This is a genomic window from Gallalistipes aquisgranensis (genome assembly GCF_014982715.1).
In the GTDB taxonomy this organism is placed as follows: Bacteria; Bacteroidota; Bacteroidia; order Bacteroidales; family Rikenellaceae; genus Gallalistipes; species Gallalistipes aquisgranensis.
The window spans coordinates 1,326,445-1,383,344 of the sequence record NZ_JADCJY010000001.1; the positions used below are offsets into that span (position 1 = coordinate 1,326,445).

Genomic DNA, 56,900 nt, shown 5'->3' on the forward strand with positions numbered 1-56,900 from the left:
GCAACGAATCGCCCGCGAGGCCGCCGAAGGGAAAATCGCCCCGGAGGAGATCGACCAGCAGACCGTGGCCGGGCACATGGCCACCGCCGCATGGCCCGATCCGGACCTGCTGATCCGCACCAGCGGGGAACGCAGGCTGAGCAATTTCCTGCTCTGGCAGTTGGCGTACACGGAACTCTACTTCACCGACATATACTGGCCCGACTTCACAGAGGCCGAATTCGACAAGGCGATCCGCTCCTACCAGAGCCGTGAGCGGCGCTACGGACTAACCACAAAACAGAGACGAGAAAAATAACGATGAGAAACGGATTCAGACTCTTTACGCTGTTGTTTACCCTGGCGGGATTGCAGTCACTGGCGCAGACCGACACCACCAAAGTGTCCGCAGCACCGAAAGCCGACACGACGACCGTGAAGGTCGAGGCGCCGATCATGGACTACAACTCCCCCAAACGCTATATCATCAACAAAATCAAGGTCAACGGCGTCAAGTACTACGATACGGATATCCTTACCGCCTCCTCCGGGCTTCAGAAGGGGGACACGGTCTATCTGCCGGGCAACTACATTTCGGAGGCGATCAACCGTCTGTGGAGCCAGCGCTATTTCTCGGACGTGAAAATCGTGGCCGAGCCGGTGGGCGACAGCGTGAATCTGGAGATCTACCTCAAGGAACGCCCCCGGGTCTACCGGTGGCTGTTCGACGGTCCGCGCAAAGGAGAGATCACGGAGCTCACCGAAAACCTCAAGCTCAAACGGGGGACGGAACTGTCGGACTATGTCATCACGAAAAACTCCGATCTGATCCGCCGTTTCTTCTACGACAAGGGCTTCCGCAATGCGGAGGTGAGCACGAAGATCGTCAACGACACGATGATGCAGAATGCCGTGAATGTCACGTTCGTGGTCGACAAGGGGAAGAAGGTGAAGATCGGAGACGTGGCCTTCGAAGGGAATACGGTGTTCAGCGACAAACGGTTGCGGAGCGCCTTGAAAAAGACCCACAAGAAAAGTTGGAAATTCTGGAAGGGTTCCAAACTCAAGGACAAGGAGTACGCCGAGGACAAGGAGAACCTGATCGACTTCTACAACGCACGCGGTTACCGCAACGCCACCATCGTCAGCGACTCGATCTACAATATCAACGACAAACGGATCGGGGTCAAAATCAAGGTGGACGAAGGGAACAAATATTTCTTCCGCAACGTCTCGTGGGTGGGCAACAGCAAGTACCAGACCGAAGAACTGCAACGGATGCTCGGCATCGAAAAGGGACAGGCCTACGATAAGAAGACGCTCCAGAAACGGCTCGGTATCGGCAAGGAAGCCAATCCCGACGACATGTCCGTCACTTCGCTCTACCAGAACGACGGATACCTCTTCTTCCAGATCGACCCGGCCGAAACCATCATCGGCAACGACTCGATCGACTTGGAACTGAAGATATTCGAAGGTAAGCAGGCTACGATCAACGAGGTGAACATCAGCGGAAACATGCGTGTGAACGACGAGGTGATCCGCCGCGAACTCTATACCCGTCCGGGCGAGCTCTACAACCGGTCGCTGCTGATGAGTACCATCCGTCAGCTCTCGCAGATGCAGCATTTCAACCCGGAGGCCCTGCAACCGGGCATCAATCCCGTGTCGAACGAGCTGGTCGATATTTCTTGGCCGCTGGAAGAACAGGCCAGCGACAAGTTCGAAGTTTCGGGAGGTTGGGGCGCCGGCATGTTCGTGGGCTCGATCGGCATTCAGCTCAACAACCTGTCGCTCAAGAACTTCTTCAAGAAGGGCGCATGGCGTCCCTATCCCCAGGGACAGAGCCAGCAGCTCCAGATACGGGCCCAGAGCAACGGTTCGTACTACAAGTCGTTCTCTATCAGTTTCACCGAGCCGTGGCTGGGCGGACGCAAGCCTAACTCGCTCACCGTGAGCACCCACTACTCGGACGAAACGGACGCCTACTATATGTGGCAGTCGGGTAACAAGCACTTCCGCACGATGGGCCTGGCCGTGGGTATCGGCCGCCGCCTCTCCTGGCCCGACCAGTATTTCACGCTCTACAACGAGGTGTCGTTCGAATCCTACAACCTGAAAGACTGGGACTACTTCATCATCAGCAACGGAAGTTCCAACATCTTCGCCCTGCGCACGGTATTCGGACGTAACTCGGTCGACCAGCCGATCTATCCCCGCCGCGGTTCCGACTTCTCCATTGCCCTGACCCTCACACCGCCCTATTCGCTCTTCGACGGAAAGGATTACGGAGACAAGAACCTGCCGGAAAATGCCCGCTATCGCTGGATCGAATACCACAAATGGCAGCTCAAGGGCCAGTGGTACTATCCGCTGAGCCGCAACAGCAACCTCGTGCTGATGGCCAAGGCTGAGATGGGATACATCGGGGCGTACAACAAAAACAAACCCTCGCCGTTCGAAGGGTTCGACGTCGGCGGCGACGGCATGTCGGGATACAACGTATACGGTGTGGACATTATCGGTATGCGCGGTTACGAAAACGGAAGCCTCACCCCTTCTTCGATGACCGGCGACTATGCCCGGGCCTACAATAAGTACACCGTAGAGGTCCGCTACCCGTTCATCCTCAAACCCAGTTCCACGATTTATGGTCTGGTATTTGCGGAAGGCGGTAATGCCTTCAAGGACTGGAAAAGCTTCAATCCGTTCCTTATCAAACGAGCGCTGGGTGCGGGCGTGCGGATGTACCTGCCGATCGTGGGTATGATCGGCGTGGACTGGGGATACGGCTTCGACTGTCCTGCGGGCAGCACGTCCAAATCGGGCGGGCAGTTCCACTTCATGATCGGAATGCAGTTCTAACAACCAATGTTTACGCGTATGAAAAAAGTCATTTTCCTGTCCGTTTTCTGCCTGCTGGCCGCAGCTGCCGGTTATGCACAGAACTACGCAGTGGTCAATACCGAAAAGATTTTCAAGACCGTGCCCGACTACACGGCAGCCATGAGTACGCTCGAAAAACTCTCGCAGCAATACCAGAAAAACATCGACGACGCCTACGCTTCGATCGAAAAAATGTATAACGATTACCAGTCGCAGAAACCCTACCTGACCGAGAGCGCCCGTCAGACCCGCGAGGACGCCATCATCAGCAAGGAAAAAGAGGTGGGAAAGTACCAGCAGGACATTTTCGGCCCGCAGGGCGAGTTGATGAAGAAAAGGGTGGAACTGGTCAAACCCGTACAGGATGCCGTTTTCGCCGTCATCAATCAATATGCGCAGAGCAACGGGCTGGACTTGGTGATCGACATAGCCACCAATCCTACCCTGCTCTATTATTCTCCGAAGGTAGACCGGACAGAAGAGATCATCGCGCTGGTCAAAGAGGCACAGACGAAAAAATAATCAACGAACACATATCTTAATCTAAATTTACCTTTTATTCTATGAGAAAGTTATCCAGACTAACCCTTGTAGCTGCCCTGGTACTGTGCAGCACAACGCTTTTCGCACAGAAGTTCGGCTATATCAATACGCAGGAGCTGATTGCGGCAATGCCCGAACGCGACTCCGCGCAGGTGAAATTGCAGAATTACACCAAGGAACTCGGAACCCAGCTGGAGTCGATACAGGTCGAATTCAACAATAAATACCAGGAGTATCAGAAGTCGATGTCGACGCTGACCGAAGCGGTTCGCCAGCTCAAGGAGAAAGAGCTGCAGGATTTGCAAACCCGCTACGAGGAGTTTCAGCAAATGGCCCAGCAGGACGTACAGAAGATGCAGGCCCAACTGATGGGACCGGTCATTGAACGTGCGGAGAACGCCATCAAAAAGGTGAGCAAAGCCAACGGCTTCCTCGTGGTATTCGATCAGTCGTCGGGTGCGATGGCCTATTTCGACGAGGCCACGCTGACCAACGTGCTGCCGCTGGTAAAGAAAGAACTCGGCATCGTAGACAAGCCGGCAGCAACCCCCGCTCCGGCAGCGAAATAGGGCGCAGACAGTCCGAACGAACACAGAAGCGGGCGCACCTCAAGGTGCGCCCGCTTCTGTGTTCAATAAAAATCGCACCTTCTCCCGAACGACAAAATCGAAACGAAAAGACCTCATCCGTTCTTTCGCTTTTCTTCGGACACCGAATGGAAACAGCGGACAGATCTTACGATCCCGAACGTTTCAGGGTCTTTCCCGATGATTTCGCTTACCGGTCCGGTGAAGAGTTCCATACGATCTGTAACGGCCTCCCGCAACCGTATGGACCGACATACCCGAAACCTGGCGGATACGATGGACCGGCGTCATGATTCGGTCCCTCTGTCATGGGAACGAACTTGGAGGATTTTCGATCTGCACAGCCCTCCGGGGGTACCCAAACGGGCTGATTGTCCTTTTCATCAATATCGGGCGAGACCACTCTTCCGCATGGAAATCCGTTCGACCTCGCAATTTTCCGGAAACAATATAAAAAGAATCATCCCGAGTTCTTGAAACGAATGTCTCCGAAAGCAACCGAATGCCCCTTCTTTCATTCGTGGCAACCCCAAGAACCGCAGATGCGGAACGGCTTGAGGTCCGATTGAAATCAAAGCGGAATAAAGCCGAATACGGCACATCAAATCCGAGCAGGAGACTCAGATCCTTACTCCGGCAGAAATGACGAAAAAGGGAAGATCACAGAAAATCATTTGCCCCTGCCGCAAAACTTTGCGGCAGGGGCAAATAGGTTGAAAATCGCTATCGTTATCTCCCGCAGCCCCGCCGGGGCGGACAGTTCCCGGCTTCCGGAAACCCGGTCCGTCTCCCCGAACCGGCAGCAGGAAGAAAATACGGTCAACGTTTCCGGTTCCTGGCCTGTTGCTGCTGTGCCTTGAGGGCCTCCTCGTAGCGCTGCTGGAATTTGCTTTTTTTGACCGGTTTCTTCGCGTTCTCCTTCATCTTCCGATGCAGTTTCTCATCGTTCACCGCATAGCGGAAAGCGTAAGTCTGTCCGATCGTGATGATATTCGAAACAAGATAGTAATAGCTCAGACCACTGGAGTAGTTGTTGAACCACAGCAACAGCATGAGAGGCATCATATAGAGCATCATGAACTTCATGCCGGCCATCTGGGGCCCGGCCGAAGCCGTCTGCGTATAGTTGATCTTCGAAGATATGAAGACCGACAGGGCCATCAGCAGGGCGAACAGACTGACGTGGTCACCGTAGAACGGGATATTGAAAGGCAGGTTCAGAATGCTGTCGTACGACGAAAGGTCGTCCGCCCAAAGGAAATGCTCGCCCCTCAGTTCGATCGAAGCCGGGAAGAAACGGAACATGGCGATCAGGATCGGGAACTGGATCAACAGCGGCAGACATCCCCCCATCGGGTTGACTCCGGCCCTCCGGTAGAGCTCCATCGTGGCCTGCTGCTTTTTCATGGCATCCTCCTGTTTGGGATACTTGGCGTTGATCGCATCCATCTCCGGTTTGAGCAAACGCATCTTGGCCGTCGACAGATAGGACTTGTAAGTGAGCGGCGAAATCAGAATTTTGATGAAGATCGTCAGCAAAAGAATGATGACCCCGAAATTGCTGATAAATCCGCCCAGGAAGTTGAACACGGGAATCACGATCCAACGGTTCACCCAGCCGAAAATTCCCCATCCCAGCGGCACGAGCTTCTGGATGCCGATATCGTATTTCTTGAGCGTGGAATACTTGTTGGGACCGTAGTAGAACTGGAAGTTATAGTCCGCATTCTGGGGATTGAACGGAACGGCGATCTTGGCATAGAACTTCTTGATCTTACCCGATCCGGGCTGGTAGGTATCGTAGCTGACCGCCGCATTCTGGAAATCCTTGCCGGCCACGAACACAGAGGAGAAGAACTGCTGCTTGAAGGCGATCCATTTGAGTTTCGTGTCCACATTTTCCGATTTGGACTCCTTCGACATGCCCAACTCCTCGAGAGCGTCGCTGCCGGGATACATATAGGCGATCGTAGTGTAGTTGTTCTCGTTCTCGAAACCCTTTTCGTTCTGAGGCGATACGTTCTCCCAGGTGATTTCGAAGTCGGACTGGTTCGACAACAGATTCGCCATATTGACGAAACGGACATCGAAATCGATCATGTAATTGTCCTTCTTCACCGTGTAGAGATACTCCACGTAAGCCGCCGAATCGACATACAGCCGCATCGAAAGGCTCTTTTCGGCCTCTCCCTCGGCGAAAGCGATCTGCCGGGGAGCATCGGTCGTAAAGTAATAGGCTCCGGTGTTGACCTGCATGTTGTTGTAATCGCCCCGGATAAAGAACGAAAGGTCGAATACCGACGTCGAATCGTCGAAAAGCACCAGCGGATCGCCCGCATAGGTCTTATAATCCTTCAGTTCCACCGACGAGACGCGTCCGCCCCGGTTGGAAACCGATATTTTCATCAGGTCGTTCTCGATCGTATAGACCTGTTCCTCTCCTTTGGTCGCCGCATACAGCGCAGGTCCCAGATGACGGGCCAGCGCCGAATCGGCAGAAACAGCGGCGCTCTGCTCCGGCAGACCTCCTCCGGCCGGCCCTGCGGGCTGTTGCGCGAAAACGGCGCTGTCAGGCTCCGAAATCAGTGCGTTGTGGGCGAGGGCGATCGAATCGGCTATGGCCTGCTGACGGTTGAACTCTTCGGCCTGCTTGGAGTTGTACCACGTAAACCCGAACAGGATGACACCTATTATTATTAATCCGATCAGTGATTTCTTATCCATTCTCTCTGAATCTTACTCTGCTTTAAGGGGATTTTACTTCTTTTTCTGGGCATTGCAATACTCCGTGGCGGCCTTGACGAAAGCCACGAACAGCGGATGGGGACGGAGCACCGTACTCTTGTATTCGGGATGATACTGTACCCCCACGAACCAGGGATGGTCCTCCAGTTCGACTACCTCCACCAGATTGGTGTCGGGATTGACGCCCACGGGACGCATGCCGGCCCGCACGAACTCTTCCAGATAATCGTTGTTGAATTCATAGCGGTGGCGGTGACGTTCGGCGATCTGATCGGTCCCGTAAGCCTCGTAAGCCTTCGACTCGTGCATCAGATGGCAGGGATAGGCACCCAGACGCATCGTGCCACCCTTCTCCGTCACACCCTTCTGCTCTTCCATCAGGTCGATGACAGGCGCCTCCGTAGCGCCCATTTCCGTGGAGTTGGCATCGGCATACCCCAGCACGTCGCGGGCGAATTCGATCACGCAGCACTGCATGCCCAGACAGATACCGAAGAAGGGTATCCGGTGCTCTCGGGCATACTTCACGGCCATGATCTTGCCCTCGATGCCGCGGTGTCCGAAACCGGGCGCCACCAGGATACCGCACATCGGTTTGAGCACGGATTCGATCGTGTCGGGCGTGAGTTTCTCCGAGTTGACATATTGCAGCTTCACTTTCACGTGGTTGGCCGCCCCGGCATGGATGAAAGCTTCCACGATCGACTTGTAGGCATCGGGCAGTTCGGTGTACTTGCCCACCAGCGCGACATGCACCGTCTGTTTGGGATTCTTCACCTTGTCCACGAATTCGATCCAGCGGCTGAGCTCCGGCTCGCCCTCCACCTTCAGACCCAGTTTGGCGAGCACCACCTCGTCCAGTTTCTGTTCCCGCATGCGCAGAGGAACCTCGTAGATGGTCGGCACGTCGATCGACTCGATCACGGCATTGGCATCCACATTGCAGAAAAGAGCCACCTTGCGCCGCAGGTTGAGACCGAGCTTCTTCTCCGTGCGCAGGACCAGGACATCGGGCTGAAGTCCGTTCTCGAGCATCGTCTTCACGGAATGCTGCGTGGGTTTGGTCTTCAGCTCGCCCGAAGCCGAAAGATAGGGAATCAGCGTCAGATGGACGATGGCCGTGTTCTGATACCCCAGTTCGTAGCGCAGCTGACGCACCGCCTCGATGTAAGGCAGCGACTCGATGTCACCCACGGTTCCTCCGATTTCGGTGATGATGACATCGTATATCTTTTTGCTGGCCAGCAATTTGATCCGCCGCTTGATCTCGTCCGTGATGTGGGGAATCACCTGCACGGTCTTGCCCAGATACTCCCCGCGGCGCTCCTTGTTGATGACGCTCTGGTAGATCTTGCCCGTGGTGACGTTGTTGGCTTTCGTGGTTTGGATCGAGGTGAAACGCTCGTAGTGGCCCAGATCGAGGTCGGTCTCGGCACCGTCCTCCGTGACGTAACATTCGCCATGCTCATAGGGATTCAGCGTACCGGGGTCGATATTGATATACGGATCGAGCTTCTGGATGGTTACCTCGTAACCGCGGGCCTGCAGGAGCTTGGCCAGCGAGGCGGAAATGATTCCCTTGCCCAGAGACGACGCGACGCCTCCGGTGACGAAGATGTATTTGGGTTTGGACTTACTGATGGTTGACATGATTCGTTTTACTTGGTTTCTTCGTTATCCTGACTGTCTATTAAATGAATTTTCTCAATGGCGGCAGCCATCTCCTCCTTGGCCCGCTCGATCTTGTGCTCCACCTCGCGGATCATCGCCTCAGCATTCTTCGATCTGGAAAAGAAGCCGATGTTGTTCTCCAGCAAGGCGATGTCGGCTTCCAGCTGCTTCACCTTGTTGTAGAGCCGGTCGCGCTCGAAACGCAGCCGCTTGTCGCCGGCCCCCTTCATCGAGGCCACCTTTCCGCGGAAACGGTCCATCTGACGATCCTTCTCCCCACCCCTCAGGGCATTGAAAAGCACGTCCACAGCCTCTTTATAACGCTTCTGGATGGCATCCTTCTGCTTGATGGGCACGAAACCGATTTCGCTCCAGCGCCGCTGGAACTCCTTGATGGCATCGAACGTGATACCGCTCACGTCGAACGCCTCGATCTCGGCCAGCAACTCCTGTTTCCTTTTCAGATTGTCGTCGTGCTCGGCATCGAGCGTGGAGAAGTGGGACTGCTTGCGGTCGAAGAAGTAGTCGCATGCGGCCCGGAACCGTTTCCACACGGCATCCGAATGGCGGCGCGACACGGGCCCGATCTCCTTCCATTTCTTCTGCAGGCCGATCAGCTCGTCGGTCGTCTTCTTCCACTCCGTACTCTCCTTCAGCGCCTCGGCAGCTTCGCATATCTCGTTTTTGAGCTGGAGGTTATGCTCCATCTCGGCCTTAATCTGAAGATAGAAATTGCGTTTCTGCTCGAAAAACCTGTCGCAGGCCGTGCGGAACCGCTCGTAAACGCGGGAATTCTCTTTCTTGGGAGCGTATCCGATGGTTTTCCACACCTTCTGAATCTCGATCAGCTGGTCGGACGCCTTGTTCCACTCCTTGCGGGTGGTCAACGGCGATGCGGCGAGCTCCTCGGTCTTCACGCAAAGTTCCGTTTTCAGGTCGAAATTGCGCTTCTGCTCCTCCTTGAGACGCTCGAAATACTCCTGATGCTGCTTGTTGATGCGCGAACTGGCTTCCTTGAACCGCTCCCAAAGGCTCTCCTTGAACTCGTTGGCCACGGGCCCCGTCTCCCTCCACTGCTCGTGCAGTTTCTGCAACTTGTGGAAGGCGTTGATGACCGAAGGCTCCAGCACCAGCGCCTCGGCCTCTTCGCAAAGCCGGATTTTGGCCTCGTAGTTCTTCTTCAGATCGAGGTCGCGCAGCTCCTTGTTGATCTTGATGAAATTATAGAAATTCTCGACATGGAGGTTGTAGGTCTCCCACAGGTCCTTGACCTGGGCCTGCGGGACGGGACCGATCTCCCGCCAGCGCTGTTGCAGCTCGCGGAACGCCGTAAAGGTGTGGTTGAGCGTCTCGTTGCTGTTCACCAGCTCTTTCAACTCCTCGATGATCTGCAGTTTGGCCTTCAGATTCTCTTCCTTCTTCTGTTCGATGGTGGCTACGAACTCGTCCCGTTTGCGGCGATACTCGAGGAACAACTCCTTCAACCGCTGTTCCGCTCCGTCCGCGGGAGCGGCAAAGTCCTCCGGCACACCGCCCGATTCGAGAAACGCCTTGCGCAGAGCCTCGACCTCCGTACGGTGAATCTTGTAAAAGGCTATCTTAATGGCTTCGGCATCCTTGCGCAGGGTCTGCACGGGCCGGCTTTCCAACAGGCCGGCGAACGCCTTGAGCAACTCATCCTTTCCCATTCCCGAATAGTCTGCCCCGGATGCGGCCTCCGCCGGCTCAGCCTCCTCCTGCTCGGGGTTCTCTTCCCCCAAGTCGAATTCCGGCGCCTCGGCGGCCAGCCGAGCCTCCTCGTCCGAGAAATCGACGGTCGTGGTAATGGGTCCGTCCTCCTCTTCGGAAGCCGTTCCGGTCTGCACGTTCCCGGCGGAATGCACCTTGGCCTCAACGACACCCTCCACCAACTCCGCGAGAGCCGCGGCGGTTTTCACAGGACGTCTGCGGAGGGGTTCCGGGGCCTCTCCGTCGCCGTTCTCCTGCACGGCCCTGGCTTCCGCCACTTTCGCGGCAGTCGTGCGCGCACGGGCGGGCCTGGGTTCCTCCGCGCATACGGCCCCCGCAACCTCCCCGGTCTCGGGCTCTGCGGAGAGGGCAGCCTCCTTTTCGGGTTCTTCAGCGGCAGGTTCGGCCGTGGGCGGGATCGGGTTCACATCTTCAGCCGGGCTGACTTGTTCCTCGGGAACAGATTCGTTGAGTTGATTTTCAGTAGCCATCATACATTCTATTATAACGGTGCCGCCAACAGGCAGGCAATCTACAAATGTAGGGCATTTTTTAGAAACCGCCTAACATTCCGTGCAAAAAAGCGCCCCGGAAGCCCGCAGTCCCGCATCCGGAGGAAAATAAATTCGGATTCGCCGCCCATTTAACGATAAATTAAAATTAAAACCCTTATTTTGCAACGGAAACCGACATCGAACCGCAATTATGAGCTATCGCATCCTGCTCGTGGACGACGAGCCCGACATTCTGGAATTCATCAGCTACAATCTCAACAAGGAGGGCTATACGGTCTACACGGCCTCCAACGGCCGCGAAGCGGTACAGAAAGCGCTGGAAGTGATCCCCCACGTGATCCTGCTCGACGTGATGATGCCCGAAATGGACGGCATCGAAACCTGTCAGGAAATCCGCACCCATCCGGAACTCGCCGCCACCATGATCGCGTTCCTCACGGCCCGCAGCGAAGACTACTCCCAGATCGCGGGTTTCGACGCCGGAGCCGACGACTACATCACCAAGCCGATCCGGGTCAAGGTGCTGGTCAGCCGCATCAAAGCCCTGCTCAAACGGGTCGAGGGGACCCAGTCCGCACCGGGACGCGCCCTCCAGATGGACCGGGAACGTTACCTGGTGGTCAAGGAGGGACAGCAGATCGTCCTGCCGCGCAAGGAGTTCAACCTGCTGGCCCTGCTCTACTCCAAACCTCAGAAGGTGTTCACCCGCGAGGAGATATTCTCGAGCGTATGGGGCAGCGACGTGGTCGTGGGCGACCGTACCATCGACGTACACATCCGCAAATTGCGCGAAAAGATCGGCGACGACCACATCGTCACCGTCAAAGGCGTAGGATACAAATACGAGGATTAGAGTTCACCGCATCAGAAAACAGTTCCACCGGTAGGTGCCCGTATCGTAGTCGATGACGGCATCGACCCGCACGGACACGGGCTTGCCGTTCACCTGCGCCGGCACCCATCGCAGATCGCCCGAAAGCAACCCGTTCCGTCCCGGGTTCCGTTCCTTGTAGAGGAACACGCCGAAATCCACGTCGTCGGTGAGCCGGTTCACCGGAACCTGTGCGACCATCCTGCCCTCGGTGTCGATGACGAACTGCAGCAACAGCTGCCCCTTCACGGCACTCATGCCCCCGCGGTGTGTATTGTAATTGTAGACGGCATCGGCCAGCGCGTTGAAATACCAGTCGAGCGAAGCCCTCATCCGGTCGAACCGCATGTTGGGCAGCAGACGGTTGTAAAGGGGACCGTGATCCATCACCACGAAGTGTCCCGGCAGGGTGAATTCCAGCGGCGTACGGACCACGACCATTTCGCCTTTTTCCATTCCCTTCCGTTCGAACTTCCACCACGGGGGCAATTTCCGCAACAGCCGGTCCACGCACTGCAACAGCACGGCGTTGTCGGAACCCGTGACCGACGTCCCCTTCACATGCCCTCCCCGGTCGATCAGCACGTCGGTCTGCAACCGGAAATGCTGCGCCACCGTATCCGTATACAGAAACAGGGCCGGCTGGTAGTAACGGTTGATACGATCTTCTTCGTACGCGGAACGGAAAGCCGTATTGAACGTAAACCCCGAACAGGTCAGGTTATCGGTTATCCATCGGCCGAAACTGTCGTACCCCCGCCCTTCGAACGAGACGTTCCGCGCAGAAGCGACCGGCTCCTGTGCCCCGGCAAGAAATGCCGTTTCCACGAACAGAAACAGACAGAGAATGAATCGAATTTTCATACAGGCAAGGCTCATCGGTTTTACAGACTGAAATTACGAAAATATTTCCGGACAGACAACTTTTTCCGCCGCAAAATCGCCGCCTCCCGCCGACCGGGCGGCTGTTCACATTATAACAGTAAGAAAAGGATTAAATCTTTGGGCATTCGGGGCAAAAAGATTACTTTTGCATGACGAAATTCAAGTCCGGAAAATGTTACGGGAAGCATTGTTGGTAGGTATCGGCGGATTCGCGGGAAGCGTCTCCCGCTATCTGGTTTCGGGAGCCATGGCCACCCTGCACGCTCCTTTTTCGTTACCGCTGGGAACGTTCACGGTCAATGCGGCCGGCTCCCTGCTTATCGGGCTGCTGCTGGCCCTGCTCGACCGCAGCGGATGGTACTACCTCTGCGTGGTAGGTTTCTGCGGCGGGTTCACCACCTTTTCGACCTTCTCGGCCGAGGTGGTGCAGATGATCCGCAGCGCCCACTACCTGCAAAGCCTGCTCTATATCGCCGCGAGCGTAGCGCTCTGCGCCGTCATGGTCTGGGCAGGGCTTCTGGTCGGAGAAAAGACAATATCGTAAAAATATTCGCAGTCATGAACTTTATCGAACAAGTCAAAGAGAAAGCCAAACGGCAAATGCAGCGCATCGTGCTGCCCGAAGGCACCGAAGAGCGGACTATCAAGGCCGCCGACATCGTCCTGAAGGAAGGGCTCGCAGAGATCATTCTGATCGGCAACCCGGACGAAATCCGTCATCTTGCATCGGAGTATTACCTGGAGCACATCGGCAAGGCGACCATTGTCGATCCGAAAAACAACCCCAAGAAACAGGAATACATTGACCTGATGCTCAAACTGCGTGCCGCGAAGGGCCTCACGCCCGAACAGGCGGCCAAGCTGATCGAAGACCCTCTCTACCTGGGTGCGATCATGGTCAAGGCGGGCGACGCCGACGGCGAAGTGGCCGGAGCCGACAACGCCACGGGCGACGTACTGCGTCCGGCATTCCAATACGTGAAGACCCTTCCGGGCGTAAGCGTGGTGTCGGGCGCCTTCATCATGATCATTCCCGACAAGATGTTCGGCGAGGAGGGCATGATGGTCTTCGCCGACTGCGCCGTCCATCCCAACCCCACGGCCGAAGAGCTGGCCCAGATCGCCGTGATGACGGGCCGCACGACCCGTGCCATCGCCGGTTTCGAACCCCGCATCGCCATGCTCAGTTTCTCGACCAAAGGTTCGGCCAAGAACGAAATGGTGGACAAGGTGGTCGAAGCCACCCGCCTGGCCAAGGAGATGGACCCCTCGCTGCAAATCGACGGAGAACTCCAGGCCGACGCCGCCATCATTCCCGGCATCGGCGCCAAGAAGGCCCCCGGAAGCGCCATCGCCGGGAAGGCCAACGTATTGGTCTTCCCCACCCTCGAAGTGGGCAATATCTCCTATAAACTGGTACAGCGCATGGCCCATGCCGAAGCGATCGGTCCCGTACTGCAGGGTATGGCCGCCCCGATCAACGACCTTTCGCGGGGTTGCTCGGTGGACGACATTGTCGGCCTGATCGCCATCACCTCCTGCCAGGCTTCTGCCAAATAACAAAAACGGTTAACGCAATAGACACAGAATCATGATTATCCTCGTATTGAACTGCGGTTCATCCTCGATCAAATACCAGGTGATCGACATGAAGTCGGCCACCGAAAACCGCCTGCTGGCCAAAGGACAGGTGGAACGGATCGGTCTCACGGACGGCATCCTGACCCACAAACCGGCCGACAAGGAGAAATTCGAACTGGTCAAGAGCATTCCCGACCACACGACGGGTATCAACCTGATCCTCTCGACCATCACCGATCCCGAACACGGCGTGATCGGATCGCTCAACGAACTGGGCGCCGTGGGTCACCGCGTAGCGCACGGCGGCGAATACTTCCCCGACAGCGCCGTGGTGGACAAAGAGGTCATCAAAAAGATCGAAAGCTGTTTCGAACTGGCCCCGCTCCACAATCCGGCCAACATGAAGGGCATCATGGCCATCGAAAACATTCTGCCGGGCGTTCCGCAGGTGGCCGTGTTCGACACCTCGTTCCACCAGTCGATGCCCGCCAAGAACTTCCTGTACGCCCTGCCGTACAAATACTATGAACAATACCGCGTCCGCCGCTACGGCTTCCACGGCACAAGCCACAAGTTCGTGGCCCGCAAGGCATGCGAACTGACGGGAGTGGACTACGACCATTCGCGCATCATCACCTGCCACATCGGCAACGGCGCGTCGGTGACGGCCATTCTGAACGGCAAGTCGTATGACACGTCGATGGGCTTCACGCCCGTGGACGGCCTCATCATGGGCACCCGCACGGGAGAGGTCGATCCGGGCGCGCTGATCTACATCGCCGGCAAGGAGGAGATGAGTCTTTCGAAGCTGAGCGACATGATCAACAAACAGTCCGGCATGTTGGGTCTGACGGGAATTTCGTCGGACATGCGCGACATCGAAGCTGCCGTCGCAAAGGGCGACGAGCGCGCCAGACTGGCCCACGAAATGTACAACGAACGCGTGAAGAAGTTCATCGGAGCCTATACGGCGGAGATGGGCGGTGTCGACCTGATCGTCTTCACGGGCGGCGTGGGAGAGAACGGTCCCGAGTTCCGGGAATCCGTTTGCAGCGGACTGGAGTTCATGGGCGTGGAGTTCGACAAGGAGGCCAACGCCGGAGTACGCGGCAAGGACCGGATTCTGTCGAAGCCCGCCTCGAAAGTAAAAGTGGCCGTCATATCCACCAACGAAGAGCTGGTGATCGCTTCGGACACCTTCCGCCTGCTGAAAAAGCGCTCGGAGTAGAGTGGTTTTACCCCGCGAATCCTACGTGGCGGGAAAACCGTCAGAAAATATATGTCAAAAAGTTTCCCGCGTAACGCGGGAAACTTTTTATTTTTCCGGAAATATCCCCGCCGCCTTCACACGGCCGCGATCAACATTGGGGCAAAATCCCTATTTTTACACCGGAATTCACAGAACCCCCAAAGCGTTATGAATGTCGAAGAGTTCAGGGAATATTGCCTTTCGCTGAAAGGTGTCCGGGAAAAGATGCCGTTCACACATGTTTCCGACCGGTACAGTCGGGATGTACTCTGCTTCTATGTGGGAGACAAATGGTTTTGCTTCGTGAATATCGAAGCGTTCGATTTCTGTTGCGTCAAATGCCCGACCGACCGGATCTACGAATTACAGGCCCGGTACATGGGTATAAAGCCCGGCTGGCACATGAACAAACGCCACTGGATCAGCATCCATTTCAACCGGGACGTACCGGACGGGAAAATCCTGGAGCTCGTGAAAAACTCCTACGAAACGGTGCTCCGCAGCCTGCCCCGGCGGGAGCGGGAAAGCATACAGCAGGCACAGTCATAGACACCTTCCTGTTTTCTGCCTTCCGTCATCGAAGATTTTCACCCGGGTATTTCATATTCCGCAAACAATTTATAACTTAGCAGGGCAACAAACAATATTTCTGTAACCAAAAACGATTAAAACGATAACAGTATGATCAGGGAATTGAAGGACATCGTGGAGACTGTCCGCAGCAGGGGACGCAAAAGGCTCGTGGTAGCCTATGCACAGGATGCACACACACTGGAATCGGTAAGCGAAGCCGTGGACATGGGTATCGCTGAAGCCACGCTGTTGGGCGATCCGGCCGAAATAGAGCGGGTATGCCGCCAGGAAGGGATCGACCCGGGCAAATTCACCGTCATTTCCGAAAGCAGCGACGTGAAATGCGTGCAAAAGGCCGTCCGCATGGTGAGCGAAGGGGAAGGAGACGTCCTGATGAAAGGGCTCGTCTCGACCGACAAATACATGCGGGGCATTCTCAACAAGGAATTCGGACTGGTCCCGCCGAAAGGCGTACTGAGCCATGTGGCGGTGCTTCAACTGCCTCAATACCACAAACTGCTCACCGTTACGGACGTCGCCGTGATTCCCTATCCCGACCTGGGCCAGAAACAGAAGCTGGTCCGCTACCTGACGGAAACGGCCCGGTCGCTGGGTGTCGAACGGCCCAAGATCGCCTGCATCGCCCCGAGCGAACAGCTGCTGCCCAACGTGACGTCGAGCGTGGAGGCCGCCCTCATCGCCAAAATGGGCGACCGGGGACAGTTCGGCGACGTGGTGATCGACGGTCCGCTGGCCCTCGACGTCGCCCTGTTCCGCGAGGTGGCCGAAGTGAAAAAACTGAAAGGAAGTCTTGTGGCCGGCGACCCGGACTGCCTGCTTTTCCCCAACATCGACTCGGCCAACGTCTTCTTCAAATCCGCCACCAAACTGTGCGGTGCCGAACTGGCCGGCATGGTGGTCGGCACGAAAGTCCCCTGCGTGCTCACCTCGCGCGGCGACACGAAAACCTCTAAACTCTACTCCATCGCACTGGCCTGCCTCTCGGCCCGACAAGAACGATCCGACAGATGAAAATACTGGCAATCAATCCCGGTTCCACCTCCACGAAGGTGGCCCTGTTCGACAACACCGCCCCACTATTGGAGCTGACTCTGCGCCACTCCGCAGAGGAACTGTCCGCATTCAAGAGTGTCATGGACCAGTTCGACTTCCGCAAACGGCTCATCCTCGACGCCCTGTCCGAATCCCGCATAGACATCCGTTCGCTCGACGCCGTGATCGGCCGGGGAGGACTGGTGCGCCCGATCCCCTCGGGCGTCTATGAAGTGAACGATGCGCTCGAACGAGACCTGCGCCACAGCCCCGTGGGGGAACACGCCTCGAACCTGGGCGGACTGATCGCCCGGGAGATCGCCCGGGAAGCCGGGGCACGCGCCTTTATTGCCGATCCGGTAGTGGTAGACGAATTGCAGCCCGTGGCCCGTGTCTGCGGTCTTCCTGGAGCCGAACGCATCTCGATTTTCCATGCGCTCAACCAGAAAGCCATAGCCCGTGCCTACGCAAAAAAGGTGGGCCGGAAATACGAAGAGATGAACCTCGTCGTCGCCCACCTGGGGGGCGGCATCTCCGTGGGGGCCCACCGCCTCGGAGAGGTGATCGACGTGAACAACGCGCTGGACGGCGACGGCCCTCTCTCGCCCGAACGGGCCGGCAGCATCCCTTCGGCCACATTGGCCGATCTCTGCTTCAGCGGCAGGTACACACGTGCCGAGGTCGAAAAAATGCTCTGCGGCCGGGGCGGACTGGTCGCCCTGCTCGGCACCAACGACACGCGAGAAGCGGTGTCACGCCTCGAACGGGGCGACGAAAAGGCCCGGATAGCGATGGAAGCCATGTGTTACGGAGTGGCCAAATGGATCGGGGCGATGGCCGTGGTGCTGGAAGGGGAAGCCGATGCGATTATTCTCACGGGGGGGATCGCCCACAGCCAATGGGTTTGTCACAGAATCACGGAACAGGTGTCGTTCCTGGCCCCCGTGGTGGTGATGGCCGGCGAAAACGAACTGGAAGCGCTCGCCTCCAATGCCCTGCGCGTCATGAACGGAGAAGAAGAGGCGAAGGTGTACCGATAGGAATCAGCGGCCGAGCAGTCCCCGGACGATCTCGTACGTCTCGTTCCAGGCCGCCAGACGGAACAGGCGGGCGCCCCCGAGATAGATCGCGGCGCCCGCCGTTATTTTCACCGCGAGCAACCAACCCAGTGTCAGCACGGGAGCCGCCAGCATTCCCACCGCCGTCACCCCGGCCCACATGGCGAATGTCAGCAGAGCTACGGGAGCCAGATCGCGCAGCTGCACGGTCATGCGGTATTCGACCAAACGGCTGGCATAGTACATATTGATCGCCATGTCGACCGTCATGTAGAGCAGCTGTCCCCAGATCACGGCCTGCACGCTGACAGGCAGCGTGCAGGCGATCACGAGGGCGGCGAAGGCTTTGCGCACGATCTCGATGTTGAGAATGAGCTGCGTACGGCCGCACACCTTCAGCACATTCTGCAACACGTTGGTCAGCGGCAAGGTCAGCGTGGTCAGACAGAATATCTGGAAATAAGGCACGGCCGGCATCCACTTGTCGGTCAGCACCACCGCGAAAAGTTCCGGAGCCGTGACCAGCATCCCCACCATCACCGGGTAAAGCAGGAAAGCCATCACGGCAATGACCTTGCGGCTGCCCTCCCGAAGTTTTTCCCGATCGTTCTGCAAGGCGGAAAGGGCCGGAAAGGTGACGTTCATGATCGCCACGCTGAGCGAGGCCGAGGGAAGGTCTTTCAGACGGCGGGACTGCGAATAGTATCCGGTCTGCGTCACGCTGTAAAACCGCGCCACGAGCATCTGGCTCACGTTATGGAACGTCTGGTTGATCAGCTCCGTCAGAAAGAACCGCGAACTCGCCCCGAACAGTTCCCGCAGCGACTCCATCGAAAAACCCGCTGTGGGGCGCCAGCGGTTCCAGCACCAGAAAAGCACCGCCTTCGTGGTGTTCATCAGCACCGCCTGCCAGGCCAGCGCCCAGGCGCCCCAGCCGGCGAAAGCCATCCAGACGGCCGCACCGCCCGAAACGATGAAAGAGACGATCGAAATTTTGGCGATCACCCGGAAATCGAACCGCTTGGTCAGCACCGTCTGGTGTGTGATCCAGAGCGAACTGACCGGCAGGGTCAGAAAGAGCAGCGGGGCGATCCGGACCAGTTCGGGCTGGTCGTAGAAACACGCGATCGGCCAGGCGAGAGCGCACAACAGAAGATACATGAACAGCCCCATTGCCACGTTCAGCCAGAAGACCGAAGTATAGTCCCTCGGCGTAGGCCGCTCCTTGCGGATCAGGGCCTGCGTAAAACCGCCCTCGACGAACACGTTGGATACGAGCGAAAAGACCGTGAGCATACTGATCAGACCGAATGCCGAAGGAGCCAGCAGACGGGCCAGCAGGATGCTCACCAGCGTCTGCACCGCCATCGAGCCGCCCCGGTCTACCATCGTCCAGACCACGCCCCGTACCACCTGTTTTTTAAGCTCCATATTCCGTCGGAAAAAGTGTTTCCTGCCCCCGCTCAGCGGAAACCGCAGACAAAGATACTGAAAAAAAGAGACCCGCGGCAGAGTGTCGCGGGTCTTTCTCCGTATTTATCCGGCCGGGCAGGGAATTTTCCGTCTCCCCTAACGCAGATTGAGCGCCTTGTGTTCCAGATTGAGCACGTTGCCGATCTCCATGAACGAGGCACCTTTGGCGGCCCCGAAACTGCCTCCGATGACCACGATCAGGTCCTCCTTGTAGAGCCACTTCTTGTCCTCCAGATAGTAGAGGATGCTCAACAGAAAGCTGTCGTGATTCTCGGCCGGCTCGCGGTGGATGGCATACACCCCGTAGGAGATGGCCAGCTGGCGCATCACGCTCTTGCGGTAGCAGACGGCATAGACGGGCTTCTGACCCCGGAAAGCCGAAAGATAACGGCCCGTCCGGCCCGAAAGGGTGTCGATCACGATCGCCTTGACCGGCAGGTTCTGGCACGCCCGTACGGCCGACCGCGAAAGCTGGGCCGTGATTTCGTTGTTGATGCGCACCATGTTCAGGTCGAGGTTGGGAGCATTGTTGATCGTGTCGCGTTCGATCTCCACCGCCACGCGGGCCATCGTGCTCACGGCCTCCACGGGATAGTCGCCGTTGGCCGTCTCGCCGCTCAGCATCACGGCATCGACCCGCTGATAAATGGCGCTGGCGATGTCGCTCACCTCGGCACGAGTAGGCCGGGGATTGGAGATCATCGAGTGGAGCATCTGGGTGGCGATGATCACCGGCGTCTTGCTCTCGATGCACTTCTTGACGATATAGCGCTGCGTGATGGGAATCTGCTCGGCAGGAATCTCCACCCCCAGGTCGCCGCGGGCGACCATCACCCCGTAGGTGGCTTCCAGAATCTCATCGATATTGTCCACACCCTCGCGGTTCTCGATCTTCGAAATGATGCGGATCGGGCTGTTGTGAGCCTTGATGATGCGTTTGACCTCCATCACGTCCTCCTTTTTGCGGACGAACGAATGGGCGATGAAATCGAGGTCCTTCTCGATGGCCCACTCGATGAACCGGCGGTCCTTTTCGGTCACGGAGGGTAGGTCGATCTTCACGCCCGGCACGTTCACGCTCTTGCGGGGCTTCAGCACCCCGCCGTTCTTCACCTGGCAGATCAGCGTCTTATCCTTCTTCTCGACCACCTCCATCTCCAGTTCGCCGTCGTCGATCAGAATCGCCGCACCCGTAGGCACGTCGTTGAAGATCGAAGCGTCGTTCATGTAGATGACCTCCGGCGTGGATTTCAGGTCCTCGTCCGTCCCCATCACGCGCACGATGTCGCCGGCGGCGACCGCGATTCCGTTGGCATATTCATCGGTCATCCCCGTCAGACGGATTTCGGGGCCTTTCGTGTCGATGATGATGGCGATCTGTTCGGAAACCTGGCGGACGTTGTCCACGATCTTCGATGCGCTCTCGGGCGTCACATGGGCCGAGTTGATCCGCACGGCGTTCATACCCGCCTCGTAGAGCGACTGGATGAATTCGACGTCACACCGCTTGTCGGAAACGGTGGCGACGATTTTAGTCTTTTTGTTCATAAATCAATATAAAATCCCTTATTCTATTACACTAAGTATGCCGAGACGGTAGGAGTCCAGGCCGAAGCCCATGATCGTCCCCTTGCATTTGGGAGCGATCAGCGAAACGTGACGGAAACTCTCGCGGGCCAGCGTGCAGGAGATGTGCACCTCCACGACCGGGAGGTCTACGGCCCCGATGGCGTCGGCAATGGCCACCGACGTGTGGGTATAGGCCCCCGCATTGAGCACCACCGCATCGTAACGGCCGTCGGCCTGCTGGATGGCGGTCACCAGCTCCCCTTCGATATTGGACTGGAAGTAGTCGATCTCCACGTCGGGAAAACGGGCCTTCAACTTTTCGAGGTAGGAAGCGAATCCCTCCCGGCCATAGACCGCGGGTTCGCGCTTGCCCAGCAGATTGAGGTTGGGCCCGTTCATAATCAGCACTTTCATAATCGGCAGGTTAAAATCCGTTACAAAAGTACATCAGTTAATCGAAATTTTAGCATACTTTTGCAAGAAAAATAAGAAGATACGATGGCCAAAACGGGAGAATTCGCACTGATCGACCGCATCCGCACCCTCTTCGGGGACATTCCTTCCGGAGGGATCGAGGGAATCGGCGACGACTGCGCCGTGATTCCTTCGGGCGGAGGCCGTTCGACCGTCATCACGACCGACCTGCTCGCCGAAGGCGTCCACTTCCTGCGCCGGGCCCTTTCGCCCGAAGAGCTGGGACGCAAATCGCTGGCCGTAAACCTGAGCGACGTGGCCGCCATGGGAGCCGCTCCCGTCGGATCGCTCCTTTCGCTGGCGCTGCCGGCCGACTGCCGGGGTGAGTGGGCGGAGCGTTTCATGGCTGGATACCACGAACTGTCGGCACGCTACGGCGTACCGCTCATCGGAGGCGACACCACCTCGTCGGAAGGCGGGATCACGATCAACGTCGTCGCGCTCGGAAGCGCCCCGGACGCGTGCATCAAGCGGCGCAGCGGGGCCCGGCCGGGCGACGTGATCGCCGTCACGGGTCCGCTGGGCGAATCGGCCGCCGGACTGAGGGACGTGCTGGCCGGCCGTTTCGACACGCCGCAGGCCCGGATTCACCACAACCCCACCCCGTGCGTGTACGAAGGCGAGTGGCTGGGAAGCCGCAGCGAAGTGCACGCCATGATCGACCTGTCGGACGGGCTGGCATCCGACCTCCCCCACATCTTGGAGTTGTCGGGTGTCGGAGCCACGATCCACCTGGAACGGATTCCCGCCCCCTGCACCCTCGAAGACGCCCTGGCAGGCGGCGAAGACTACAAACTGCTGTTCACCGCACGGCCCGAAGACTGGCGGCAGCTTTGCGGCGCCTACCGGGAACGGTTCGGCACCGAGCCCGCGGCCGTGGGGGAGATCACCCGGAAAGAGGGCGATGCCGGGCCGTGCATCGCATGGTGCAGCGAAGGCAGGCCGGTGGAGGGAAGTTGGCAGGGCTTCTCCCATTTCTGACGCTCCTTTTCCCGTAAACACCAAAGAGATGAAACATTACAAACGCGTACTGACCATCGCCGGCTCCGACAGCGGAGGCTGTGCCGGCATCCAGGCCGACCTGAAGACCGCATCGGCCTGCGGGTGTTTCGCCACCAGTGCCATCACCGCCCTCACCGTACAGAACACCTGTGGCGTACGGGCCGTCCACATTCCACCGGCCGACATCGTGGCCGGGCAGGCCGAAGCCGTACTCGAAGACATCGGGACAGACGCCGTCAAACTGGGCATGCTTCCCACGGCGGAAATCGTGGAACGGGTGGCCGGCATCCTGCGTCGTTTCGACGTGCGGAACATCGTGCTCGACCCGGTCATGGTGGCCACCTCGGGCGACGAACTGATTCCTGCCGAAGCGGCCCGGGCCATCGTGCGGCACCTGTTGCCGCTGGCTTCGGTCATCACCCCCAACGTACCGGAAGCGGCCTACATTACCGGATCGGAAATCGCATCCGAGGCCGATTTCCCGACGGCGGCCGCACGATTACGGGAACTGGGGGCCCGGAGCGTACTGCTCAAGGCAGGACATCTGGAGAACCGGACACTCCGCGACTACCTTTACGACGGCGACCGGGTATACACCTATTCCTACGAGCGCACGGAAACACCCAACACCCACGGAACGGGCTGCACGCTCTCCTCGGCCATCGCCTCTTTCCTGGCCCAGGGACATCCGCTACCCGAAGCGGTCGCCCGGGCCGAAGAGTACATCCATAAAGCCATCCGCTGCGGAGCGGAATACCGTCTGGGACACGGACACGGGCCGGTACACCATTTCTTCCGTTTCTGGGAATAGCCGAGGGAAACCGCTCGCACGGAATATCCGGTTCTTATTCGGGCTGCATCCATTCGACCCGATCCTGCGCGGCGGCAAAGATCAGATTGAGCGGACGGATCAACGCATCAGGCCCCGAGGCGAAAAGAAACGTCACCTTTTCGACAGGTACGGTCAGGTACACCGTCGAAGGATAACCGCCGATCATGTCGATCTTGTCGATCAGCGACCAGACGAAAATTTCGAAAGGCATTTGCCCGGGCAACAAGGTCAATCCGGGAAAAGCCGTCTCGTAATCCGCTGAGGTGACGTCAGACGGATGCGGCTTAAAGAAAAGGTCGTACCGGTCCTTATACTCGTCATAGAGACGCTGCACGTAGGCCCTCTGATTGTCCCCGTCCCCATTGGTCCCGATAATCACCAGATTCTTTTTCGAAGAAGCGTCGAACCCGGCATCGAAAGCATCCCTGTCGAAAGACGCCATCTCAAAGAACTTCTTACGCTCCTCCTCCGTCAAATCAGCCAGCATCTCATAGGGCGTCCGACTCCACAAATACATGGCCGGCATCTGTTCCTGCACGTAGGGGTCTTGCGTTTCGAAAAGCGAGGCATCCTGAAGCAAAAGCCGGTAGCCGGGCCGCGTCGAGAGATAATAGGGCCACTCCCAGCTTTCGAACTCCCCGATGGAACGGGTCGCATAACCGCGCGGATAGGACCAGTCGAGCGCCTCGACCTGGGATGCGTAGGTCTTCCAGTTCTGCTCGCCGGTCCCCGGAACATTGAAATAGTTGTAGAAATTGTTGTAGGTACCCGTACCGTCCGAAAGCATCGTCACCTTCACACGGGAGGAGTCGATCCCCTGCGCCACGAACCAGTCGTAGCCCAGGCGGCAGCGAAGGTCGTCGACGTAGAGGCCGAAGATCGCCTGCGGGTTTTCCCGGTCGATCTCCCGGATTTTATTTTTCATCCACTCCCGCATCTGAGGCTGCTGGTCATTGGCTCCCATGTAAGGACAAACCGTAACGTGGGAGGGAAGTTTTCCGGCATCGAACGTCGCCGTCCGCTCGTAAAAGACATAGGAGGGCTTGTCGTGGGAGAGCATGTGCAGTCCCGCATAAAGGGTGGGCATCGTGCCGAACGTGACATAAAAATAGTGGTCGGGAGAGTCGAAATCGGCCCCCTCGGCGATCCACGAAGGCCGGAACCCCTCCTCCTTGTCGCAGGAGACCATCACGGCCGGCAACAACAGCGAAAACAGATACAGGAAAAAGTTACGTGTCATACGATTTTCATTTTTTAGGATATATATCTTCGGGCAAGATACATTCGGCGTACGAAACGTTGCAAACGCTTCCGCTTTTTCCCCCATGACGGGGAAACCGGGAAACGTCCGTTCCGGCAAATCGCAAATATGCTGCCGGAGGAGGCGCTATTTTTCGGGAACGATGTAAATCTGTTCGCCCCGGCGTTTCATCAGGTAATGTTCGCGGGCGTACTGCTCGAGGAAGGCGTCGTTTTTGAGCCGTTCGATCAGGGTGCTGTCTTCGGCGATCTTTTCAAGGTAATAGGTCCTCTGGCGTTCCAGTTCGCGTATCTGCTGTTTGAGTTTCCAACGGTCGAGCAGGTTGTTGCGGTCGAAGACGGTGATCAGCAGCAGGAACACCGCGATCGTTATCAGCCACAGCCTTCGATCTCTCAACATGCCGTTCATCGTACGCTCGGATCGGGGCGCCTTCCGGCACCGTTAGGGAATATGCATGAATTTATGGGTCTGAACGGAGATGTTCCAGCGGGGATTCCGCTTGACATACTCCACGACTGCGGGAATCAGCTCCCCGTAGCGGCTCCATTCGGGTTGCAGAAAGAGCATACAGCGCTCCCCCACCCGTTCGGCGTTGCGTTCGGCCCAGGCGAAATCGTCCGGAGTCTCCACGATCACTTTCAATTCGTGGGCCCGGGGGAAAATCTCCGCCAGTGGGGGCTGCTGTTTCTTGGGGGAAAGGCATATCCAGTCGAAATCGCCCGTCAGAGGATGGGCCCCGGAGGTCTCCAGAAAAATCGCCAGCCCGCGACGGTGCAACTCTGCGGTCAGGTAATCCAGCGGATAAAGCGACGGCTCTCCGCCCGTGACCACGATAGCCTGCGCGGGATAGGACGCGGCACGCTCCACGATCCGGTCCACCTCCACCGGTGGAAAGTGTTTCGGATTCCACGTAAATTTGGCGTCGCACCAGCGGCAGCCGACGTCGCAGCCGCCCAAGCGGATGAAATAGGCGGGTTTTCCCGTATGGTATCCTTCGCCCTGTATGGTATAGAAATCTTCGACCAGCGGCAGCAGCCTGCCGCCGTCCAACATGTCCTTATTCATTCACGATCTTGTATATGTCGCACAGATTGCGGCCCAGCTGGTTGTAGTCGAGTCCGAAGCCCACGATGAAATCGTTGGGAATGGAGATGGCCGGATACCGGATTTCGACCTCCTTCTTGTAGGCCGAAGGCTTGAACAGCAGGGTGGCCACCTCGATGCTGGCAGGGCGGTGTCCCACCAGCGAACGCATCAGATGGTCGATGCTCTCGCCCGTATCCACGATGTCCTCCACCACGATAATGTCGCGTCCCTGCAGGTTGTCGGTCAACCCGATCAGTTCCGAAACCTTGCCCGTGGAGCTGGTGCCCCGGTAGGACGCCAGCTTGACGAACGACATTTCGCAGGCGAACCCGATCCGTTTCATCAGCTCGGCCATGAACATGAACGAACCGTTGAGCACCCCGAGGAACAGGGGCACGGGCTTGTCCGCATAGTCCCGGTTGATCCGGTCGGCAAGCTGCTGCACGGAACTCTGTATCTGCTCGTAGGGAATGAAAAGTTCGAAGGTTTTGTCCTGAAGGGTCACGCGTTTCATCGGGGTAATATTTAGGCCGGGCCGTTAGAAATTATGTGCGGAATGATTAACTTTGCGAAGGTAATCATTTACGGACAAAATTAAAAAAGAAATCGAATGAATCCGAAAGTCAGCATCATCATGGGCAGCACTTCCGACCTGAAAATCATGGAAGGAGCGGCCAAATTCCTCGACGAAATGGAGATTCCCTACGAAATAAACGCCCTGTCGGCGCACCGGGTACCGGAACTGGTGGCCGATTTCGCAAAGAACGCACAGGGACGGGGCATCCAGGTCATCATCGCCGGAGCCGGCGGGGCGGCCCATCTGCCGGGCGTGATCGCAGCCTCCACGCCGCTGCCCGTAATCGGGGTGCCCATCAAATCGTCCAATTCGATCGACGGATGGGACAGCATCCTCTCCATCCTGCAGATGCCCTCGGGGATTCCGGTAGCTACCATGGCGTTGGACGGAGCTAAAAATGCCGCCATCCTCGCCGCGCAGATCATCGCCACGGGCGACAGAGCCGTTGCGGAAAAGGTAGCCGCATTCAAAGCCGACCTGGCAAGGAAGATCGAAGCCGCCAACAAGGAGCTCGCCCAGATCAAAATGAAATTCAAGACCAACTGAAACGAACGTTGCCCGGAACGATGAAAAAGTGGTGGAAATCCCTGAACCGGACGGCACGGACGATGCTGTTGCTGATCGTACTTTTCACGATCGCCATCGCCACGCGCTGGGAATATGTGAAACGGGAGACGGCGGAAGCCTTCCGCGGCCGGTTCACGGTAGAGAAACCGGTGCGGCAGCGGTCCGACACGACAAAACTGCAACGTCCGGACGTGCCGGAGGAGAGCACGATCCACACCGGCGACACAATGGGAAAAAGGGGTTCCCCTTCCGACGCAGAGTAAACGAAAAGGACTTCCCCCGAAGACGGACGACAAACCTGTCCGTTCCGATGATTTCCCCTGCCGAAGATCATTCCGGCAGGGGAAATTTTCATTTCAGGGAAACCGGAAACAACTTTCGTTCCCGGTCAGCGAAAGGGAACCACCTCCGGAGCCTCGGGCAGGTAGCGGTACTGTTCGGGGCGCCGCTGGTTGGAAATATTAAAATATTCGGCCTTCCGGAAGCCGCCTTTGCCCAATGCGACACCGAAACGTATCTGAATCGTGTTGAAAACCAGCCGTTCGTTTTTGATCCGTACACCCAACCCGATCGTATTGAAAAAATCATTGCGGAAAATGTTGGATTCGCGGCCCAACAGAGCAAAATCGGCAAAGCCGTAGAAAGCGATCTTGAAGCCGTAGGGCTGCCACGGGGTGAAAAGCACCGTTTCGGTGTTGAGCACGGCCCGGTTGAGACCCACGATTTTTTCGTCGAGGGCATTCGGCCCCCGGTCCTCCGTAAATTCGATCAGTTCGTCGCATCCGGTATCGCGGTTCCATCCCTGCGTATAACTCAGGTTGATGAACTGGCGGATGCGGCTGCGACCGCTCACCAGCAGGGGAGTGAAATAGCGCAGCTCGAAATCCACACCGCTGCGATACCACATGCCGCTCGAGGGGCTGATATAGCTGCCGAGGGTGAAACCGCCCATCAGATAGCCCGCATTGAAAAAACCGCCTTTGGAGAAATGCATCCCCAGATACCAGTCGTGGGAAAACTCTCCCCAAATGTATCCGCCCGTCAGTTCCGCCTTGTAACCGGCGGCCAGATACTCCTTCAATCCAAAGCCGTAAACCATGGTGGCGGAATAGAACTTCTCCCTGTAAATACCGATCCCGGCCAGCACGCGCTGCGAATTGTGGAAAACGGGGTTGTAATCGGGACGCACTTCGGGACGGATATCATAGGTCCAGCGGCTGTACCGGCCGGTGAAATAGATGCTGTTGCGGAACGGACGGATATACCGGGAACGACCGCCCCACACGTCGAGGAAACGGCCTGCGGTACGCATCGTGGAGTCCTGGAACAGCATGTAGTAGGGTTCGGCCTTGTCCTGGTAGGAGATGCCCAGTTCGTAGTCGGTGGGAAGCAGGAATTTCTTTTTCACGGTGAAACCGAGGTCGGAATACTCGAACCGCCGGCCCACGATGAACTCCGCATCGAAAAAGGTGCCGAGTATATTAGGTATTCCATACTCGAAACGGTTGCCGCCGTATGTACCGTTTTTCCAGTCGAAATTGGTCCCGACACTCAGACGGTTTCCGTAACCGAGCAGGTTGGCGTCGTACAGTTCCACACCGGTGCGTCCGTTGATATTGAGGCTCAGGTCGGCACTGATCGTCCAGCTGTCGCGCGTCTGGACCACCAGATCGACCAGTGTGCTGTCCGAAGGATCGGGCACGGCCTCGATCCGCGCCTCGGCAATGTAACTGCGCGAACGGAGAAACTGCTGGTTCTTGGCCAATTCGTCCGGATCGAGCGGATCGCCCGGCTTGAAAAAAAGATCGCGCCGGATGGTCCGTTCCCGCGTCACCGCATGGATACGGTTGCCGAAACGTTCGAGTTTGTTTCCGTCGGGGTCGAAGACATTGCCCCGCTCGAGAATGATCCGGCCGATGCGTTTGCCGGCATAGGGTTCGAAACGCTTGCTCTCGTCCACCACCCGATCACGCCCGAGCGTATCGCGCCGTCCGCGGATGAAAATGGAGCGGTAGATCAGGCGGGGAACTGTCCGGCGGGTGGATTTCGATTCGAGACTGTCGTAAAAACGCGTGACCCGCTCCGAAGGAGGCGCCCCGATCGTATCGCCCGGTCCGGCGGCCGACAACGACGCATCACGCCCCGCAGCCACGCACAGGCGGGTCAGCAGAAAGAGCAACAGCATCGTTATATAGAGACGCAGCATCATCCGGTCGGTCAATCCTTACCAAAGATAACGCAAAATCCGCACAAAATAATACGAAAAGGGCGGCACTTTTCGTGTCGCCCCTCTTTCTTCCTATCTCAGAAAAGGTTATACCAATCCGGAAAATCCCATGAAAGCCATGGCCAGAATACCGGCTGTAATCAGTGCAATGGGCACTCCCTTCATGGCCTTCGGCAGGTCTTCCAATGCCAGACGCTCGCGCAGGCCGGCGAAAAGCACCAGAGCCAGCGTGAAACCGAGTGCCGTGGAGACGGAGTAAACCACCGACTCGAGCAGATTGAACTCCTTCTGCACGAGCAGGATGGCGATACCCAGCACGGCGCAGTTGGTGGTAATCAGCGGCAGGAAGATACCCAGCGCCTGGTAAAGCGCCGGACTCAGTTTCTTGAGGATGATCTCGACCATCTGCACCAGCGCGGCGATGACCAGGATGAAAACGATGGTCTGCATATATTCGATATGCAGGGGCACCAGCACGAAATATTGCAGCAGATAGGCCACGACGGCCGTGATGGCCATGACGAAAGTGACGGCGGCCCCCATGCCCAGCGAAGTCTCCACCTTGTTCGACACGCCCAGGAAGGGACAGATGCCGAGGAACTGCGAAAGGACGATGTTATTGACGAAGATCGCCCCGATAACGATCACGAAATATTCCATACTCTTTACTTCAGTTTAGCAGTTAGTTTGTTGAAGATCACCAGCAGGTAGCCCAGCGCGAGGAAGGCTCCGGGAGCCAGCACGAAGAGCAGGATGCCGTCGCCGTCGATGAACTTGGCACCGAAGATCGACCCGCTGCCCAGCATTTCGCGTACGGCGCCCAGCAGGGTCAGCGAGCAGGTGAAGCCCAACCCGATGCCGATGCCGTCGAATGCGGAATCGAGCACGCCGTTCTTCGAGGCGAAAGCCTCGGCCCGGCCCAGGATGATACAGTTGACCACGATCAGCGGAATGAAGACGCCGAGAGTGGCGTAAAGCCCGGGCGTATAAGCCTGCATAACCAGCTGAACGACGGTCACGAACGAGGCGATGATGACGATGAAGGCCGGTATCCGCACCTTGCCCGGAATGACGTTCTTCACCAGCGAAATCACGATATTGGAGAGAGTGAGCACGAACATCGTGGCGACGCCCATACCCAGACCGTTGACGGCCGAAGTCGTGGTTCCCAGCGTGGGACACATGCCCAACAGCAGGACGAACGTGGGGTTCTCCTTGATAAGCCCCTTGGTAATCAGTTGCAGTTTACTCATTTTCTCCTCCTTTCTGAGCATCGTCGCTCTCGTTTGCAGGGGCGGCAGCAGCGGAAGTCGCACCCGACACGCTGTTGACCTGACCGCCCGTAAGGGTCATCAGTGCATTATATCCGCGCAGTACGGCATCGGAGAAAGCGCGGGACGAGATCGTCGATGCCGTGATGGCATCCACGTCGCCGCCGTCCTTCTTCACCGCGAGTTTGAAATCGGCGGGGTTCTTCCCGCTGAATTGTACGGAAAAATTCGACTTTTTACTGTCGATCTTGTCGCCCAGCCCCGGGGTTTCAGAGTGCTTCAGCGTTTCGATCTTCACGATCTCGCCGTCGGGCTTGAAACCGACCATCAGCACGATCTCGCCGCCAAACCCTTTCGAGGTGCGGGTCTCCACAGCGTATCCCACGATCTGGTCGCCGCTTTTGGCCGTATAGATGATCACGGGCAGGCCCTCCTGCTCCATCTCCTGTCTCTCGGCGGAAGGATCGTTGTCGAAAGACGGCAGTACCTGCGCCAGAGCATTGGTGGTCTTGGCCGCCTCGGAAACCGCGATGGGCCCCTCGGTCACCTTATAGACGAATCCCACGGCCGTCGATGCCACCAGCGTGATGACGAACAGCGTAAGGACCATGTTTTTCAATGTACTTTCCATCGTTTTTCCCTCCTATTTTTTCACGACACCGAAACGGCGGGGTTTCACATATTTATTGATCAGGGGCACCACGGCGTTCATGATGAGGATCGCAAAAGAGATGCCTTCGGGATAAGCCCCCCAGACACGGATCAGGATCGTGATGACACCGATACCGATACCGTAAATCGCCATGCCCTTGTGCGTCATGGGAGAAGTGACATAATCGGTAGCCATATAGACGGCACCCAGAATGGCGCCTCCGCTCAGCAACTGGAACAGGGGGCTCATGTAGTGCTCGGGGTCGATCCCCCAGAGGATGCCGCTGAAAACGGCCATCGTACCGAGGATGAAGACCGGTATGTGCCAAGTGATGACTTTCTGCCAGAGCAGGTAGACGAACCCGACCAGCAGGGCCAGCGCGGCGATCTCACCGAGCGATCCGGCCTTGAAGCCCATCAGCATGTCGGAATAGCTGACCGAAGGCATCAGTTCGCTCACGCTCTTTCCGCTCTTGAGCGCCTCCTTGACGAAAGCCAGCGGAGTGGCCCCCGACATGCCGTCCACACCCTCGGGCGTACCGAACGAAGTCATGGCCACGGGAAAGGAGATCAGCAGAAAGACACGACCCACGAGCGCCGGATTGAACGGATTGCGGCCCAGCCCGCCGAAACTCATCTTGCCGACACCCACGGCTACCAGCGCACCCAGCACGAGCATCCAGATCGGAAGCGTGGCGGGAACGTTGAATGCGAGCAGCACGCCGGTCACCACGGCCGAAAGGTCGCCCAGCGTATTTTTACCTTTGAGCAGGAAGCGCTGAATCAGAAATTCGAAGAGCATGCAGGCAGCCACCGATACGGCGGTCACCAGCAGCACCTGCCAGCCGTACACCACTACGGAGACGCCGAAAGCGGGAATCAGGGCGATCAGCACGTCGCGCATCAGATTCCTCGTAGAATCCTCTCCATGAACATGGGGAGAGGGCGATACAACTAATTTTTTCTCCATTATATCCTGTTTTTTTTCTCTTGTCAGCACTATGCCTTGCGGGCACGGATCAGTTTCATCACCTCGGCCTTGCCCACCCGGATATTGTCGAGCAGCGGCAGGGCGGCCGGACAAGTATAGGAACAGCTTCCGCACTCGATGCAGTCGGTCACCCGGTTGGGCTCCATCTCCGCAAACATGCGCTTGCTGCCCAGCTTGTTCAGCAAGAAGGGTTCGAGCCCCATCGGACAAACGTCGACGCACTTGGCGCACTTGATACATACCTGAGCCTCCGCACGCAACGACTCGTCATCGGGCATCACCAGCACACCCGAAGAGCCTTTGGTGACAGGTGCGGCCAGATTCGACATGGCGCGCCCCATCATCGGGCCGCCGCCGATCACCTTGCCGGCATCGCCGGGCAGACCGCCGCAATGGTCAATGAGCGCCTGTACGGGCGTTCCCACACGCACCAACAGATTGGAAGGTTTCGCCAGCGTCTTGCCCGTAACGGTCACCACGCGCTCGACGAGCGGTTTGTTTTTCTGCACGGCTTCATACACGGCCAACGCCGTACCGACGTTCTGCACCACGGCACCCACGTCGATGGGCAGGCCGCCCGAGGGCACCTGACGCCCCGTAACGGCGGCGATCAACTGCTTTTCGCCTCCCTGCGGATACTGCACCTTCAGGGGGACGACCGAAATACCCGGATAGGCGGCACAGAGCGCGGTCAGATGGGCGATGGCATCGGGCTTGTTGTTCTCGATACCGATATAGGCCGTATTCACGTTCAGCGCCTTGGCCAAAATGGAGACACCCACGAGCAACTCTTCGCCCCGCTCCAGCATCACACGGTGGTCGGCGGTCAGGTAAGGCTCGCACTCCACTCCGTTTATGATAAGGAACTCGGCCTTTTTACCCTGAGGCACCGAAAGTTTCACGTGCGTGGGGAAAGTGGCACCGCCCATACCCACGATACCGGCCTCCTTGATTTTGGCGATAATCTCCTGCGGGGAGAGCGAACATTCCCGGACCAAACTGTCGGAAGTGTCGATCCCTTCGGCCCACTCGTCGCCCTCGCGCTTGATGGTAATCATCGGCTGGCGGATACCCTGCGTATTGACGGCCAGATCGACAGCCGTCACGGTACCCGACACGGGGGCGTGGATATTGGCCGAAACGAATCCGCCGGCCTCGGCGATCAGCTGACCGGCCAGCACCTTGTCGCCTTTGGCCACTTTCGCCACGGCCGGAGCGCCGATATGCTGCGAAAGAGGGACGACCACATCGTCGGGCAGCGGGAACTTCTCGATCGGACTGCCTGCGCTCAGTTTATTGGCCGCGGGATGAATGCCTCCCAGCGGAAAAGTCTTCCCACCGTGGGGATAATGCTCCTTGTTTTCGAGACCGCATACGGATTTCTCCTTTTCACCCAGCGGTGCGAAACCCTCCCTCAGAGCAATCACGGCAACCGCCAGCAACACGAGCAGCGTCAGATAATAAAATACCGAGGGGCCCATATCCGCACTGAACATCGAAACGGCAGCGGCCAGAGCCGACAAGGCGGCCAGAATACCCGAAACGGCGAACAGCCCGCGTCGGGTACGGACGCGGAATCCGGGACGCAGGGCGAGCAGAAGCAGCAGCGAAACGAGAACAGGGACCATACCGAAAATGAAAACATATCCCTCTGTCGAAATACCGACATCGAAAGCATCCGCCATTTCCACCGTCCGGTCGATCAACTCCGGTGCCGTCACGTCGCCGAGAACATCGCAACGCCAGAAGACCACCTGCGACAGGACGATCAAAAGAATACAGATCAGTCTGTTATTTTGATAATTCCTCATAAGAATTGTTTTATTTATTTTCGTTTGAATCGGTCGAAGGATTTGCCTTCCCCGTTTCGGCAGCCGGAGCGGTTTCCGGGGCGGAACAGGAGACGGCCTCGAGTTTGGCGCCGAGCACTTCGGCGGCGGAATCGGCCTCAGCGGACTTCCGGACCGGAGCCTTTTCGGCCGGAGCGGCAGGTTTCCCGGCTGCCACAGCCTTCTGAGCATCGGCCTTGAGCGCCTCCTTTACCACACGGGCCGGAAAGTTGACCTCCACGATGGCTCCCGTAGGACATTCGGCGACGCATTTACGACACAGTTTGCACTTGTTGAAGTCGATATAGGCCACGTTGTTCTCCAGCGTGATGGCACCGAACGGACAGGTCTTCACGCACTTTCCGCAGCCGATGCAGGCCACCGTACAGTTGCGGCGGGCAACGGCCCCCTTGTCCTTGTTGATGCAGGAGACATAGATACGGCGGTTCTTGATCCCCTTGCGGCGCAACTCGATGATCATCTTCGGGCAGGCTTTCACACAAGCGCCGCAGGCGGTACACTTCTCCTCGTCCACCTCGGGAAGCCCGGTCTCGGGATTGACGGAGATGGCACCGAAATTACAAACGGCCACGCAGTCGCCCAATCCGAGACAGCCGAACGTACAGCCCGTCTCCCCTCCGTAAAGGGAGGCTGCCACGGCGCACGACTTGGCCCCGTCGAACACATTGGTGCGGGGGCGCTTGGCATAATTTCCGCCACAACGCACGACAGCCACCTGCGGCTCCTTCTCCGCCACGGCTTTCCCCAGGAACTCGGCCACGGCGTGCATCGTGGAAGCACCGCCCACAGGGCAATAGAGGGACGAAATATCATCCTGCTTCACCAGCGCATCGGCCATTCCCCGGCAGCCGGGAAACCCGCAGCCGCCGCAATTGGCTCCGGGCAGCATACTCTCCACGGTATCGATCCGGGGATCTTCATAGACTTTGAACTTCTGGGCGACGACATACAGAATGACCGCCGCCAGAACTCCCAACGCACAAAGCGTCAAAATCGTAAATCCCAATACTCCGCTCATTATGATTTTCTTATGTTAAAATTGATTTCGTGTTCGATCCGCCTGCGCACCAGCCACAGTACGACATAATAAAAGGCCAGCACTCCCAGGGAGACCAATCCCGCAACGGCCTCGGACAGCCCCGTCTCCAGCAGGATCAGCAGGGAGGCCAGCAACAACAGGAAAGGCACCACATAGGCCAGAAAAACGGCACGCAACCCCATATTCCGGGTAACGGAAACGACGACCCGCTCTCCCGCCCGATAAGCCGGGGCATCGGGCGTAAGAATCGAGACCACTTTCTCTTCCGCTTCGCTCATGCCGCAAGCCCCTTTCACCTTGCACGTGGCGCACGCACTCTCGGAGAGAATCGACACATCGACCCTCTCTCCGCTGACATTCAGAACAATACCCTTGTGTTCCAGGTTTCCGTTCACGTGCACGAGATTTTAGGCGAACAAATGTAAAAAATATTTTTCATTTCCCGGACACTTTAATCTGTTAGTTTTCTAACGGCAGAAAAGCCCGGCGCCGAAAAAGCCCTAATACCCGTAACGATTGGTGAGAGGCATCACGCGTTCCTTGCCGAACGTGCGCGTGGAGAGGCGCAGCACGGGGCAGAACTGGTAGCGCTTATGCTCGTTGCGCAGCACCATGCCGTAGACCTTGTACACCACTTCGGCATCGAAACCGGCATTGATGATCTCCTCCCGGTGCTGTCCCTCCTCGATCATGCGGTAGAGGATGGCATCCAACACATCGTAGGGAGGCAGAGACTCGTCGTCCCGCTGCTCGGGGCGCAGTTCGGCCGAGGGGGCTTTGAGGATGATGTTTTCGGGTATGATCTCCGTATCGCGGTTGATGTACCGCGCCAGGTCGAACACCTCGCTCTTGTACAGGTCGCCGAGCAGGCTGATCGAGCCGTTGGTATCACCGTACAGGGTGCCGTACCCCACGGCCATTTCGCTCTTGTTGGTGGTGTTGAGCAGGATATGGCCGAACTTGTTCGATACGGCCATCATCATCAGCCCGCGGATACGGGCCTGTATATTCTCTTCAGCCACGTCGAAAGGCAGATCGCCGAACACCGGACGCATGGCCTTCATGACGGTCGTATAGGTCTCGGTGATCGGCACTATATCGTATTCGATACCGAGGTTTTCGGCCAGCTTCAGGGCATCGTCCACCGAATGGTCGGACGAGAACTGCGAAGGCATCATCAACACCCTCACGTTTTCCGGACCGAGCACATCGGCGGCGACCGCCACCACCACGGCAGAATCTATTCCGCCCGAGAGCCCCAGGCAGGCCTGCGTAAAACCGTTCTTTTCGAAATAATCCTTCAGACCCAGCTTGATCGCATGGTAGACATTGACCGTCTTATCCTGATACGGAATTTCGATATGGGGCAGGTCGGCTTCGACATCCACCACGAGGAAATCCTCCTCGAAATTCTTCAGCAGGGCGACGGCCTCGCCCCGTCCGTTGAAAACGGCCGACGACCCGTCGAACACGACATCGGTCTGGGCGCCCACCTGATTCAGGAAAACCACCGTCTTCCCCTTGGTGTAGGCGAGGCGGCGCAGAAAGTCGTAGCGTTTTTCAACAATGCCCCGCGAATAACGCGAGGCAGTAATATTCACGATAATATCGGCATAATCGCCGTACTCCTGTTCGGCCAGAATGTCCTCGTTGACCACGACGGCCACCTTCCGGCCGCATATCTTCACGTACTCGCAGCCTTCGGAAGGGGTGATATATCCCTTGTCGTCCCTCCAGATAACGTTCCGTTTGCCCACGTAACGCACCACCTTCCGGTTTTGGATCAGGGCGGCCACGCTGATGGTCCGGTTGTTGTGCTGGATCGGCAGGCCCACGAGCACCGAAATATTGTCGCAATAAGAGGCGATCTCCACCAATGCCTCCTCGCACAATTCGAGGAACGTGACTTTGTTCAACAGATCGTAAGCCGGGGTTCCGCAAATGGCCTGCTCGGCGAACAGCAGCAGGTCGGCATGTTGTGCCTTGGCCTCGTTGATACTCCGGATAATCTTCATCTTGTTGGACTCGAAGGCTCCGATCGTATAATTCAACTGCGCAAGAGCTATCTTCATCGTTACTGGAAAGTTTTTAGGTTATAGTTCATCAGGGTTCATTAGTCCCGACAAAGATAGGACTTTTACTTCATAAGAAAAATTCACCCGAGGTATTGTTTAATTAATTTTTCTTCCTATCTTTGCACCCGTCTTCGGAACATAACCGCAGACACAGAGTCGGTGCCATAGCTCAGTTGGTAGAGCAAAGGACTGAAAATCCTTGTGTCCCTCGTTCGATTCGTGGTGGCACCACTTCAAAATCAAGCAGTTAAGTCAGTCTTAACTGCTTTTTTTGTGGCTTTTCACAGCGGTTTTACGGCGATTTTAGGCACTGAGTTAAACCGAAAGTTAAACCGAGAGTTAAACCGAAAATGGTCGCGTGCGCGGGATTTCTCAAAGAATACGACAGGTCGCTGATTCCGCACCCTGCGGGCAGTCCATCATGCAGCCGTACTTCCGTCACCCGTGGAGGAGCCGCGTCCGGCCGCACATCAGAGCCGGAAATTCTGTTTGCGGAACTCCGAGGCGGAGATGCCGACGATGCGCCGGAACGTACGGGAAAAATAGTCGGGACTGTTGAAACCAAGTTTGGCCGCGATCTGTGCCACGGTCAGCGAGGTCTTGATCAGAAAAATGGAAGCCTTGTTGATTTTCAGATGGATGAAATAGTCGATCGGAGCATGTCCCGTCTCCTTGACGAACCGGCGGTAAAAGTACGATTCGGAATAACCTGCATAGGAGGCAATCTGGCTCAGAGTCAGATTGCTTTCGACGTTCTCCGCCATAAAATGCGTCACCCGGCTGACCATGCTGTCGGCATATTTGACCGCAGCGGGTACGGGAACCGATTCCCGGAACAGGTCGGCATAGAGAAAGGAGGCGAGAAAATGCGCCAGCACGATATTGGCATAATTCAGTTTTTCGATGGAAAACCCTCCGCAAAGCACCGAATAGATCGTCTCGAACAGATCCGTACGCTGCTCGATACGCGAATGTACGGAAGGAAGCACCTGCCGGGGCTCCGCCATACCCGCGGCATAAACCGAGGCTTTTTCCCCGCCGAACAGGACCCAGTAAAGCGTCCACGGATCGTCGTCGTCGGCCCGGTAGACATGAGGCACTCCGGCAGGAAGCACCACGAACCGGTTGGCCGAGAGAGTGAAACGCCGACGGTCCACCTCCACCTCTCCCCTGCCCCATGTACAGTATAGAAACACGTGCTGAGAAGAGCCTTCCGGACGCGACACGTGGTGGTGCCGCGCATGGGCGATATGCCCCAGGGAATGGATGTAGAGATCGCCCGTCAGAGGATTGTCCTCTATCAGGTCGAGAAAGGGCTGGGGAAGCACCACGAACCGCTCCCCGGGAAAACCTGCTTCGATACGGGCCATAGCAAATCCGGATTATCTTTGCAAATAAAGCAATAATAATCCGGATTCACACGGTTTCGTCCCCGTTTTTTCGGTTTCAGAGCTCCCGGCCGCGGTTGAACCGCTCCGCAGCCCGGTAGAATGCCTCGATATTGTCGAAAGGCACTTCGGGCGGCGTGTCGCATCCGGAAGAGAGCACGAAATTGGCGTGGTCGCCGCACTCTCCGAGCAGCACGGCGGTCGCCTGCTCCACCTCCTGCGGGGTGGCCATCTTGAAGACACCCACCGGATCGAGGTTGCCCATCACCAGCGTATCGGCAGGACAGTCGTTCAGCGCGGCCTTCATGTCCATCTTGTTGCCGAAATGGTATCCCTTGGCTCCGGTATAGACCATGGCGGGGGTGCAGTGGCCCGAGTTGCCGCAGTTGTGCAAGATCACGGCGAACGAATCGTCCTGCACGGCCTCGACGATCCGCCGGACATAGACCGACGAATAGTCCCGACACAGGTCGTCGGGCAGCAGACCGGCCGCCGGCTCGGCCAGGATCACGCCGGCCACGCCCGCCTCCCTGATCGCCCGGCAGTAGTCGGTGAGGAAACGGGTGCATTTCTCCAGCAGCAGGTTCACGGTCTCGGGTTCCGTATAAATGGCCATCATGATCTCCGTCATGTCGAAAAGCCGGCCGGCCAGCGAATAGGGGCCTATGCACCCTCCGAACACGGGTTTCCCGATATGCTGCGCGGCCAGCCGGTTCGCTTTCAGGTACTCCGGCACCCGCCCCCTGTCGAGCCCCGGCACGGCGAGCGCCTCCACTCCGGCACGATCGGAGACGAGACGTCCCACCACGCTGGGCACCTCGTTGTCGTCCATGTGCAGCCGCGCGCCGAAAGCCTCGGCCTCCACCGTCAGGTCCATAATCACCGTACAGGCGTCGGATTGGGGAAAACGGCGGTTGAGCGCGTCAATCGCCTCGAAATGGACCTGTCCGTCCGTTACGGCGTCGATCACCTTCTTGCCCAGCAACTCGATGCCGGGATGCGTCATGATCGGAATGACGGGACAGCGGCGCTCCCCGATCAACGACTGAATCCATTGGGTCGTATTCATGATTCGGTTCTGTTTTTCTGTTTCAAACGATTCTTATAACAATCGGCCCGGCCGCAGAGAGCGCATCCGTAAGGCGTCATCTCCACCTCGGGACCTATGGCGATCAGTCCGCTGACCGACTTGATCGGAGACATCAGACTCGACGCGCTCAGGCTCACCCCGCAGGGGTCGGGCGGCAACAGTGCGAAAAGTTCCTGCTGCTGGTCGACATGCCAGCCGCAGTAACCCGGACTGTACGAATTTCCGATTTTCATTCCCTTTTCGGCCATCCGTCCGGCCAGTTGCGCGGACATCTTCCGGGCCGTGGCCTCCGCAATCTCGGAACCGATCGCATCGGCGACGAACTCCTCCATGATGTCCCCGTCCGCCTTCAGGGCATGGAGCCAGCCGTCGAAACGGCAGCCGGCCGTAGCCACGAACAGGGCGACGTACTCCGCTTTCCGGAAAAAGGGCGTAATGACGGAACCCGTTACGATAGTCCGGCCCCCGACGGAAATGTCACGCCTGCCGATCCTCTCGACCGGCATGATTTCGTAGCCGAAACAGGGATCGCACACCCCGGCGATACGGCCGAGCATCTCCGCAACGTACCGGCGGATACCCTCGTCGGGCTCCGCATCGCCGTACCCCATTCCGCGGTATATCTCTTTCAGATCGGGAGATATGCCTCCGAAACCCGGTTCGAAAACCTCCATCGTTTCAGGCTCCCATCAGGCTGCGGGCCAGCGTCACGGCCGCATTGGCATTGGAGCTGTATCCGTCGGCACCGATGCTGCGGGCGAACCCTTCGGTCAGGGGAGCGCCGCCCACCATGATCTTCACCCGGTCCTTGAGCTGGGCGGCCTCGACGGCGGCGACCACCTCTTTCATGTAGTTCATCGTCGTGGTCAGCAGGGCCGACATACAGATGATATTGGCATCGTGCTCCCGGACCGCCTCCACGAACTTGTCGCTGGAAACGTCGACCCCGAGATTGATCACCTCAAAACCGCACCCTTCGAGCATCGACGCCACCAGATTTTTCCCGATGTCGTGCAGGTCCCCCTTCACGGTACCGATCACCACCTTGCCCACCGAGGCGGTACTGTCGCCCCGCAACAGAGGCTTCACGATGTCGAGCGAACCCTTCATCGCCCGGGCACTCATCAGCAGGTTGGGCACGAAAGCCTGCCCCGCTTCGAAACGGGCTCCGATCTCCTCCATGGCCGGGATCATATACTCGTTGATAATCTTCTGGGGTTCGGCCCCTTCGGCGATCGCCTGATTGGTCACTTCGACGGCCGGTTCGAGCTTTCCGCCGAGAATGGCCTCATACAATGCATGCAAATCAGTCATAGCAGTCAAGTTTATTTCGGTTTTACAAAATTAAGGAGGATTGAACCGCAAAAAAATAGACTAAAATTGCCTTCCGACTGCACTATATTTGCACAAACACCGCTTTTCGACAAAAATAAGTCATTTTTCCGCCCGGTCAGGGGACCCGAACACTCCCTGTCACCTGTCTGTCGGTACCTCGTCCGAACCATCATGCGGCCGATACGGGAAAAACAAAAAAATCCACCGGAAACAAGATTATATTTTGTAAAAATATCATTTTATATAATATATTTGGCGCGAAAAACTATTTATCAAAGACAACGGGATCAATCAGAACAAACCGGGAAAGGCCTTACGAGATTCAGGAAGCCGTCCTCCGGCCCCCAGAAACGGACTCCCGCCGCCCGCATGAAACAGAAACCACATACGACCATGAAACGAATCATTCTTCTCTTCCTGCTGCTCCCGGCAGCGATCTCCCTCCGCGGCGCTTCGCTGGTGGAAGGCATCGTCTACCTCCGGAACGGTTCCGAAGTACGGTTCACGGACGACGACCGCATCCGCACGCCGAAAAAGAGAGGAAGCCTGAAAGCATTCCGCGACGCATTCAAAAAGGGAAAACAGAAACTGATTTACCGGTACGGGGAGATCGACTCGATCGTTCTTCGCCACCCCCAAACCCGGGAGTACGCCCGCAAATTCGTTCCGCTGCCTACGGTAGGATGGTCGTGGGTCTATGTCGAGACACCCTACATCACGGTGTACGTCTATGGACGCAAAGGGTACGGCATCGCAAGCAACGGAGGCATACAGGTCTGGCAGAAACACCGGACGTTCAGCCAGTCGAGGGTGGCCTACTACCTGCAAAAGGCCGGCGGCGGGGAACCCTTCCCCATAGGAGGGGCGAACCGCAGGAACAGGGACGCCTTCCGCGAACGCATCGCCCGCTATATCGAGCAGGAAGACCCTCTGCTGGCCGAACGCATCCGCCGTTCGGACACCGGACGGAGCAAGACGGTGCTGATGCTGCATGAGTACCGCCCCGGAAAATAAAAACGCCGCAAACGGACACTTAATCCAAACCCAAATATCATGAAACACCTTTTACTTTTCGCTGCCGCCATGTTCACCATGTTAGGCACGACAGATCGGGCGGAAGCCAAGAAACCTCAGGACCAGGAATTCCGCCACGTAGTGGTAACCCTCAGATCGGGAGAGAAGATCGACGGATACCTGCACCGAGGCTGGCATGCCGATAACGCTTTGTTCAAAAAAGAGAACTATTCGTTCAAACTTGCCAAGACCCCCGACGACAAGGAGCCGGTCAAATACACGGCCGACGATGTGGAAAGCGTCGAATATGTCGAAAAGACCGAAGCCAATCCCGACGGCATACGCTGGGAATCGAGAGACATCGCCTCTCCCGGCCTTTCGGACCGAAACCGCACGTTTCGCCGCATGGTATGCCTGAACAAGGCCGGCCAAAACGCCACGGCTTACTGGTGGAAGGTATGGACTACCGAACGGATCGGAAACACCGACCGCCGGGTACTGAAAACCATATACGGCATCCGGTTCCACAATGACCCCGACAAGATCGTCTATCCGTATATGTTGGTCAGCTCCGTGCTGATGGACAAAAAGTATCCGGGACTGAAAGATTTCTGCAAGAAATGGTTCAAAGGTCCCGAAGGCAAGGAGCGCAAGAAAGAGGCCAAGCAGAACGACGCATGGATACTGGATATGTACGACGATTATCTCAAACAGCAGAGCGGCAAATAGTGAACGGACATGAACGAAACCGGAAAACCGGTCTCCGGGCCTGAAGCAGGTCCGGAGACCGACCGCAGAACCGCCGTATACGAACGTCCCGTCGCAGAGGAGCAGGCCGCCACGCTCGCCGAAGCCCGCCGAAACCTTCTGTACGGCATGCTCTGGTGTGTGGGCGGACTGGCATTCAGTTTCCTCTCCTACTATTTCACCGAAGCGGGAGGCCGGTTCGTCGTGGCCACGGGAGCCATTCTCTGGGGGGCCGTCCAGGCACTCCGGGGGCTCTTTTCGTGGCTCAGGGTCCGGTACCGCAACGGCGAATACGCAGCCTTCTGGCGTATGGCCGCGGCCGCTCTCGCCACCCTGCTGCTGCTCGGATATCTCACCTCCCTCTCCATGCGGATAACGCGCGAAAGCGGACTCGTAGACACGGAACAGACATGGCAGTGCGACGGACTGGGCGTGCGCTTTACCGTACCGGAAGGATACACCTCCGTCCAGGAAGAGACCGAACCGGAGACCGACTCGACCTGGACCCGCCATTTCATGTTCGTGTCGGACGGCAGGTGGGAGTTCAGCCTCGAAGGGATCGGACAGGCCCTCTCTCCCGAGGTGGAATCCGTCGCCGACATCACGGACTACTGCATGAACCGGGATTCGTCCTACTACGACGGAGGCATCCTCGTCCCTACCCGACTCGTCGAGGTCGGCGGAAGGGAGATGCTGTACAGCGCGGGTTACCGGACAGAATACCCGGACGACCTGTTCACGCTCTACGATCTGAAACAGGGGCGTTCGCTCCTGACCGTCGGCATCGTATTTCCCAAAAGCGAATACGGCAAAGAGGAGACCGTGCGACGGGTGGAGGAGCTGCTCGGACGCATCGAACTGACGGCGCCGGAACCTCGAGCGGATTCCACCGCCTCCGGGCGGTAGGACTGTCAGGAAAGACCGTCTGCCCCCGCCTGCATCCCGCCGACGCGCTACGGTCCGGGAGGAGGGATACGGTTCCGCACCGTACGGAGCACCCAGGCCGCCGCGATTCCGGCCAGCGCCCCGATCGTGGCTTCCGTAAAACGGAGCAGGCCGTTGGCCCAGGCAGGCAGATCGGGATAGCGGACGGAAACGACCGATATAATGACCAGCGTGATGGTGGCCATCTTCCCGTTGTCCGGTATCTTCAGCAGCATGCAGAGAATTTCCAGCAGGAAAACCATCAGCACCATGCCGGGCAGCGTGAAGCGGAAAAAAGTGAGATAGAGACAGGCCAGCACGGCACCGATAAAGGTGCCCAGCACACGGAGCCATCCCTGCCGGACGGAGGTGCGGATATCGCCCTGCAGGACCACGATCCCCGAAACGGCAGCCAGCATGGCGCCGAGCATCCGGTTTTCGCCGTGGATGTGCCCCGTGACATATCCTCCGGCGGCAAAGGCGACCCAGACCACGACGCTCTTGGCCAAAGCCATGCGCGGGTCTATCCGGGCGAGCAGTTTCCCGACCGGTCTGTCCCGCCACCCTTTCCGAATCTGTCCGCTATCGTCCATGCATGTCCGACGATACAAAAAGCACTCCGCAGATACGGAAACGGAGCGTACGTTTCGCCGAAAAAACGTTATTTTTGTTCCCGATGAACTTTCCGGCCATGAACAACACTCCGTTCGAGACACTCTCCCGAGAGCGGCTGATCGAGCTGCTGCACCTCTACGCCCGCAATCTGCTGGCGCTGGACGGGCTGTGGTTCCAGTCGGTGGAGTCGGCCGAAGGCATGGATGCCGCGATGGAACACGACCGGAACGTATGGCGCCGTTTCCCGGAGATCGAAGCCCGGCGCATCCGGGAATTTCTGCAGCTTCCGGAACGTCCGGGACTGGAAGGGCTGGCCCGGGCGCTCGAATTCCGTTTCACCTCGCTGGCCAACCGGAAGGTGGAAACCGGGCGGGATGGGAACACACTCACGTTCCGGGTAGTGGACTGCCGCATACAGTCAGCCCGCACACGCAAGGGAATGCCCCTGCATCCCTGCAAAAGCGTGGGCCTCAACGAATACTCCTCCTTCGCCCGGACGATAGACGAACGGATCGAATGCCGGGCCCTGAGCTGTTACCCGGAGGTGACCGATCCGGCCTGCGCCTGCTCGTGGCAGTTCCGCCTGCGGCCCGAAACGGACGGGAAGGAGACACAGGAAAACCGGACATAATCAGACAACCGATGGACATAACACTCGACATCAACCGGGAAAGCTGCATCCGATGCGGCCGCTGCGTACGGGTCTGCCCTTCCAGGATTTTCACCCAGGAAGGGAAGGGAGCCGAAATCGGAACCGTAAATATCGCCACGTGCATCGCCTGCGGGCATTGCGTGGCGGCCTGCCCCACCTCTTCGGTACTGCACGGCATGTTCCCGCCCGAAAAAGTGCATGCGATCGACCGCAGCCTGCTGCCCACCCCGGAACAGACCCTGCTGCTGATCGAGGCCCGCCGTTCGAACCGGGCCTTTACGGAGAAGCCCGTTCCGGCCGACATGCTGGAGCGGATTCTGGAGGCGGCCCACAGGGCGCCGACGGCCAGCAACCGGCAGGAGGTCACCTTCACACTGGTGACCGACCCCGCACGGCTCCGCCGGATCAGCACCTTCACCGCGGACATCTTCGGATCGGTGCTGCGCAAACTGGAAAATCCCCTGCTCAAGCCGCTCGCCAAAGCGTTCCTGCCCGGAGTGTACGGCTACGTCCCCACGTTCCGCAGGCTGATTTCAGAGCTCGGAAAGGGCAACGACCTGATCCTGCGCGGGGCCACGGCCGTGATCCTGTTCCACACGCCCGCCGGGAACCGGTTCGGCAGCCAGGACTGCAACCTGGCCTATCAGAACGGCTCGCTGATGGCCGAAAGTCTCGGGGTCAGCCAGTTCTACACGGGATTCGTATGTTCGGCCCTGCATCAGGACCGTTCGGGGAGACTGAACCGGGAGCTGGGCATCGAGGGGACGATCCACGCCGGCATGGCCCTCGGGATGCCCGCCTTTCTCTTCCCGAACTACATCGACAAAAAGGGAATCGAGGTAAGCCGCCTCTGAAGCCCCTCCGGAATCCTATTGCTTCTCCGTCAGGAAGCGCCAGAAACGTTTGGGCATCATCTGCCGCTGCAGGCGTGGATTGATCCGCTCGCGGATGGTCATGGCGTCGAAGTAGCCTTTCCAGAGGCGCTGGAAGAGCCTTTCGTCTTCGGCCATCATTCCGTCGTCGAGGCGGATACCCGGCAGGCTATCCGTATCGGTCAGCGAAACTTCGGTCATCGTCTCCAGGTCGTAATAATAACCGTATCCGCGTTTCAGGTCGTAGATCAGCCACTTCTGATCGGCGAACCGGTCGCGGAAATGGGCGACAGCCAGAGGAAGGGCATTGCAGGCGGGAGAGACCGGAGCGTAAAAGGTGCCGTCCGCCGCCTTCTGGAAGCGGACGAACTGGAGCAGGTGCTCCCGCTCGCGTGCCACCCGTCCGGCGATCTGCCGGGCACGCAGCATGTCTCCGTCCGTGAAATCGGCCGCCGCGCCCCCGCCCGCATCGAACACCCTGCGCATACAGCGCATCAGCAACAGGTCGCTGCCCGCCTCCTCCGAAAGCCAGACATGGAGCAGCATGTTGCAGACCCCTCGGGACGATTTCCGCTGCAATCCCGTCCACACGCGGGCCGCCTTCTCCGCAGAGGTGGAAACCGTGTGCACCTCCCCGGAAAACATCGGTTCGGGTTCCCCCTCGCCGATCAGCGCCTCGGGAAAAGTGCGGCGCACATACGCATCGAACAGGGCGGTCAACAGCCCCTCGAAGCTCCTGTCATAACGGAACACCTTCATGACTTTTCGGGAAAAGGCAGCGAAAGCTGGTTCTCGTCCGGCAGGCGGCGCCCCGCAGTGCGGGCCGTCAACACCCGGCGGACATATTCGGGGCGGAGATCCTGAACGCTCCTGAGCGGAAGTTCGCCGCAGGTGATGAAATACTGCGCCTTCTTCATCACCACCCCCATCTTTTTCAGCACGGAAGCGGTCACCCGGCCGTGGCGGCGCGAAGAGACGATCAGCGCGGCAGACTTCACGCCGATCCCCGGCACCCGCAGGATCATGGCGTAATCCGCCCGGTTCACGTCCACCGGAAAGGCCTCCGGATGGCGCAGGGCCCAGGCCAGTTTGGGGTCGATCTCCAGGTCGAGGCAGGGATGAACGTCGTCCGCGATCTCGTCGGCCCGGAAGCCGTAGAAACGCATCAGCCAGTCGGCCTGGTACAGGCGGTGTTCCCGCACCAGAGGGACCTGGCCGAGGGAAGGCAGCCGCGAATCGTAACTGTTCACGGGAACGAAACCGGAATAATAGACCCGTTTCATGCCGGGACGCCGATACAGGTCGGAGGAGAGCGTCAGTATCTGACGGTCGGTCTCGTCGGTGGCGCCCACGATCATCTGGGTACTCTGGCCGGCCGGGGCGAAACGGGGCGCATGGGGAAAGCGCCGGCGCTCCTCGGCACTGGCCAGCACCCCCTGCTGGATGAACTGCATCGGGCGGAAAACACTTTCGTGATCCTTCTCCGGAGCCAGCCGCTTCAGGTTGTGCTCCGTGGGAATCTCCACGTTCACGCTGAGCCGGTCGGCATAGAGCCCCGCCCGGTCCACCAACTCGCGGCTGGCCCCGGGAATACTCTTCAGGTGGATATACCCGCCGAAACGGTGCACCGTCCGCAGGTCCTGGGCCACGCGCACCATCCGCTCCATCGTGTAGTCCGGACTGCGCACCACGCCCGAACTGAGGAACAATCCCTCGATGTAGTTGCGGCGGTAAAATTCGACGGTCAGCTCCACCAGTTCCGAAACCGAAAAGGTGGCCCGGCGGATATCGTTGCTGCGCCGGTTGATGCAATAGGCACAGTCATAGACGCAGTAATTGGTGAGCATGATCTTCAGCAGGGAGACGCAGCGGCCGTCCTCGGTAAAGCTGTGACAGATACCCCACCCCGCCGCATTGCCCAGCGTACCGGAACGGTTGCGGCGGGTCGTCCCGCTCGACGAGCAGGAAACGTCGTATTTGGCCGATTCGGCCAGGATCTTCAGCTTTTCGAGCACCCCCTCTTTCATGCCGGAAAAATACGCAAATTTACCCGACATACACACCTCCTGCCGGACGATTTTTTCGACAAAAAACCTCTTCCCGGAGAGCCGGGCAGTTATTCGGTTCTGACAGAATCCGTTCCGGAAAACCGGGCACCGGATTTGCAGGAACGGCCACAAAGTGAAAATCCCCGTTTTCAGGTAGCGCAAAATCGGCGGAATGCGCTATCTTTGCGAAAAACGGATTAAAACGCAAGAGACAATGAAAAAAGGAACCATCATTCTGATCGTGGCGGCAGTCGTCGTCGTAGCCCTCTTCCTCTGGATGAAGAACACCTACAACGGCATGGTGAACATGCGGGAAGGCGTGAAAGCCCAGTGGGCGAACGTGGAAAACCAGTACCAGCGCCGTTCCGACCTGATCCCCAACCTGGTCAACACCGTAAAGGGATATGCCTCCCACGAATCCTCCACGCTGGAAGCAGTGACCGAGGCACGCAGCAAAGCCACCCAGACCCAGGTCAATTTCGACCGGCTGGATGAACAGACCCTTCAGCAATACAACCGGGCACAGGGCGAGGTATCGTCCGTACTGAGCCGGCTGATGGCCATCTCGGAGAGCTATCCCGACCTGAAGGCCAACCAGAATTTCCGCGACCTTCAGGTCCAGCTGGAGGGGACGGAGAACCGCATCTCGGTAGAGCGCCGCAAGTTCAACGAGTCGGCCCAAAGCTACAACCGTTATATCATGCAGTTCCCCCGCAACCTCTTCGCCTCCATGTTCGGATTCCGGGAAACGCCTTATTTCTCGGCCCAGGAAGGCGCGGAACAGGCTCCTAAAGTGGAATTCTAAAACGGACGGACCATGCCGGGCGCATCGAAACTGCTGGACAGGCAGGCACAGGAACAGGTCGTGGAGGCCATTCGGGAGGCCGAGCGAGCCACCTCGGCCGAAATCCGGGTACACATCGAGAACCACTGCCGGGGCGACGTGCTGGACCGGGCCACGGAGGTGTTCTCCGAGCTGAAAATGGACCGGACGGAGCTCCGCAACGGAGTGCTGATCTACGTGGCCGTCAAGGACCGCAAAACGGCCATCATCGGCGACAGCGGAATCAACCGCTACGTCCGCCGCGAATTCTGGGATACCTGCTACCGGGCCATGAGCAGCCACTTCGCCACGGGTGATTTCGCGGGCGGGCTCTGCGCGGCCATCGGCCTGCTTCCCCGCGAACTGGGCGAATGTTTTCCGCACCAGAGCGACGACGTTAACGAACTTCCGGATGAAATCTCCTTCGGGTAAATCCGGCAAAAAGCGACTGCCATGTTAAGAAAAATATTCACAGCCACCCTGCTGTTCACCGCCTCCGTCCTTGCGGCGGCGGCCCTCGACCTGCCGGAACCGATGAAACCGGCCCGGCTGGTGAACGATTTCGCGGGCATTTTCAACCCGGTCCAGCGGCAGGCGCTGGAGAGCCGGCTCGTCGGATTCGCCGACTCGACCTCCACGCAGATCGCCGTCGTCTCGGTGGACGATCTGGACGGCACGGCCATCTCGGACTATGCGGCCCGCCTGTTCGACAAATGGGGCATCGGCGGCGGAACGGACAGGAACAACGGTATCCTGATTCTCGTCAAGCCCAAGACCGCCGCCTCGCGCGGCGAGGTCTTCATCAGCACGGGATACGGGCTGGAAGGGGCGGTTCCGGACGCACTGGCCGGACGGATCGTGGATTACGACATGCTCCCCCGCTTCCGTCAGGGCGACTATTACGGAGGTGTAAACAATGCCGTTTCGACGCTCATGGGACTCACCCGGGGCGAATTCACGGCAGACCAATACCTTTCCCGTCACACACAGGGTTCGGGACGGGGCGGCCTTTGGGCCGTGCTCGGATTCCTCGCGCTGCTGGCGCTGCTGACGGGAGGGTCGAAAAAGGGGCCCCGCCACACGATCACCTCCGAGGGCGACGTGGCCCGGGCGATTCTCTGGGGCAGCATCCTCTCGTCGGGCCATCACCGCTCGGGCGGAGGTTTCGGAGGCTTTTCCGGAGGCGGAGGCGGCTTCGGAGGATTCGGCGGAGGATTCACGGGCGGCGGAGGCGCCGGCGGGTCGTGGTAACCGCCGCACGGTTCCGCTACGGACCGGCCATTCCCATCATTTCAAACACCGTTAACGGACTATGGCTTCCTTTCTGAAAAACATCCGGAACAAATTCGACCGCAGCGCCCACCATCCCCGACTGGGCGGACTGGAAATCCTGCGGTACATAGGCCCCGGACTGCTGGTGACCGTGGGATTCATCGACCCGGGCAACTGGGCGTCGAATCTGGCGGCCGGAGGCGAATTCGGCTACTCCCTGCTGTGGATGGTCACCCTCTCCACGATCATGTTGATCGTCCTCCAGCACAACGTCGCCCACCTGGGTATCGCCACGGGACTGTGCCTGTCGGAAGCGGCCAGCATCTACCTGCGTCCGGCCGCTTCGCGCACCATCCTCGGGTCGGCCGTGCTCGCTTCGGTCTCCACGTCGCTGGCCGAGATACTGGGCGGGGCGATCGCCCTCCAGATGCTCTTCGGCGTACCGGTCCGGATCGGGGCTTTCCTGGTGCTGGTCTTCGTGCTTATCATGCTCTTCACGAACAGTTACCGGCTGATCGAAAAATGGATCATCGCCTTCGTCTCGATCATCGGACTTTCGTTCATCTACGAACTCTCGCTGGCCACGATCGACTGGTCCGAAGCGGCACGCGCATGGGTCACCCCCTCGTTCCCGCCGGGCTCCATGATCATCATCATGAGCGTGCTGGGCGCCGTGGTCATGCCCCACAACCTTTTCCTGCATTCGGAGGTGATCCAGAGCCGGCAGTGGAATCTGAGCGACGAAAAAGTCATCAAAAGACAACTCCGGTACGAATACTTCGACACGATCTTCTCCATGCTCATCGGCTGGGCCATCAACAGCGCCATGATCCTGCTGGCGGCCGCCACCTTCTTCGTGTCGGGCACACCCGTGGAAGAGCTGCAACAGGCCGACTCGCTGCTGCGCCCGCTGCTGGGGAACAATGCGACGGTCATTTTCGCCGTAGCCCTGCTCTTTGCGGGAATCGCCTCGACGATCACCTCGGGCATGGCGGCAGGGTCGATCTTCGCCGGGATTTTCAAGGAGCCGTACGACATCAAAGACTCGCACTCGCGGCTGGGCGTCATCATCTCGCTGGCGGTGGCCTTCCTGATCATCCTGGTCATCGGCAACCCGTTCCAGGGACTGATCTACTCCCAGATGATCCTCAGCATCCAGCTTCCGTTCACCGTTTTCCTGCAGGTCTATCTCACCTCCTCGGAAAAGGTGATGGGCAAATACAAAAACTCGACCTTCACGAAATACCTCCTCTATGGGATCGGTGCCGTCGTGACCCTTCTGAACGTCATGCTGCTCGTGAGTTTCTTCCGATAGGAAGCACGGAAAAAAAGAGAAGTGCTCCCCCCTTTTTTCGGGGGAGCACTTCTCTTTTTTCTGTCAGGCGGGAAACCTTATTTCTTCCGATCGAACTTCTTCAGGATTTCCTTCGGCACGGCGTTCCGGTTGACCACCGCGCAAATCGTCTTGTAAGTCACGTAAGGACGGGAGGCATAGAAATAGCCCCCGTAATCCTGTCCGTTCGTACCCCACGAATTTTTCACCTTGAAAAATTCGCTTCCGGTCTGGTCCACGGCCTTGCCGATGATATGCATGCCGTGGTCGTCGGAAGTGGCCTGACTGTCGAACGCCTTCTGGCGCATCTCCTGCGTCACTTCGACCTCTTTCCACGGACAGCGTCCCTGGTTCGAAATGAACATGCGCTGTTCCACGGGGTTCATGGCCAGCCATCTCTCCCGGTCCTTCTCCTCCACGTTGTCGATGGTGATCGCCCGGATCACGGCATACCCTTTGGTCGAGGCGAAACCGCCTTCGGTGGCATCCGAATCCCAATAGATCGTGTATCCCTTGTCGACCGCACCGGAGAGCACCGAAACGAACTCCTCCAGCGGCAGGTTATAGGAATATCCCCACGACCAGTTATCCTCCACTTCGATCGGGAACGTAGTGTAGAAGGGATGGTGCGTGAAGGAGGTGAGCGAAATGTAGTCGTCCATATCCAGCCCCAGCGAAGCGGCGAAGGTCTGCGGCGTATATTCCGTTCCCTTGTAGACGAACTTCTCGGGAGCCGGTCCCAGATAGGCATCCAGAATCCCGATGAAACCGTCCAGCCATGCCGTGGAGATACTTCTGTTGGGATTGCGGGCGATAGCCGCCACATACCCTTTCAGCGCACTGTGCAGTTCGGAATGCCTGTGTTCGGTCGTTCCGTAGTTGAGCCCCTGATAGACCTCCATCGGAACGATCCCGTACTTCCTGACAATGTCGAACACGTCCAGCACGGCGCCGCCGGGACTGAACGTAATCGTACCGCACATGCGGACGTACTTGATCGCCTTCTCGATGTAGGCGTTGCGCACCACCCACATCGGAGCCAGATCGACCGCCTCCTTTCCCGCACGCATGGCCTCACTCTCCAGGAAACTCAATCCCGAAAAGGCCCAGCAGGTACCGCTCATGGCCTGGTCCTTGACCGGAGTGCAGGGCATCACCTTGGTGTCGGTGAACTGATAGCCCCTTTTCGCCGCCGGTTTCGTCTGGGCCCTCAGCGGCGCGATGCCGCCGAGGGTGACGATACACAGAAGAATTACGATCTTCCTCATAACTGAAATCAATATTTCGATTTAATGGATTCGAAGAAATAGAGCAGCGAGGTGTAGTGCCCCTTGTCGTCGGGATGGCACGAGGCGACCCGGTTGCGCACCAGCGTACGGGCTTTCTCCAGCATGGCTACGTACTGTCCCGTCACCTCGTCGATACGGTCGATCTTGACGGCCGGCTGGAATCCGTATCCGTAGCTGTACCCGAAGCTGGTGTGCGCAGCCTGGGAGGCCAGGAATCCCTCTCCGTATTTGGCCTCGATGGCCCGGAGCTGGTCGGCATAACGGTTCACCAGTCCCGTCTCGTCGAGCCCGTACGCAATGATATCGTCCACCGAAGGCAGATAGGCATAGGTGTCGGTCATGTTGGCAGTGACCATCGGATTTTCGCTCGCGATCTTGACCCGGTTCCACTGGCTCTGGGCCGCGGCACGAATCCGCAGCACGGCCTGCCGCTGCATGATCTTGTCGCCGTCGGTCAGCTTGCGGCCCTTGATCGCACTTTCGAAAACGCAGTTGTACAAGTCGTTGAAATACTCCTGGATCGTGTAGGGATCATCCGACAGGTGCGACGAGAGCATCACGTTCTCCGCCGTAGCCAACAGGGCCGTGGTGGCCACATTCTTCATGTTGGAAGACATGCGCAGCGCCAGACCGAACTTGGAGGTCAGTTCCGGATCGTCGATCCAGTCGCAGTTGCGGATTTCGTTGACCACCCAGCGCATGGATTTCTTCTGCACATCTCTGGGAACCGATTTGAAACGGTCGCCCGGCGTGCCGTCCTTCACCTGCGTAAGTTCGATACCGCCGATGTTCATCATCACGTTGCGCATGTAACGGAAATAGGTATTGGTAATGGTGTTGTACAGCTCCTTGCGGTGAGCACCCGAAGGATCGTCCGTGATCCATTCGCTCAGATGGGGCAGAATGTATTTCAGGTTCTTGATGCCGTAATCGCCCGCCTTGATGGGATCGTCGCCGAGGTCCTCCTCCAGCGCGGTCGGATCGTAGCGGCTCAGAATCTGCTGGTGGCCGTAACGGTAAACCGGATCGCCCGCCTTGGCGTCCACCCAGCTCTCGAGCACGGCCTCCTCCTCTTTCGGACTCTTATCGAAAATCGGCGTGTAGAGCCACTTGATCGCATAGTAATCGTACGGGCCCAGATCGGGAGGCGTCAGTTTCACGCCCTTGTCGGACGGCTGGGCCACATAGTTGAACCGGGCATAGTCCATGATCGAAGGCGTGGTCCCGTACTTCTGCGTATAGCTGGCGCTGCGCAGCGAATCGACCGGCACGGCATTCGACGCGGCCATGTTGTGCATCAGCCCGAGGGTGTGCCCCACCTCGTGCGCCACGACATATTCGATCGACTCGTCCATCACGTCCTTCGGCATCTTGCTCACGCGCACCCGGGGATCGAGTTGGGCGGTCTGAACGAAACGCCACTTGTTTATCAGGTTGGCCACATCGTTATAGATCAGCACGGATGCATTGAGGATTTCGCCCGTGGAAGGATCGGTCCACGAGGGTCCCATGGCATTCTCCGTGTCAATCGGGATATACCGCACACAGGTATATTTCAGGTTGTCCGGATCGAACGACGGATCGTCCTTCGGAAAATCCTTCACCTGCACGGCATTCTTGAAGCCGATCTGTTCGAAAGCCTTGTTCCAGCGGAGCACACCCTTTTTGACCGGCTCGCGCCACGATTCGGGAAACGCATCGTCGATATAGTAGACGATCGGCTTGGCCGGCTCGACCAATTCGCCGCGGCGATAGGCCGCCGTATCCTTCGGCTCCAGCCTCCAGCGCGTAGCCAGCGTATAGAGCTGCATCTTGTCCTTCGTATCGTCGATCTTTCCCTTTCCGACCAGGAAGATACCCACCCGGGAGTCCGCCACACGGGGATGCATCTTCTTCTCGGGCAGCAGCATCACCGTACGGGTCACTTTCGCCGAGAAGCGACCGCTGCCCAGCACGAAGATGAAGGCCTTGATCGTGTAGGAATAGGTGAGCTCCGAAGCCACGGTCACGTTGTCGTCGAAAGCCTTGACTTTCTCGATCCGGGCCAGGTCGCTCTGCACGCGGGTCGAGATCTGCACCACCCCGCCGCCGTCGCCGCCGATGGGCGAAAGTGCCTTGCTGTCGCCGGTGAAGAGTTCCGTCACATCGAGCACCACGGCCGAACTGTCGGGCGTGTAGGCCTTCACGGGATACTTCTTGATCGAGACATCCATGAAGTTCTGCTTGACGGCTTTCTCCATAGCCTTGTTATCGGGGTCGTATCCCATGAAACTGTTGATCTCCCGCATGTAAACGATGCTGTCCTGCATCTCCAATTTCACATGCAGCGGGTCGTTGCCCATATAACCCACGATAGCCACGTCGGGCTGGGAGGTTTCGGTCGTTTTCGAACCGATCAGCAGCTCCCGCCCCATATACTTGAGGGGATATTCGAAATAGAGCTTGCCGCCCACCTTGTGAATCGTGATGAATTTGCCCTTCACGGTTTCACAGCCGGGCTTCTTGACGATCTTCTCGTAAGGGGTCTCCTTCTTTTTCTTCTTGGTCGAATCCGCAGCAGTCTGCTCCGTCTTGGCGCCTTTCTTTTTGGAAGGCCGCTTCGCATAGCCGTCCGCCACCGTCACCGAAACGGCCACGAGGGCTGCAAAGCTCAATACAATCCACTTTTTCATACGATAAATTTAAACAGGTTGATAGTGATAGTGATGTTATTTCTGGTCATTCCTCTCCGAAGCCTGCCCGGTACTCGGCGAACAGCTGCTTCATGATCCGATAGCGCTCCAGCACCTTCGGATATTCGGCATATTTCTGCTCGAAAGCGGCATCGTCCCCGACCAGCACCTCGGCGATATAGTCCCGCAGATCCTGTTCGTAAGAGGGCGTATAGTAACCGGTGCATTTGGTGTCTACCTGGGAGAGGTCTCTATTGATCACACCGTTCTCATAGGCCAGATACACCAAGTTTTCGATACTGAAGTTCAGAAAGCCGTAGCTGAGCCAATGGAGCCGCTTGCCGGGTTCGTCCGGCTTCTGCAAAATGTAGGCGGGTCTCGAAGTGTTGCTGTTGCGTCCGACCAGCTGGGTGTTGCAGTACGAAGTCCCATCCGACTTCTTCTCCGCCGCATCGAAAAACGCCTCGAACTCCACCTGGTAATCGTGGTTATCCACAATATCTTCGGCAAAGAGCGTCGCCATCACATAGCCGGCATGATACTTCTTCTCCGCCTCGGACATTCCCGCGATCTGTCCCACCCGGCCGACAGCCATGCAGGTCAGTCCCTGGAACGTACGGAATTCATGGCACCCGCGCGCATCCGACGCATAGTTACGCACCATGTCGTCCACCAGCAGCAGGCTCATGGGATAGAGCCGCTCGGGCAGGGAAGGCAACACGTAATCGCGGACAAACTCCACCCCGGCCTTGACTTCCGACTTGTCGTTCCGCAGGAGATAGGCTTCGTTCAGCTTATAGGTCATCTTGGGCGCCCCGTCCACATAGGTGATCCAATAGCCGAAATCAATCACCTCGTAATGGGTGACGGGCGAACCGTCCATGGAATACCCGCGGAAATCGGACCCGATCGTATCGTTGTAGAAGACGGGCAGTCCGTACTCCGAATAGATTTCGTACCGGACATGGTCGGTCGGATCGGCACTGTCCTCGATCCGGTACCAGTCCTTATCGAGCATCGAAGGGCTCAGATCGCCGTCGTCGTCCTTGGAGCAGCCGGCCAGCACGGCCGATGCCGCAACGGCCAAAAACCATATATTTCTCTTCATGATATGCAGTTTTTCTCGTTAAAAATCTTCCATTCCCACGTGCATCTCCACGCCCGTGCGGTTATTGTCCTTCAGCGCCCCGTTATTGATGAGAATCTCGCTCTGGGGGATGGAGAAGACCCAGTTTCCGCCGTTTTCCGATTCGGAGAAACGGGGCAGTATATAGTATCCCTCGGGAATGCCGTCGACGGCATTTTCCGGTTCCCGGTCGTACGCATGATGAATCGGCTCGTCATAAGGGAGTCTCTCATTGACAGCATACCGGCGCAGATCGAACCAGCGATGTCCCTCGAAACAGAGTTCCCGGCGGCGCTCGTCGCGGATCAGCCGGATCAGATCGTCGCCGGTCGCCGTGACGGTAGAGTTGTACGAAGCGACGAACCGTTTGGCCCTCAACGACGAGATCGTGGAGGCAGCCTCGCTTTCGTTGTCGCTCCCGCCCTGAAGCGCCAGGGCCTCCGCCTTGTTCAGCAGAACCTCGGGCCAACGGAACAGGCAGCAGTCGGAAATGGGACGTTTGGTATTGTCATAACATTTGAAAGTCGGATAATAGCCGATCACCGGATGCTGCGACAAGGAAGAGCGGTCAATTTTTTCGAATATTCCGAACCGGGTGTCGTTTTCCTGGTCAAACGCGGCGATCAGCGCATCGGACGCCTTAAAATTAAACCCGTTCCCCATCTGCGGGTAACTTCCGGTAGAGGTACCGCCCGTCTTGACCGACTTGCTCCGGAAAATCGTCTCGATCCGGTACTGTCCGTTCGAAAAGATCGTCTCGGGAGAGTCGAAGGATATGCGGTCGTCCTCTGCGCCCAGCGTCGTGTAGTCGAGCAGCGAATACCCGCCCGC

The 56,900-nt window shown here is 57.9% G+C and carries 55 protein-coding genes and 1 tRNA gene (2 of these 56 only partly in view); 25 read left to right on the forward strand and 31 right to left on the reverse strand.

The window, feature by feature from the left end:
- From INF32_RS05270 to INF32_RS05285, 4 genes are all read left to right on the forward strand, one after another.
- A protein-coding gene (locus INF32_RS05270) for an isoprenyl transferase (RefSeq protein ID WP_226387317.1) crosses the window boundary here: on the forward strand, positions 1–298 show its 3' portion. Its footprint begins 437 nt before the window's first position; the window shows 298 of its 735 coding nt (coding positions 438–735); its start codon lies beyond the left edge, outside the window; it ends in the stop codon at positions 296–298.
- Between the two features lie 137 nt (positions 299–435).
- On the forward strand, positions 436–2,844 hold the full coding sequence (gene bamA / locus INF32_RS05275) for an outer membrane protein assembly factor BamA (protein ID WP_226388109.1): 2,409 nt from the start codon (positions 436–438) through the stop codon (positions 2,842–2,844).
- A gap of 18 nt (positions 2,845–2,862) precedes the next feature.
- Positions 2,863–3,387, forward strand: a complete 525-nt coding sequence (locus tag INF32_RS05280; RefSeq protein WP_226387318.1) for an OmpH family outer membrane protein — start codon at positions 2,863–2,865, stop codon at positions 3,385–3,387.
- Between the two features lie 41 nt (positions 3,388–3,428).
- The gene (locus INF32_RS05285; protein ID WP_226387319.1) at positions 3,429–3,977 is read left to right on the forward strand and encodes an OmpH family outer membrane protein; all 549 of its coding nucleotides are present in this window, start codon (positions 3,429–3,431) and stop codon (positions 3,975–3,977) included.
- An 837-nt stretch (positions 3,978–4,814) separates the two neighbouring features.
- On the opposite strand, the gene yidC is transcribed toward INF32_RS05285, so the two are convergent.
- The 3 genes from yidC to INF32_RS05300 are packed head-to-tail and all read right to left on the reverse strand — an operon-like array spanning position 4,815 to position 10,630.
- Positions 4,815–6,719 carry a membrane protein insertase YidC gene (gene yidC / locus INF32_RS05290; RefSeq protein WP_226387320.1) on the reverse strand — a complete coding sequence of 635 codons (1,905 nt, stop codon included), beginning with the start codon at positions 6,717–6,719 and terminating at the stop codon, positions 4,815–4,817.
- 33 nt (positions 6,720–6,752) lie between these two features.
- The gene (locus INF32_RS05295) at positions 6,753–8,390 is read right to left on the reverse strand and encodes a CTP synthase (protein ID WP_226387321.1); all 1,638 of its coding nucleotides are present in this window, start codon (positions 8,388–8,390) and stop codon (positions 6,753–6,755) included.
- 8 nt (positions 8,391–8,398) lie between these two features.
- Positions 8,399–10,630: a DUF349 domain-containing protein gene (locus tag INF32_RS05300; RefSeq protein WP_226388110.1), complete on the reverse strand. Its 2,232-nt coding sequence runs from the start codon at positions 10,628–10,630 to the stop codon at positions 8,399–8,401.
- 214 nt (positions 10,631–10,844) lie between these two features.
- Between INF32_RS05300 and INF32_RS05305 the strand changes: the two genes are divergently transcribed.
- Complete coding sequence (locus tag INF32_RS05305) at positions 10,845–11,507, forward strand: response regulator transcription factor (protein ID WP_226387322.1); 663 nt, start codon at positions 10,845–10,847, stop codon at positions 11,505–11,507.
- 3 nt (positions 11,508–11,510) lie between these two features.
- Here INF32_RS05305 and INF32_RS05310 read toward each other — a convergent pair whose 3' ends face one another.
- Positions 11,511–12,389 (reverse strand): hypothetical protein, encoded by an 879-nt coding sequence (locus INF32_RS05310; protein ID WP_226387323.1) that lies wholly within the window; start codon positions 12,387–12,389, stop codon positions 11,511–11,513.
- 193 nt (positions 12,390–12,582) lie between these two features.
- Here INF32_RS05310 and crcB point away from each other — a divergent pair, with 193 nt between their 5' ends.
- From crcB to buk, 6 genes are all read left to right on the forward strand, one after another.
- Positions 12,583–12,954, forward strand: a complete 372-nt coding sequence (gene crcB, locus INF32_RS05315; RefSeq protein WP_226387324.1) for a fluoride efflux transporter CrcB — start codon at positions 12,583–12,585, stop codon at positions 12,952–12,954.
- 14 nt (positions 12,955–12,968) lie between these two features.
- Positions 12,969–13,970 (forward strand): phosphate acetyltransferase, encoded by a 1,002-nt coding sequence (pta, locus tag INF32_RS05320; protein ID WP_226387325.1) that lies wholly within the window; start codon positions 12,969–12,971, stop codon positions 13,968–13,970.
- Between the two features lie 31 nt (positions 13,971–14,001).
- The gene (locus INF32_RS05325) at positions 14,002–15,219 is read left to right on the forward strand and encodes an acetate/propionate family kinase (protein ID WP_226387326.1); all 1,218 of its coding nucleotides are present in this window, start codon (positions 14,002–14,004) and stop codon (positions 15,217–15,219) included.
- A 189-nt stretch (positions 15,220–15,408) separates the two neighbouring features.
- Positions 15,409–15,789: an MmcQ/YjbR family DNA-binding protein gene (locus INF32_RS05330; protein ID WP_226387327.1), complete on the forward strand. Its 381-nt coding sequence runs from the start codon at positions 15,409–15,411 to the stop codon at positions 15,787–15,789.
- A gap of 132 nt (positions 15,790–15,921) precedes the next feature.
- Positions 15,922–16,845, forward strand: a complete 924-nt coding sequence (locus INF32_RS05335; RefSeq protein WP_226387328.1) for a phosphate acyltransferase — start codon at positions 15,922–15,924, stop codon at positions 16,843–16,845.
- Positions 16,842–17,906: a butyrate kinase gene (buk, locus tag INF32_RS05340; RefSeq protein WP_226387329.1), complete on the forward strand. Its 1,065-nt coding sequence runs from the start codon at positions 16,842–16,844 to the stop codon at positions 17,904–17,906. The genes INF32_RS05335 and buk overlap by 4 nt, the downstream gene beginning before the upstream one ends.
- Positions 17,907–17,909: 3 nt before the next feature.
- Here the strand turns inward: buk and INF32_RS05345 are convergent, their stop codons facing one another.
- The 3 genes from INF32_RS05345 to aroQ form a co-directional block, all read right to left on the reverse strand.
- The gene (locus tag INF32_RS05345; protein ID WP_226387330.1) at positions 17,910–19,355 is read right to left on the reverse strand and encodes a lipopolysaccharide biosynthesis protein; all 1,446 of its coding nucleotides are present in this window, start codon (positions 19,353–19,355) and stop codon (positions 17,910–17,912) included.
- 138 nt (positions 19,356–19,493) lie between these two features.
- Entirely contained in the window at positions 19,494–20,945 is a 1,452-nt protein-coding gene (pyk, locus tag INF32_RS05350) for a pyruvate kinase (RefSeq protein WP_226387331.1), read from the reverse strand.
- Positions 20,946–20,963: 18 nt separating this feature from the next.
- Complete coding sequence (aroQ, locus tag INF32_RS05355) at positions 20,964–21,380, reverse strand: type II 3-dehydroquinate dehydratase (RefSeq protein ID WP_226387332.1); 417 nt, start codon at positions 21,378–21,380, stop codon at positions 20,964–20,966.
- An 84-nt stretch (positions 21,381–21,464) separates the two neighbouring features.
- On the opposite strand from aroQ, the gene thiL reads away from it, so the two are divergent.
- Positions 21,465–22,421 (forward strand): thiamine-phosphate kinase, encoded by a 957-nt coding sequence (gene thiL / locus INF32_RS05360; protein ID WP_226387333.1) that lies wholly within the window; start codon positions 21,465–21,467, stop codon positions 22,419–22,421.
- Positions 22,422–22,449: 28 nt separating this feature from the next.
- Positions 22,450–23,253 (forward strand): bifunctional hydroxymethylpyrimidine kinase/phosphomethylpyrimidine kinase, encoded by an 804-nt coding sequence (gene thiD, locus INF32_RS05365; RefSeq protein ID WP_226387334.1) that lies wholly within the window; start codon positions 22,450–22,452, stop codon positions 23,251–23,253.
- A 34-nt stretch (positions 23,254–23,287) separates the two neighbouring features.
- On the opposite strand, the gene INF32_RS05370 is transcribed toward thiD, so the two are convergent.
- From INF32_RS05370 to hpt, 4 genes are all read right to left on the reverse strand, one after another.
- Complete coding sequence (locus INF32_RS05370; protein WP_226387335.1) at positions 23,288–24,514, reverse strand: sialyltransferase; 1,227 nt, start codon at positions 24,512–24,514, stop codon at positions 23,288–23,290.
- Between the two features lie 147 nt (positions 24,515–24,661).
- Positions 24,662–24,934 carry an FtsB family cell division protein gene (locus INF32_RS05375; protein WP_226387336.1) on the reverse strand — a complete coding sequence of 91 codons (273 nt, stop codon included), beginning with the start codon at positions 24,932–24,934 and terminating at the stop codon, positions 24,662–24,664.
- 42 nt (positions 24,935–24,976) lie between these two features.
- Entirely contained in the window at positions 24,977–25,600 is a 624-nt protein-coding gene (locus tag INF32_RS05380; protein WP_226387337.1) for a 7-carboxy-7-deazaguanine synthase QueE, read from the reverse strand.
- On the reverse strand, positions 25,593–26,135 hold the full coding sequence (hpt, locus tag INF32_RS05385) for a hypoxanthine phosphoribosyltransferase (RefSeq protein WP_226387338.1): 543 nt from the start codon (positions 26,133–26,135) through the stop codon (positions 25,593–25,595). The genes INF32_RS05380 and hpt overlap by 8 nt, the downstream gene beginning before the upstream one ends.
- A 96-nt stretch (positions 26,136–26,231) precedes the next feature.
- On the opposite strand from hpt, the gene purE reads away from it, so the two are divergent.
- A complete protein-coding gene (gene purE, locus INF32_RS05390) occupies positions 26,232–26,744 on the forward strand; it encodes a 5-(carboxyamino)imidazole ribonucleotide mutase (protein ID WP_226387339.1) in 513 nt (170 codons plus the stop codon).
- A gap of 20 nt (positions 26,745–26,764) precedes the next feature.
- Positions 26,765–27,028, forward strand: a complete 264-nt coding sequence (locus INF32_RS05395; RefSeq protein ID WP_226387340.1) for a hypothetical protein — start codon at positions 26,765–26,767, stop codon at positions 27,026–27,028.
- A 125-nt stretch (positions 27,029–27,153) separates the two neighbouring features.
- Here the strand turns inward: INF32_RS05395 and INF32_RS05400 are convergent, their stop codons facing one another.
- The 9 genes from INF32_RS05400 to INF32_RS05440 all read right to left on the reverse strand — a co-directional run bounded on the left by INF32_RS05400 (position 27,154) and on the right by INF32_RS05440 (position 36,866).
- Entirely contained in the window at positions 27,154–28,950 is a 1,797-nt protein-coding gene (locus INF32_RS05400) for a BamA/TamA family outer membrane protein (RefSeq protein ID WP_226387341.1), read from the reverse strand.
- A gap of 129 nt (positions 28,951–29,079) precedes the next feature.
- On the reverse strand, positions 29,080–29,652 hold the full coding sequence (gene rsxA, locus INF32_RS05405) for an electron transport complex subunit RsxA (protein WP_226387342.1): 573 nt from the start codon (positions 29,650–29,652) through the stop codon (positions 29,080–29,082).
- Between the two features lie 5 nt (positions 29,653–29,657).
- Positions 29,658–30,245 carry an RnfABCDGE type electron transport complex subunit E gene (locus INF32_RS05410; protein ID WP_226387343.1) on the reverse strand — a complete coding sequence of 196 codons (588 nt, stop codon included), beginning with the start codon at positions 30,243–30,245 and terminating at the stop codon, positions 29,658–29,660.
- Entirely contained in the window at positions 30,238–30,894 is a 657-nt protein-coding gene (locus tag INF32_RS05415) for an RnfABCDGE type electron transport complex subunit G (protein ID WP_226387344.1), read from the reverse strand. The genes INF32_RS05410 and INF32_RS05415 overlap by 8 nt, the downstream gene beginning before the upstream one ends.
- Positions 30,895–30,906: 12 nt before the next feature.
- Positions 30,907–31,884, reverse strand: coding sequence for an RnfABCDGE type electron transport complex subunit D (locus INF32_RS05420; RefSeq protein ID WP_226387345.1), 978 nt, complete (start codon positions 31,882–31,884; stop codon positions 30,907–30,909).
- Between the two features lie 29 nt (positions 31,885–31,913).
- Positions 31,914–33,227, reverse strand: a complete 1,314-nt coding sequence (rsxC, locus tag INF32_RS05425; RefSeq protein WP_226388111.1) for an electron transport complex subunit RsxC — start codon at positions 33,225–33,227, stop codon at positions 31,914–31,916.
- Between the two features lie 499 nt (positions 33,228–33,726).
- The gene (locus INF32_RS05430) at positions 33,727–34,773 is read right to left on the reverse strand and encodes a Fe-S cluster domain-containing protein (protein WP_226387346.1); all 1,047 of its coding nucleotides are present in this window, start codon (positions 34,771–34,773) and stop codon (positions 33,727–33,729) included.
- The gene (locus INF32_RS05435; RefSeq protein WP_226387347.1) at positions 34,773–35,189 is read right to left on the reverse strand and encodes a SoxR reducing system RseC family protein; all 417 of its coding nucleotides are present in this window, start codon (positions 35,187–35,189) and stop codon (positions 34,773–34,775) included. The genes INF32_RS05430 and INF32_RS05435 overlap by 1 nt, the downstream gene beginning before the upstream one ends.
- Before the next feature lie 105 nt (positions 35,190–35,294).
- Positions 35,295–36,866, reverse strand: a complete 1,572-nt coding sequence (locus tag INF32_RS05440) for an NAD+ synthase (protein ID WP_226387348.1) — start codon at positions 36,864–36,866, stop codon at positions 35,295–35,297.
- Positions 36,867–37,027: 161 nt separating this feature from the next.
- Between INF32_RS05440 and INF32_RS05445 the strand changes: the two genes are divergently transcribed.
- Positions 37,028–37,100: transfer RNA gene (locus tag INF32_RS05445), tRNA-Phe, on the forward strand.
- A 239-nt stretch (positions 37,101–37,339) separates the two neighbouring features.
- Here INF32_RS05445 and INF32_RS05450 read toward each other — a convergent pair.
- The 4 genes from INF32_RS05450 to INF32_RS05465 all read right to left on the reverse strand — a co-directional run bounded on the left by INF32_RS05450 (position 37,340) and on the right by INF32_RS05465 (position 40,661).
- Positions 37,340–38,239 (reverse strand): AraC family transcriptional regulator, encoded by a 900-nt coding sequence (locus INF32_RS05450; RefSeq protein WP_226387349.1) that lies wholly within the window; start codon positions 38,237–38,239, stop codon positions 37,340–37,342.
- 76 nt (positions 38,240–38,315) lie between these two features.
- Positions 38,316–39,326, reverse strand: coding sequence for a uroporphyrinogen decarboxylase family protein (locus INF32_RS05455; protein ID WP_226387350.1), 1,011 nt, complete (start codon positions 39,324–39,326; stop codon positions 38,316–38,318).
- The gene (locus INF32_RS05460; protein WP_226387351.1) at positions 39,323–40,021 is read right to left on the reverse strand and encodes a vitamin B12 dependent-methionine synthase activation domain-containing protein; all 699 of its coding nucleotides are present in this window, start codon (positions 40,019–40,021) and stop codon (positions 39,323–39,325) included. The genes INF32_RS05455 and INF32_RS05460 overlap by 4 nt, the downstream gene beginning before the upstream one ends.
- 4 nt (positions 40,022–40,025) lie before the next feature.
- Complete coding sequence (locus INF32_RS05465) at positions 40,026–40,661, reverse strand: corrinoid protein (protein ID WP_226387352.1); 636 nt, start codon at positions 40,659–40,661, stop codon at positions 40,026–40,028.
- A 414-nt stretch (positions 40,662–41,075) separates the two neighbouring features.
- Between INF32_RS05465 and INF32_RS05470 the strand changes: the two genes are divergently transcribed.
- The 3 genes from INF32_RS05470 to INF32_RS05480 are packed head-to-tail and all read left to right on the forward strand — an operon-like array spanning position 41,076 to position 43,349.
- The gene (locus tag INF32_RS05470; protein ID WP_226387353.1) at positions 41,076–41,696 is read left to right on the forward strand and encodes a hypothetical protein; all 621 of its coding nucleotides are present in this window, start codon (positions 41,076–41,078) and stop codon (positions 41,694–41,696) included.
- Between the two features lie 39 nt (positions 41,697–41,735).
- Positions 41,736–42,425, forward strand: coding sequence for a hypothetical protein (locus INF32_RS05475; protein ID WP_226387354.1), 690 nt, complete (start codon positions 41,736–41,738; stop codon positions 42,423–42,425).
- A gap of 9 nt (positions 42,426–42,434) precedes the next feature.
- Complete coding sequence (locus tag INF32_RS05480) at positions 42,435–43,349, forward strand: hypothetical protein (protein WP_226387355.1); 915 nt, start codon at positions 42,435–42,437, stop codon at positions 43,347–43,349.
- Positions 43,350–43,396: 47 nt separating this feature from the next.
- Here INF32_RS05480 and INF32_RS05485 read toward each other — a convergent pair whose 3' ends face one another.
- Positions 43,397–43,960, reverse strand: coding sequence for an FUSC family protein (locus INF32_RS05485; protein WP_226387356.1), 564 nt, complete (start codon positions 43,958–43,960; stop codon positions 43,397–43,399).
- Between the two features lie 83 nt (positions 43,961–44,043).
- Between INF32_RS05485 and INF32_RS05490 the strand changes: the two genes are divergently transcribed.
- Together INF32_RS05490 and INF32_RS05495 are read left to right on the forward strand one after the other, a co-directional pair.
- Positions 44,044–44,613, forward strand: a complete 570-nt coding sequence (locus tag INF32_RS05490) for a DUF6125 family protein (protein ID WP_226388112.1) — start codon at positions 44,044–44,046, stop codon at positions 44,611–44,613.
- Between the two features lie 11 nt (positions 44,614–44,624).
- The gene (locus INF32_RS05495) at positions 44,625–45,488 is read left to right on the forward strand and encodes a nitroreductase family protein (RefSeq protein ID WP_226387357.1); all 864 of its coding nucleotides are present in this window, start codon (positions 44,625–44,627) and stop codon (positions 45,486–45,488) included.
- 15 nt (positions 45,489–45,503) lie between these two features.
- Here INF32_RS05495 and INF32_RS05500 read toward each other — a convergent pair whose 3' ends face one another.
- The gene (locus tag INF32_RS05500; RefSeq protein ID WP_226387358.1) at positions 45,504–46,265 is read right to left on the reverse strand and encodes a TIGR03915 family putative DNA repair protein; all 762 of its coding nucleotides are present in this window, start codon (positions 46,263–46,265) and stop codon (positions 45,504–45,506) included.
- Positions 46,262–47,533 carry a putative DNA modification/repair radical SAM protein gene (locus INF32_RS05505; protein ID WP_226387359.1) on the reverse strand — a complete coding sequence of 424 codons (1,272 nt, stop codon included), beginning with the start codon at positions 47,531–47,533 and terminating at the stop codon, positions 46,262–46,264. Before INF32_RS05505 ends, INF32_RS05500 begins: the two co-directional genes overlap by 4 nt.
- A 235-nt stretch (positions 47,534–47,768) precedes the next feature.
- Here INF32_RS05505 and INF32_RS05510 point away from each other — a divergent pair, with 235 nt between their 5' ends.
- The 4 genes from INF32_RS05510 to INF32_RS05525 all read left to right on the forward strand — a co-directional run bounded on the left by INF32_RS05510 (position 47,769) and on the right by INF32_RS05525 (position 50,964).
- On the forward strand, positions 47,769–48,359 hold the full coding sequence (locus tag INF32_RS05510; RefSeq protein ID WP_226387360.1) for a LemA family protein: 591 nt from the start codon (positions 47,769–47,771) through the stop codon (positions 48,357–48,359).
- 12 nt (positions 48,360–48,371) lie between these two features.
- Positions 48,372–48,809: a TPM domain-containing protein gene (locus INF32_RS05515; protein ID WP_226387361.1), complete on the forward strand. Its 438-nt coding sequence runs from the start codon at positions 48,372–48,374 to the stop codon at positions 48,807–48,809.
- Positions 48,810–48,830: 21 nt separating this feature from the next.
- The gene (locus INF32_RS05520; RefSeq protein ID WP_226387362.1) at positions 48,831–49,628 is read left to right on the forward strand and encodes a TPM domain-containing protein; all 798 of its coding nucleotides are present in this window, start codon (positions 48,831–48,833) and stop codon (positions 49,626–49,628) included.
- 61 nt (positions 49,629–49,689) lie between these two features.
- On the forward strand, positions 49,690–50,964 hold the full coding sequence (locus INF32_RS05525) for an Nramp family divalent metal transporter (RefSeq protein ID WP_226387363.1): 1,275 nt from the start codon (positions 49,690–49,692) through the stop codon (positions 50,962–50,964).
- A gap of 77 nt (positions 50,965–51,041) precedes the next feature.
- Here INF32_RS05525 and INF32_RS05530 read toward each other — a convergent pair whose 3' ends face one another.
- The 4 genes in view from INF32_RS05530 to INF32_RS05545 are tightly spaced (at most 46 nt apart) and all read right to left on the reverse strand, a layout consistent with a single transcriptional unit that may run on beyond the window.
- Positions 51,042–52,250, reverse strand: coding sequence for a C1 family peptidase (locus INF32_RS05530; RefSeq protein WP_226387364.1), 1,209 nt, complete (start codon positions 52,248–52,250; stop codon positions 51,042–51,044).
- 8 nt (positions 52,251–52,258) lie between these two features.
- Positions 52,259–54,943 (reverse strand): zinc-dependent metalloprotease, encoded by a 2,685-nt coding sequence (locus INF32_RS05535; RefSeq protein ID WP_226387365.1) that lies wholly within the window; start codon positions 54,941–54,943, stop codon positions 52,259–52,261.
- Positions 54,944–54,989: 46 nt separating this feature from the next.
- Positions 54,990–56,051 carry a hypothetical protein gene (locus INF32_RS05540; RefSeq protein ID WP_226387366.1) on the reverse strand — a complete coding sequence of 354 codons (1,062 nt, stop codon included), beginning with the start codon at positions 56,049–56,051 and terminating at the stop codon, positions 54,990–54,992.
- A gap of 18 nt (positions 56,052–56,069) precedes the next feature.
- Positions 56,070–56,900: the 3' portion of a RagB/SusD family nutrient uptake outer membrane protein gene (locus tag INF32_RS05545; RefSeq protein ID WP_226387367.1), read on the reverse strand. Its footprint extends 810 nt past the window's final position; 831 of the gene's 1,641 nt are visible here — the last part of the coding sequence; its start codon lies off the right edge, out of view; its stop codon occupies positions 56,070–56,072.

Bases quoted from the DNA above. Each gene is read 5' to 3' on its own strand.
- bamA (WP_226388109.1), top strand. From the start codon at position 436: ATGGACTACAACTCCCCCAAACGCTATATCATCAACAAAATCAAGGTC.
- INF32_RS05280 (WP_226387318.1), top strand. From the start codon at position 2,863: ATGAAAAAAGTCATTTTCCTGTCCGTTTTCTGCCTGCTGGCCGCAGCT.
- INF32_RS05285 (WP_226387319.1), top strand. From the start codon at position 3,429: ATGAGAAAGTTATCCAGACTAACCCTTGTAGCTGCCCTGGTACTGTGC.
- yidC (WP_226387320.1), bottom strand. From the start codon at position 6,719: ATGGATAAGAAATCACTGATCGGATTAATAATAATAGGTGTCATCCTG.
- INF32_RS05295 (WP_226387321.1), bottom strand. From the start codon at position 8,390: ATGTCAACCATCAGTAAGTCCAAACCCAAATACATCTTCGTCACCGGA.
- INF32_RS05300 (WP_226388110.1), bottom strand. From the start codon at position 10,630: ATGGCTACTGAAAATCAACTCAACGAATCTGTTCCCGAGGAACAAGTC.
- INF32_RS05305 (WP_226387322.1), top strand. From the start codon at position 10,845: ATGAGCTATCGCATCCTGCTCGTGGACGACGAGCCCGACATTCTGGAA.
- INF32_RS05310 (WP_226387323.1), bottom strand. From the start codon at position 12,389: ATGAAAATTCGATTCATTCTCTGTCTGTTTCTGTTCGTGGAAACGGCA.
- crcB (WP_226387324.1), top strand. From the start codon at position 12,583: ATGTTACGGGAAGCATTGTTGGTAGGTATCGGCGGATTCGCGGGAAGC.
- pta (WP_226387325.1), top strand. From the start codon at position 12,969: ATGAACTTTATCGAACAAGTCAAAGAGAAAGCCAAACGGCAAATGCAG.
- INF32_RS05325 (WP_226387326.1), top strand. From the start codon at position 14,002: ATGATTATCCTCGTATTGAACTGCGGTTCATCCTCGATCAAATACCAG.
- INF32_RS05330 (WP_226387327.1), top strand. From the start codon at position 15,409: ATGAATGTCGAAGAGTTCAGGGAATATTGCCTTTCGCTGAAAGGTGTC.
- INF32_RS05335 (WP_226387328.1), top strand. From the start codon at position 15,922: ATGATCAGGGAATTGAAGGACATCGTGGAGACTGTCCGCAGCAGGGGA.
- buk (WP_226387329.1), top strand. From the start codon at position 16,842: ATGAAAATACTGGCAATCAATCCCGGTTCCACCTCCACGAAGGTGGCC.
- INF32_RS05345 (WP_226387330.1), bottom strand. From the start codon at position 19,355: ATGGAGCTTAAAAAACAGGTGGTACGGGGCGTGGTCTGGACGATGGTA.
- pyk (WP_226387331.1), bottom strand. From the start codon at position 20,945: ATGAACAAAAAGACTAAAATCGTCGCCACCGTTTCCGACAAGCGGTGT.
- aroQ (WP_226387332.1), bottom strand. From the start codon at position 21,380: ATGAAAGTGCTGATTATGAACGGGCCCAACCTCAATCTGCTGGGCAAG.
- thiL (WP_226387333.1), top strand. From the start codon at position 21,465: ATGGCCAAAACGGGAGAATTCGCACTGATCGACCGCATCCGCACCCTC.
- thiD (WP_226387334.1), top strand. From the start codon at position 22,450: ATGAAACATTACAAACGCGTACTGACCATCGCCGGCTCCGACAGCGGA.
- INF32_RS05370 (WP_226387335.1), bottom strand. From the start codon at position 24,514: ATGACACGTAACTTTTTCCTGTATCTGTTTTCGCTGTTGTTGCCGGCC.
- INF32_RS05375 (WP_226387336.1), bottom strand. From the start codon at position 24,934: ATGTTGAGAGATCGAAGGCTGTGGCTGATAACGATCGCGGTGTTCCTG.
- INF32_RS05380 (WP_226387337.1), bottom strand. From the start codon at position 25,600: ATGAATAAGGACATGTTGGACGGCGGCAGGCTGCTGCCGCTGGTCGAA.
- hpt (WP_226387338.1), bottom strand. From the start codon at position 26,135: ATGAAACGCGTGACCCTTCAGGACAAAACCTTCGAACTTTTCATTCCC.
- purE (WP_226387339.1), top strand. From the start codon at position 26,232: ATGAATCCGAAAGTCAGCATCATCATGGGCAGCACTTCCGACCTGAAA.
- INF32_RS05395 (WP_226387340.1), top strand. From the start codon at position 26,765: ATGAAAAAGTGGTGGAAATCCCTGAACCGGACGGCACGGACGATGCTG.
- INF32_RS05400 (WP_226387341.1), bottom strand. From the start codon at position 28,950: ATGCTGTTGCTCTTTCTGCTGACCCGCCTGTGCGTGGCTGCGGGGCGT.
- rsxA (WP_226387342.1), bottom strand. From the start codon at position 29,652: ATGGAATATTTCGTGATCGTTATCGGGGCGATCTTCGTCAATAACATC.
- INF32_RS05410 (WP_226387343.1), bottom strand. From the start codon at position 30,245: ATGAGTAAACTGCAACTGATTACCAAGGGGCTTATCAAGGAGAACCCC.
- INF32_RS05415 (WP_226387344.1), bottom strand. From the start codon at position 30,894: ATGGAAAGTACATTGAAAAACATGGTCCTTACGCTGTTCGTCATCACG.
- INF32_RS05420 (WP_226387345.1), bottom strand. From the start codon at position 31,884: ATGGAGAAAAAATTAGTTGTATCGCCCTCTCCCCATGTTCATGGAGAG.
- INF32_RS05430 (WP_226387346.1), bottom strand. From the start codon at position 34,773: ATGAGCGGAGTATTGGGATTTACGATTTTGACGCTTTGTGCGTTGGGA.
- INF32_RS05440 (WP_226387348.1), bottom strand. From the start codon at position 36,866: ATGAAGATAGCTCTTGCGCAGTTGAATTATACGATCGGAGCCTTCGAG.
- INF32_RS05450 (WP_226387349.1), bottom strand. From the start codon at position 38,239: ATGGCCCGTATCGAAGCAGGTTTTCCCGGGGAGCGGTTCGTGGTGCTT.
- INF32_RS05455 (WP_226387350.1), bottom strand. From the start codon at position 39,326: ATGAATACGACCCAATGGATTCAGTCGTTGATCGGGGAGCGCCGCTGT.
- INF32_RS05460 (WP_226387351.1), bottom strand. From the start codon at position 40,021: ATGGAGGTTTTCGAACCGGGTTTCGGAGGCATATCTCCCGATCTGAAA.
- INF32_RS05465 (WP_226387352.1), bottom strand. From the start codon at position 40,661: ATGACTGATTTGCATGCATTGTATGAGGCCATTCTCGGCGGAAAGCTC.
- INF32_RS05470 (WP_226387353.1), top strand. From the start codon at position 41,076: ATGAAACGAATCATTCTTCTCTTCCTGCTGCTCCCGGCAGCGATCTCC.
- INF32_RS05475 (WP_226387354.1), top strand. From the start codon at position 41,736: ATGAAACACCTTTTACTTTTCGCTGCCGCCATGTTCACCATGTTAGGC.
- INF32_RS05480 (WP_226387355.1), top strand. From the start codon at position 42,435: ATGAACGAAACCGGAAAACCGGTCTCCGGGCCTGAAGCAGGTCCGGAG.
- INF32_RS05485 (WP_226387356.1), bottom strand. From the start codon at position 43,960: ATGGACGATAGCGGACAGATTCGGAAAGGGTGGCGGGACAGACCGGTC.
- INF32_RS05490 (WP_226388112.1), top strand. From the start codon at position 44,044: ATGAACTTTCCGGCCATGAACAACACTCCGTTCGAGACACTCTCCCGA.
- INF32_RS05495 (WP_226387357.1), top strand. From the start codon at position 44,625: ATGGACATAACACTCGACATCAACCGGGAAAGCTGCATCCGATGCGGC.
- INF32_RS05500 (WP_226387358.1), bottom strand. From the start codon at position 46,265: ATGAAGGTGTTCCGTTATGACAGGAGCTTCGAGGGGCTGTTGACCGCC.
- INF32_RS05505 (WP_226387359.1), bottom strand. From the start codon at position 47,533: ATGAAAGAGGGGGTGCTCGAAAAGCTGAAGATCCTGGCCGAATCGGCC.
- INF32_RS05510 (WP_226387360.1), top strand. From the start codon at position 47,769: ATGAAAAAAGGAACCATCATTCTGATCGTGGCGGCAGTCGTCGTCGTA.
- INF32_RS05515 (WP_226387361.1), top strand. From the start codon at position 48,372: ATGCCGGGCGCATCGAAACTGCTGGACAGGCAGGCACAGGAACAGGTC.
- INF32_RS05520 (WP_226387362.1), top strand. From the start codon at position 48,831: ATGTTAAGAAAAATATTCACAGCCACCCTGCTGTTCACCGCCTCCGTC.
- INF32_RS05525 (WP_226387363.1), top strand. From the start codon at position 49,690: ATGGCTTCCTTTCTGAAAAACATCCGGAACAAATTCGACCGCAGCGCC.
- INF32_RS05530 (WP_226387364.1), bottom strand. From the start codon at position 52,250: ATGAGGAAGATCGTAATTCTTCTGTGTATCGTCACCCTCGGCGGCATC.
- INF32_RS05535 (WP_226387365.1), bottom strand. From the start codon at position 54,943: ATGAAAAAGTGGATTGTATTGAGCTTTGCAGCCCTCGTGGCCGTTTCG.
- INF32_RS05540 (WP_226387366.1), bottom strand. From the start codon at position 56,051: ATGAAGAGAAATATATGGTTTTTGGCCGTTGCGGCATCGGCCGTGCTG.